Below are 55,177 nucleotides of genomic sequence, written 5' to 3'. Positions count from 1 at the left end.
GGCTCGGCGTACACGGCCACGCTGCCGATACCGGCGTCGCGGCACGCCCGCGCCACACGAACAGCGATTTCGCCACGGTTGGCGATGAGCACCTTGCGCACGATGGCTCCCTCCTTGAAACAAGCTGAGTTTAGGGACTGCCGACACGGCCTTTCGACCCGTCCTCAGTGGTGAGCTTGCCCACACGCAGCGTGACCCCGGGCCTGCTCGGGTCGTGAATTCCCTTGTCGCACCACGGTACGCAGGGATTCTTTACGGCACAGTAGCCCCGAGGTGTGGTGCAGGTCTCTGTTCGCGGGGCCAGTGGCCGTTCGGGTTTCTTTGTCGGGTCTCTACGAATGGCTTGATGATTCTTTGCGGAACGGACCGCCGCCGCCCGCCGGACGCGAGCACTTGTCCAGGGGTTTACCGGCCAGTAGCCTGCGCGCTGTCGAACGTACTCTCGGTAACAACCGAACGCAGGGGGTGGCCGAAGTGGCCCGCAGACCGATAGCCCTCGTGACGGCGGCGGTGCTGCTCCTCGAAGCGCCCGGCATCGTCGCGGTCAACGCCGTGATGGCCCGTTTCGTGAAGGCCCAGTCGATGTCCCTCGACGGGCTGGACCCCGAGGCGGTGCACACCGGCACCTGGGCGCTCGGCATCGGCTCCGGCGCCGCCCTCGTCCTCTGCGCGCTCGTCGCGCTCGTCGCGGGGGTCCGCGACCGGCGCCCTGGGCGCCTCGGCCGGGCCCTGCTCATCGGCTGCGCGCTCGTGCACGGGGTGCTCGCCGCCGTCGCCGTCGGACTGCTCGGCTGGGGCGCGTTCGCCGTCCTCATGACCGTCCTCGGCCTGATCGTCCTGACGCTGGTGGCGTACGGCGAGGAGTCCGGGACGCGCGGGACGGAGCGACGGCTGGAGCGGGAGGGCCCCGGGGACGCCCGGGACGGAGCGACGGCGGCGGCCTGACGCCCCGCGCGGCGGCCGGTCACACCCGGTCCGGAGGCCGCGCCCGTGCCCGTGTCCCCGTGACAGTGTCCCGTCCCCGTGTCCGTACGGGTACCCGCACCCGTACGCGTATCGCTGTCCGTCAGGCCCAGAGGTCCGTGATCCGTACGTCCAGCTTCGTGAGGAGCCTGCGCAGCAGCGGCAGCGACAGTCCGATCACATTGCCCGGGTCCCCGTCGATGCCGTCGATGAACGGCGCCGAGCGCCCGTCCAGGGTGAACGCGCCCGCCACGTGCAGCGGTTCGCCGCTCGCCACGTACGCGGCGATCTCCTCGTCCGTCGGCTCGCCGAACCGGACCAGGGTGGACGCGGTCGCCGACTCGTACCGCTTGGTCACCGTGTCCCACACGCAGTGCCCCGTCTGCAGGACGCCGACGCGCCCGCGCATCGCCTTCCAGCGGGCGACGGCCTCCGCCGCGTCGGCGGGCTTCCCGAGGGCCCGGTCGTCCAGTTCGAGGACCGAGTCGCAGCCGATGACCAGCGCACCCGCCGCCTCCGGCCGGGCGGCCACCCGGGCCGCCTTGGCCTCGGCGAGGACGAGCGCCAGCTCGGCGGGCGTCGGGGCGTGCACCTTGTCCTCGTCCACCCCGCTGACGATCACCTCGGGGGCGAGACCGGCCTGCCGGAGCAGTCCGAGCCGGGCGGGGGAGGCGGAGGCGAGCACGACACGGCGCGGATCAGCAGTCATGGGGGAAGCCTAGCCAGTACGGCGGAACGGGCGCCCGCCGACGCCCCACCCCCTGCGGGGCGCCCCGGCGTCGTACGGCATCCCGGAGAACCGGCGTCGCACCGCCTCCGGAGCCCCGGCGCCGGACGGCCCCGCCTGCGCCGGACGGCCCCCGGCCCCGACGCGCTCCCGCCCGGCCCGCCCCGGCTCCTCAGCGCACGCTGGCCACGAACATCCCCACCACCATCGCGAGGGCGAGCAGCACCCCCGTGCGGCGGAGCATCGCCTGCATGTCCCGCAGGAACTTCGGCGGCTGGTTCTCGGGGTCGGACCACAGCATGTCCACGATCCTGCGGGCGGAACGGCCGGGGCGCCTGAGTACGGATACTCAGGCGCCCCGGTGCGGAAGGACCATTCGCGGAGACGCGCCGCCCATGGGTACCCCCGGGGTCCGGGCCTCCGGCCGGTCCGTGACCTGCCCGGTCACACCGGCCAGTACGACCGCGCCCAGGCCCGCGGACCCGGCCGCTGCCGTACCGTCCGGGCGATCCGGGACGGGTCCGACCACCCCTCCGGCACCGCGGGCCCGTCGCTCCGGGCGGACGCCGCCAGCGCCGCGGCCCGTGCCCGGACCACCGCCAGGGCGGCGGCCAGCTCCTCCGGAGTCGGGTTTCCTCGTACGACCTTGATCATGTCGGCTCCTTGAGGGTCCGGAAGCGGTCTACAGCGGGATGTTGCCGTGCTTCTTCGGGGGCAGGGACTCCCGCTTCGTACGCAGCTGACGCAGCCCCTTGACGATCTGCGGGCGGGTGTCCGACGGCAGGATCACCCCGTCGACGTAACCGCGCTCCGCCGCCGTGTACGGGTTGAGCAGGGCGTCCTCGTACTCCTGGATCAGCCGCGCCCGCACCGCCTCGGACTCCTCGGCGTCCCCCGCCTCCGCGATCGTCCTGCGGTGCAGGATGTTCACCGCGCCCTGCGCGCCCATCACCGCGATCTGCGCCGTCGGCCACGCCAGGTTCAGGTCCGCGCCCAGGTGCTTGGAGCCCATGACGTCGTACGCGCCGCCGAACGCCTTCCGCGTGATGACGGTGATCAGCGGGACCGTGGCCTCCGCGTACGCGTAGATCAGCTTCGCGCCGCGCCGGATGATCCCGCCGTACTCCTGGTCCACGCCCGGCAGGAAGCCCGGCACGTCCACGAAGGTCAGGACCGGGATGTTGAACGCGTCGCAGGTCCGCACGAACCGCGCCGCCTTCTCGCTCGCGTCGATGTCCAGACAGCCCGCGAACCGCATCGGCTGGTTGGCGACCACACCGACCGGGAAGCCCTCCACCCGGCCGAAGCCGGTCAGGATGTTCGGCGCGAACAGGGCCTGCGTCTCCAGGAAGTCGCCGTCGTCGAGGACGTGCTCGATCACGGTGTGCATGTCGTACGGCTGGTTCGCCGAGTCCGGGATCAGCGCGTCCAGTTCACGGTCCTCGTCCGTCGCCGAGGTCTCCGCGGCCTCGGGGAACGCGGGCGGCTCGGACAGGTTGTTCGACGGCAGGTACGACAGCAGGGACTTGACGTACTCGATCGCGTCCTTCTCGTCGCCCGCCATGTGGTGGGCCACGCCCGAGGTCGCGTTGTGCGTCCGCGCGCCGCCCAGCTCCTCGAAGCCGACGTCCTCGCCGGTCACCGTCTTGATGACGTCCGGCCCCGTGATGAACATGTGCGAGGTCCGGTCCACCATCACGGTGAAGTCGGTGATCGCGGGCGAGTAGACCGCGCCGCCCGCGCACGGCCCCACCACCAGCGAGATCTGCGGGATCACCCCGGAGGCATGGGTGTTGCGCCGGAAGATCTCCCCGTACATGCCGAGCGCGCTCACCCCCTCCTGGATGCGGGCGCCGCCCGAGTCGTTGATCCCGATCACCGGGCAGCCCGTCTTCAGGGCGAAGTCCATCACCTTGATGATCTTCTGCCCGTACGTCTCGCCCAGTGCGCCGCCGAACACCGTGAAGTCCTGCGAGAACACCGCCACCGGGCGCCCGTCCACCGTGCCGTAGCCGGTGACGACCCCGTCGCCGTACGGACGGTTCCTCTCCAGGCCGAAGCTGGTCGACCGGTGCCGGGCCAGCTCGTCCAGCTCCACGAACGAACCCTCGTCGAGCAGCAGGGCGATCCGCTCCCGCGCCGTCAGCTTCCCCTTCGCGTGCTGCTTCTCCACCGCGCGCTCCGAGCCTGCGTGGGTGGCCTCGCCGACGCGGCGCCTCAGATCCGCGATCTTGCCCGCGGTCGTGTGGATGTCGATCTCGTACTGCTCTGCCGGCTCGGACATCGGGATGCGGCTCCCTGGCTGGTCACGGGGGATTCGTTGACTACGAATGGGCTACTGCTCAGCTACTGAGCCGTAGCGTAGCGACGGCGATACGGTTCGGCACTGCGGTCTTTCCCACACCTAGTCTGGCTTGCATGACGACCCCCCAAGGCTCCGGCGGCCGCTGGTCCGACCTCGACCGGCCCCCGCTCAACGCGCCCGCCCTGCGCCGTGCCCTCGTCCAGCCCGAAGGACTGTGGACCTCGCTCGACGTGGTCACCGCCACCGGGTCGACCAACAGCGACCTGGCCGCCCGCGCCGGGGAACTGCCCGAGGGCGCCGTCCTGGTCGCCGAGGAGCAGACCTCCGGGCGCGGACGCCTCGACCGGCGCTGGACCGCCCCCGCCCGCTCCGGGCTCTTCGTCTCCGTCCTCCTCAGGCCCCGGGTCCCCGTCGAGCGCTGGGGCTGGCTCCCGCTCCTCACCGGCGTGGCCGTCGCCACCGGTCTCGCCCGGTCCGCCGGGGTCGACACCTCCCTCAAGTGGCCCAACGACCTGCTGGTCTCCGTCGACGGCGCCGAACGCAAGGCGGGCGGCATCCTCGCCGAACGCGCGGGCGACGACGCCGTCGTCGTCGGCTTCGGCGTCAACGTCTCCCTCCGCGCCGACGAACTGCCCGTCCCCACGGCAGGCTCCCTCCTCCTCGCCGGAGCCGTCTCCACCGACCGCGACACCCTCCTGCGGGCCGTCCTGCGCTCCCTCGACGACTGGTACGGCACGTGGGAGCGCGCCGACGGCGACCCCGCCGCCTCCGGTCTCCAGGCCGCCTACGCGACGGGCTGCGCGACCCTCGGCCGCCGGGTCAGGGCCGAGCTGCCCGGCGAGCGGACCCTGGAGGGCGAGGCCGTCGCCCTGGACGGCGACGGACGCCTCGTGGTGGCCACCGAGGGCGGCGGCACCGAGGCCGTGGGCGCCGGGGACATCGTCCATCTGCGCACCCCCGCGTAGGCCGCCCCTCCCGGATGCCGCCGGTCGGGCCGGGCGGTGCGCCGGGAGGGACGACCGGGCGGCGCCGGGGGTACGTGCACGGGCCACGGACGGCCCGGACCCCCGGCGCGGGACGGCACGGCTCGCCGTTCGGGCGTGAGACATTCCACACCTGTCGTATCGTGGAGCGCGATCCAGGCGACAGATCGGCAGGACAAGTGGGCAGGGAACGGGCAGGAGGCGGCCGGTGACCGTCGACGACGCGAACGCGGGCGGCGGGGCACAGCCACCCACGTACCCGACCCCCCACCACGAGGTCGACCACACGGCCGAACCGACCGACGACCCCCTCGCGATCCGCCTCGAACAGCTCATCCTCGGCGCGGACCGCCGCTACACCCCCTTCCAGGCCGCCCGCACCGCCGGTGTCTCCATGGAGCTGGCCTCCCGCTTCTGGCGCGCCATGGGCTTCGCCGACATCGGCCAGGCCAAGGCCCTGACCGAGGCCGACGTCCTCGCCCTGCGGCGGCTCGCCGGTCTCGTCGAGGCCGGACTGCTCAGCGAGCCGATGGCCGTCCAGGTCGCCCGCTCCACCGGACAGACCACCGCCCGGCTCGCCGAGTGGCAGATCGACTCCTTCCTCGAAGGGCTCACCGAACCGCCCGAGCCCGGCATGACCCGCACCGAGGTCACGTATCCGCTGGTCGAGCTGCTCCTGCCCGAGCTGGAGGAGTTCCTCATCTACGTCTGGCGGCGCCAGCTCGCCGCCGCCACCGGCCGGGTCGTGCAGGCCGCCGACGACGAGGAGATGGTCGACCGGCGGCTCGCGGTCGGCTTCGCGGACCTCGTCGGCTTCACCCGGCTCACCCGCCGCCTGGAGGAGGAGGAGCTCGGCGAACTGGTCGAGGCCTTCGAGACCACCTGCGCCGACCTGGTCGCCGCGCACGGCGGACGGCTCATCAAGACCCTCGGCGACGAGGTGCTCTTCTGCGCCGACGACGCCGGGACCGCCGCCGAGATCGCGCTGCGCCTGATCGAGACGCTCGGCCACGACGAGACGATGCCCGCGCTCCGCGTCGGCATCGCCTTCGGCACCGTGACGACCCGGATGGGCGACGTCTTCGGCACCACCGTGAACCTGGCCAGCCGCCTCACCTCGATAGCGCCCAAGGACGCCGTCCTGGTGGACGGCGCGCTCGCGGAGGAGCTGTCCAGGACCGGGGAGGCGCCCGTCTCGGAGACCGCCGCCGCCGAGGACGCCGTACGGGCCGGGAAGGAGGGCCGCAGGGCCGCCACGTACCGCTTCGCGCTCCAGCCGATGTGGCAGCGCCCGGTGCGCGGCCTCGGGGTCGTCGAACCCTGGCTCCTGACCCGCCGCCCGACCTAGGATCTTCCCGAGCGCCTGTTAACAGACGTTAACGGGCGGGTTCCGGTCGGGAGGGTGTGCGGTCATGTCCGAGCAGCGCTTCGGTGAGTTCGTGGTGGTCCGGAAGGACGGGGACGGGCACGTCGCCGAACTGGTCCTGGACCGGCCCAAGGCGATGAACGCGGTCTCCTCCGAGATGGCCCGCTCCCTCGGGGCGGCCTGTGCGGCGCTCGCCGCCGACGGCTCCGTCCGCGTCACCGTGCTGACCTCGTCGAACGACCGGGCCTTCTGCGTCGGCGCCGACCTCAAGGAGCGCAACTCCCTCACCGACGCCGAGCTGGTCCGCCAGCGGCCCGCCGCCCGCGCCGCCTACACCGGTGTCCTGGAGCTGCCCATGCCGACGGTGGCCGCCGTGCACGGCTTCGCCCTCGGCGGCGGCTTCGAACTGGCGCTCGCCTGCGACGTGATCGTGGCCGACGCGACCGCCGTGGTGGGCCTGCCCGAGGTCTCCGTCGGCGTCATCCCCGGCGGCGGCGGCACGCAGCTGCTGCCGCGCCGGGTGGGTGCGGCGCGCGCCGCCGAGCTGGTGTTCACGGCCCGCCGGGTGGCGGCGGAGGAGGCCCGTGGGCTGGGGCTCGTGGACCTGCTCGCGCAGGACGCGCGGACCGGCGCCCTGGAGCTGGCCGGGCGGATCGCGGTCAACTCGCCGGTCGGGCTGCGCAACGCGAAGAAGGCGATGCGGCTCGGGCAGGGCCTGGACCTGCGGGCGGGGCTGGAGGTCGAGGACGCGGCCTGGCGCGCGACGGCCTTCTCCGGCGACCGCGCCGAGGGCGTGGCGGCCTTCAACGAGAAGCGGAAGCCGGACTGGCCGGGCGAGTGATCCTCACTGTACGTATTGTTTCGCGTCGAATGTCACTTAAGGTGACGTCTCGGTAGGGGAAACGGATCAAACCTCCCTAAGCTGGAGGAATGGGTGAGGACGGACGGCTGCGGGCCGTGGTGGCGCTGGCGCAGGGGATGGCGGCGGCGCGCACCTCGCGCGAGATCTGGCGGGCGGCGGCGCTCGGCTCCTGCGAGGGACTCGACGGCAGCTTCGCCGCCCTGTCCGTCTGGGAGCGGGACCACGGGCGGCTCAGGGTCCTGGTGAACGCCGGGGAGCGGGCCGAGGGGGAGGAGGAGTTCCCCGAGTCGGAGACGTATCCGGTGCACCGGTTCCCCGAGATCACCGAGTTCCTGCACGAGCGGTGGGCGGGCGGCGGTGAGCCGGACGCCTGGGTGGAGACGGCCGAGGGGCCGGTGGCGACGGGCCGGGTGGCCGGTCTGCGGCGCCGGGGCCGGGGCTGCTGCGTGGTCGCCCCGATCGTGCTGCACGGGCGCGCCTGGGGCGAGCTGTACGTGGCCAGGCCGCCGGAGGAGAAACCTTTCACCCGGGCGGACGCGGACTTCGCCACCGTGCTCGCGGCGGTCGTCGCCGCCGGGATCTCGCAGGCCGAGCGGCTGGAGGAGGTCCGCAAGCTGGCCTTCACCGACCCGCTGACCGGGCTGGCCAACCGGCGGGCCGTCGACACCCGCCTCGACGAGGCCGTCGAGCGCTGCCGGGCGGACGGCTCCGTCGTCAGCCTGATGGTCTGCGACCTCAACGGTCTGAAGCGGGTCAACGACACCCATGGCCACGCCGTCGGCGACCGGCTCCTGGAGCGCTTCGGCTCGGTCCTCTCCCGCTGCGGGGCCATGCTCCCCGGCGCCCTCGCGGCCCGGCTCGGGGGCGACGAGTTCTGTCTGCTGACGGTCGGCCCGACGGCGGACGAGGTCGTCGCGGTCGCGGAGGAACTGTGCGTACGGGCGGCGGAACTGGAACTCGGCGAGGGCGTGGCCTGCGGGGTCGCCTCCACCGGCGACCCCATCGGCCCCCTCAGATCCGCCCGCCGCCTCTTCCGCCTCGCGGACGCGGCCCAGTACCAGGCGAAGGCGGCCCGCTCGGCGAAACCGGTCGTGGCGGGCCGCGACGGCACGGTGGTCCGCCTCGCGGACGCCCCTCCGAGCACCCGCGACCGCCGCCGCTTCAGGGACGCGGCACCGGCGTCCCCACCGGCACCGGCGTCCCCACCGGCGCGGTCGGACCCACCTGCACCGGCTCCGGCACCAGCACCGGCACCGGCACCGGCACCGGCACCGGCACCGGAGCCGTCGCTGGAGTCGTCGCCGGAGCGGGACGGGTCGCGGGGGCCTTCGGCCGAGGGCTCGCCGGATGCGGAGCCGCACCGGGGCCCGCGCCCCGATCCGCACGGGAACGCGGACGCGCACCCGGACCTGGGCTCGGACGCGCACCCGCACCCGGACCCCCGTCCGGACTCGGGTCCGCACCCGGGGGCGCGTGGTGGCGGGTGACGGCGGGCCGGGCGGGGGTGGCTCGTGCGTCGCTACGGAGGGCGTTCGCCGGGCGCGACTCTCCTGCGCGTTCGGTACGCGAGCGGGGCGCCCGGCAGCTCCGGGCTCCCTCCCTCTCTCGGGCCATCCGGGTCCGCGCGGGTCCACCCCCGCCCCTTCGGCGTCGCCCGGCCGCGACCTCGCCGGACCGGGACCCTTACCGCCCGCCCGAGGGCCCCGCGCGGTAAGGGGTCGACATGCCTCCGGACGGTGACGCGGTCACCTAGTGACAGGTTGGTCTTCAATCCGTAGGGTGCTGAATATGGATATGCAGACAGTCGTGGTCCTCGGCACGTCCGGCACGACCCCGCAGGACGTCGTCGACGTCGCCCGCCACGGTGCCCGCGTCGAGCTGTCGGCCGAGGCGGTGGCGGCCCTCGCCGCCTCCCGCGCCGTCGTCGACGCGCTCGCGGCCAAGCCCGAGCCCGTCTACGGCGTCTCCACCGGCTTCGGCGCGCTCGCCACCCGGCACATCGGCCAGGAACTCCGCGCCCAGCTCCAGCGGAACATCGTCCGCTCGCACGCCGCGGGCATGGGCCCCCACGTCGAGCGCGAGGTCGTGCGCGCCCTGATGTTCCTGCGGCTGAAGACCGTCGCCTCCGGCCGCACCGGCGTACGCCCCGAGGTCGCGCAGACCATGGCCGACGTCCTCAACGCCGGGATCACCCCCGTGGTCCACGAGTACGGCTCCCTCGGCTGCTCCGGCGACCTCGCCCCGCTCTCCCACTGCGCCCTCGCGCTGATGGGCGAGGGCGACGCCGAAGGCCCCGACGGCACGGTCCGCCCCGCCGGTGAACTGCTCGCCGCCCACGGCATCGCCCCCGTGGAACTCAAGGAGAAGGAGGGCCTCGCCCTCCTCAACGGCACCGACGGAATGCTCGGCATGTTGATCATGGCCCTCGCCGACCTCGACGTCCTCTACAAGTCGGCCGACATCACCGCCGCCTTCTCCCTCGAAGCCCTCCTCGGCACCGAGAAGGTCCTCGAACCCGAACTGCACGCCATCCGCCCGCACCCCGGCCAGGCCGCCTCCGCCGCCAACATGCTCGCCGTCCTCAAGGGCTCCGAGCTCACCGGCCACGCCCAGGCGGGCGAAGCCCCCCGCGTCCAGGACGCCTACTCGGTGCGCTGCGCCCCGCAGGTCGCCGGAGCGGGCCGCGACACCCTGGCCCACGCCCGGCTCGTCGCCGAGCGCGAACTCGCCGCCGCCGTCGACAACCCCGTCGTCCTGCCCGACGGCCAGGTCCGCTCCAACGGCAACTTCCACGGCGCCCCCGTCGCGTACGTCCTCGACTTCCTCGCCATCGCCGCCGCCGACCTCGGCTCCATCGCCGAGCGCCGCACCGACCGGCTCCTCGACAAGAACCGCTCGCACGGTCTGCCGCCCTTCCTCGCCGACGACGCCGGAGTCGACTCGGGCCTGATGATCGCCCAGTACACGCAGGCCGCCCTGGTCAGCGAGATGAAGCGGCTCGCCGTCCCGGCCTCCGCCGACTCCATCCCGTCCTCCGCCATGCAGGAGGACCACGTCTCCATGGGCTGGTCCGCCGCCCGCAAGCTGCGCACCGCGATCGGCAACCTGAACCGGATCATCGCGGTCGAGCTGTACGCGGCCACCCGGGGCGTCGAACTCCGCAGGGGCCTGGCCCCCGCCCCCGCCACCCGGGCGGCCATCGCCGCCCTGCGCGCCGCCGGAGTCGAGGGCCCCGGCCCGGACCGCTTCCTCGCCCCCGACCTGGCCGCGGCGGACACCTTCGTACGGGAGGGCGCGCTGCTCGCCGCCGTCGAGCCGGTCACCGGCCCGCTGGCCTGACCGCACCCGACGCGCGAGGGGCCCGCACCGGAACCACCGGTTCGGGCCCCTCGCGCGCAGGTCGGCCCGTCAGGAAGCGCGGCCCCTGCGGCGCATCGCGAGCGTCACGGACGCCGCGCCGACACCCAGGAAGGCCGTACCGCCGAGCAGATACGGGACGGTGCCCCAGGGGCCGCTCTCCGCGAACCCGTCGGGTCCCTGGTCCTCCTGGACGATCCCGGTCCGCGCGCCGCCCCCCTCGTCGTTGGCGTTCGCGGACGGTACGAACCACAGGGCGCACAGCAACGTCCCCGCGGCGGTCGCGGTCAGCAGTGGGCGTCGGGCGGCGGACACGGAAATTTCGATCCCCCTTGCGGAAACCGCGAATTGGTCGGTGTGTCGATGCTAATGAACACAGCGGGTCGCGGGAAACCCGAGGCCCCCCGGGCGCCTACGCTCCGACCCATGAGCACTTCTGAGTCACCACGCTATGTCCGTCTTCGCGTCGATGTGGTCCTGGAGATCGACGGCCCGGCCGAACTGACCGAGGCCGCCGAGGCCCGGATCGCCGACGACGAGTTCATGCCCGAGGAGGAGAGGGTGCAGGCCAGGGCCGCCGCCCGGGAGGACGGGGCCGAGGCCCTCGCCTACCTCGTCGAGCCCTTCGACCTGATCCGGGACGTCCCCGGGATCGAGATGGTCCAGGCCTCCTGGAGCAGTGAGGAGATCGAGTACGACCCCGATGCGCTGGAGTGGGACCTCGGCGAGGAAGATGGGGCGGAGGAAGACGACGACGACCGGTCGTAGGACGGGCATCCGCCCTGTTCGCAGGCCCCGGGACGGCGTTCCGGGGCCTGTCGTGCGAGCGGGCCCGGGACCTGCCGGGCCCCGTGGAACCGGACGGCCCGCCCGCGCGTGTCGGTCAGTGGTGTTCCCCACAAACGCCCCCCTCCCGGAACCGGACGGGGTGTCATGGGGTTCTTGGAAGATGTTGGCTAGGGAACCGGCGACGATGGAGAAGCGTGTGATGACGGACGGCAAGCGCCGCAGGGGTCTGGCCGCCGCGGCCGCGGTGCTCAGCGGCGTGCTGGTGCTCTCGGCCTGTAGCGACGGGGACAAGGGCGCGGGCGCCTCCGGCTCCGCGACGCCGGAGTCACAGGCCCAGGTCGACGAGGCCGCGGCGCAGAAGACGTCCAAGGCGCAGATCACCATCTCGCCGAAGAACGGCGTGCAGAACGCCTCGATCAACAACGACGCCAAGGTCACGGTCGCCGAGGGCAAGCTCACCGAGGTCACCATGACCTCCGCCGAGGGCAAGGCCGTCAAGGGCGAGATAGCGGCCGACGGACTGAGCTGGAAGCCGTCCGGCCAGCTGGAGCGGGCCACGGTCTACAAGATCGCCGCGACCGCCACCGACGCGGCGGGCCTGGAGGCCCACGAGAACTCCTCGTTCACCACCGTCTCCAAGGCGAACAGCTTCATCGGCAACTTCACGCCCGAGGACGGTTCGACCGTCGGCGTCGGGATGCCCGTCTCGATCAACTTCAACAAGGCGATCAAGGACAAGAAGTCCGTCCAGGGCGGCATCACCGTCTCCTCCTCCTCCGGCCAGGAGGTCGTCGGGCACTGGTTCAACTCCCAGCGCATCGACTTCCGGCCCGACGACTACTGGGCCGAGGGCTCGACCGTCACCCTGAAGCTCGCCCTCGACGGGGTGGAGGGCGCCCCCGGCGTCTTCGGCGTCCAGCAGAAGACGGTCACCTTCAAGATCGGCCGCAACCAGGTCTCGACCGTCGACGTCGCCACGAAGACGATGACCGTCAAGCAGGACGGCAAGACGGTCAAGACCATCCCGATCTCCGCGGGCTCCCCGGAGAACACCACGTACAACGGTGAGATGGTGATCTCCGAGAAGTTCAAGGAGACCCGGATGAACGGCGCCACCGTCGGCTTCACCGACTCCGACGGCAAGGGCGAGTACGACATCAAGGACGTGCCGCACGCCATGCGCCTGTCCACGTCCGGCACCTTCATCCACGGCAACTACTGGGGCGCCCGCTCGATCTTCGGCAGCGCCAACACCAGCCACGGCTGCGTGGGCCTCGCCGACGCCAAGGGCGCGAACGACCCCAACCAGCAGGGCGCCTGGTTCTTCGACAACTCGATCGTCGGTGACGTCGTGATCGTCAAGAACTCCAAGGACAAGACGATCGCCCCCGACAACGGTCTCAACGGCTGGAACATGAACTGGTCGGACTGGAAGGCCGGCTCGGAGGCCTGACCCTCCCCGCGCCGCCCGCGAACGGCCCCCTCCCGCACCGGGAGGGGGCCGTTCCCCGTTCGTCGAGCCACCGGAGCCACCGGAGCCACCGGAGCCACCGGAGCCACCGGAGCGGGGCCGTCCGGACGCCGTGCACGCTCCCGCACGGCCCCGACTCCGGTACGGCCCCGGAACTCGCACACGGCCCCGCTCCCGCGAGGCCGCCCCCGGTCCCGTACGTCCGTCCGCCCTACTCCCGTACGTCCACCGGCTCGTCCACGCCCCATTGCGCGAGCAGCCGCAGCGCGTCCGCCGACGGGCTGCCCGGCTCCGCGTGGTACGTCACGAGCACCAGGTCCGGGTCCGCGCCCGCCACCCTCAGGCTCTCGTACGACAGGGTCATCCCGCCCACCAGCGGATGCCGCAGCCGCTTCGTCCCGTGCCCCTTGTCCGCCACGGTGTGCGCCGCCCACAGGGACCGGAACTCCTCGCTGCGCACCGACAGCTCACCGACCAGCGCCAGCAGCGCGGGATCGTCCGGGCAGCGGCCCGCGTACAGCCGCAGCACACTGACCACCTCGGTCGCCTTGCACTCCCAGTCCACGTACAGATCGCGCGCGTGATCCCCGAGGAAGACCATCCGGGCCACGTTGCGCTCGCCCGGCTCCATCGCCGAGAAGTCACCGAGCAGCGCCCGCGCCATCCGGTTCCAGGCCAGCACGTCGAGCCGCCGTCCCCCGAGGAACGCCGGGACGCCCTCCATCGAGTCGAGCAGGTGCTGGAGACCGGGCCGCACCTGCTGGGGGCGGCCGGTCGCCGACCGGTGCTTCTTCTTCGCCGTCGGCTTCGCCAGATGCGTCAGATGCGCCCGCTCCGTGTCGCTCAGCCGCAGCGCCCGCGCGATGGCGTCCAGGACCTCCATGGACACATTGCGCCCGTTGCCCTGTTCCAGCCGGGTGTAGTACGCGACGGAGACGCCCGCCAGCTGCGCCAGCTCCTCCCGGCGCAGCCCCGGCACCCGCCGGTGCCGCCCGAACTCCGGCAGCCCCACGTCCCCCGGCTTCAGCCGGGCCCGGCGCGAGCGCAGGAATTCGCTGAGTTCGGCACTGAGGTCCATGGCTCCCGATTGTCCCAGGCCGTACCCGTGGACGGACGCCCGTTCCTGTCCCTGCCAGTGGTAGGCACGGCGGTCGTAGGCAGGACAGGGGGCTGGGTACCCGCCCGCGTCCACGGCAGGCTGACCGGCATGACCACGAACGCGACCACCGTCCCCGCGTACGCCGCACCCGCCGCCCACGCCCCTCTGGAGCGCACCACCGTGCCGCGCCGGGCCGTCGGCGCACACGACGTCCTCATCGAGATCACGTACGCGGGCATCTGCCACTCCGACATCCACCAGGCCCGCGACGGCTGGGGCGAGGGCATCTTCCCGATGGTCCCCGGCCACGAGATCGCCGGGATCGTCACGGAGACCGGCCCCGGCGTCACCCGTTTCCGGGTCGGCGACCGGGTCGGCGTCGGCTGTCTCGTCGACTCCTGCCGGGAGTGCGCGTACTGCCGTCAGGGCCTGGAGCAGTACTGCGTCCGGGGCGGGACGGGCACGTACAACTCCCTCGACAAGAACGGCGAACCGACCTACGGCGGCTACTCCAGCCACATCGTCGTCGACGAGAACTACACCCTGCGGATCCCCGAGGGCATCGGCCTCGCCGAGGCCGCGCCGCTGCTCTGCGCGGGCATCACCCTCTACTCGCCGCTCGTCCACTGGAAGGCGGGCCCCGGCAAGAAGGTCGCCGTCGTCGGACTCGGCGGCCTCGGTCACATGGGCGTCAGGATCGCCCGTGCGCTCGGCGCCGAGGTGACCGTCCTCAGCCGGTCGCTCCACAAGCGGGAGGACGGCCTGAAGCTGGGCGCCGACGACTTCCGCGCGACCAGCGACCCCCGGACCTTCACGGACCTGGCGGGCACCTTCGACCTGGTGATCTCCACGGTCTCCGCGCCGCTGGACTTCGACGCCTACCTGGGCCTGGTGCGGACGGACGGCGCCCTGGTGAACGTGGGCGCCCCCGAGGAACCCGTCAAGATCGGCCTCTTCTCCCTGATCGGCGGCCGCAAGACGCTGGCGGGCTCGATGATCGGCGGCATCGCGGAGACCCAGGAGATGCTGGACTTCTGCGCCGAGCACGGCCTGGGCGCGGAGATCGAGGTGATCGAGGCGGACCGGATCAACGAGGCGTACGAGCGGGTCATGGCGAGCGACGTCCGGTACCGCTTCGTGATCGACGCGTCGACGATCTGACCCCGGTGCCCGACCGGGTGCGGCCGGGACACGGCCGGGGCGCGGGCCGGGCCGGGGCATGACCTCCGGAGTGATCGACGCCTCGGGCACGCTGTCCCCATGACCGCGTACGCCATCGGAAACCTGCGCCCGAAGCCCGCCCCCGGACGAGGAGGTCTTCGTCTACGTGGAGCGGATCCAGAGCACCCTGGACCCCTTCGGCGGACACTTCCTGGTCCACGGCGCACCCGCCCGCGAGGTCCCCGAGGGGAGCTGGCCGGGCGCCTGCGTGATCATCGCCTTCCCGGCGTACGAGAACGCCCGCGCCTGGTACGGCTCCGAGCCGTACCAGGCGCTGATACCCCTGCGCACCCGGCACATGGAGGGTGACGTCCTCCTGATCGACGGGGTCCCCGAGGGCTACGACCCGGTGGCCACGGCCCGCGCCCCGCGCCCCGCGCCCCGCGGGCCGCGTCAGCGGACGGCACGGCCTGAGCGCGGCTCCGGCCGGGTGCCGCCGAAGCCCGCGGGTACGCGTTCCGCTCGGCTGTCAGTCTCCGGCGGGGGCCACCCCGATCGGGCAGGAGACGCCCGTCCCGCCGATGCCGCAGTAACCCGCCGGGTTCTTGTCCAGGTACTGCTGGTGATGGCCTTCCGCCGGGTAGAAGGGGCGGTCGGTGGCCGGGAGGATCTCCGTGCTGATCGTGCCGTAGCCGGAGCCCGTCAGGACCTTCTGGTAGGCCGCGCGGGACGCCTCGGCGGCCGCCGCCTGGGCCGGGGTGTGGGTGTAGACCGCCGAGCGGTACTGGGTGCCCACGTCATTGCCCTGGCGGAAGCCCTGCGTCGGGTCGTGGGACTCCCAGAACAGCTTCAGGAGGCTCTCGTACGAGACCTTCGACGGGTCGAAGACGACCCGGACGACCTCGGTGTGCCCGGTCAGGCCCGAGCAGACCTCCTCGTACGCCGGGTTCGGCGTGTGGCCGCCCTGGTAGCCCACCAGGGTCGTCCAGACGCCTTCGGTCTGCCAGAACTTGCGTTCGGCTCCCCAGAAGCAGCCGAGCGCGAAGTCGGCGACCTCCAGGCCGGCCGGGTAAGGGCCGAGCAGCGGGTTGCCGAGGACGGTGTGCCGCTCGGGCACGGTGAACTCCGGCTCCGCGCGGCCGCGCAGCGCCTGCTCGGGGGTGGGGAGGACGGGGGTGCGGGACAGGAACATGCTGCATCTCTCCTCGACGGTCGGCAGTCGTACAACAAGGAAGGGCCGGGAGGGATTCCCCTCCCGGCCCTTCTCCCGGCCCGGCGGCCCGGTGCGGTCCGGTGCGGTCCGGCGACAGCCGACGCCCCCGGATCAGCGCGCCAGCGTCGCCGGGCTGCCGCCGTTCGCCTCGTAGCCGGCCACCGCCAGGTTCCGGAAGACCGTGTACTCCGCCGCCGGGTCCGCCGACAGCGTCCACGGCACCGCGCCCACGTGCCCGTCCACCCGCACCAGCTGGTGCATGGCCTCCGCCCAGCGCTCCCCGCGCACCAGGAAGAAGACGAGCAGGTGCCGCACGTGCGCAAGCATCGGGTCGTCGGGGCGCGCCGAGTGCACCGCGTACAGCGCGCCGTCCATCGCCTTCGACACCACCGCCGTACGGAAGAAGTCCTGGACGAGCACCACGTCCGGCACGTGCTCGTGCACCGCGAACAGCGGCAGCGCCGCGAGCAGCGAGCCCCGGGGCGCGCGCGCCGCGGCCGTCGTCGCGAAGTGGTCGGCCTCCTCGCGCGAACCGTGCCACTTCGCACACCAGTAGTGCAGGGCCGCCAGATGCGCCCCCATGTGCTGCGGCGCCCGGTCGATGACCTTCGCCCACACCTGGTCGAACTGCTCGTGGCCGTAGCCGAGACCACGGGCCACCGCGAGCCGGGTGATGTACGGGACGGGGTCGCCGGGCGCGAGCAGCGCGGCCTCCTCGCAGACCTTCCGGGCCTCCTCCAGGATGATCCGGAAGTCGTCCGTGCCCGCCGACGAGGACCGCCACGCCTGCTGCACCAGGAACTCGGCGTGCACGGCCGCGCCGCCCGCGTCCTTCGGGGCGTCCGCCCGCCAGGCCCGCAGCCACGCCCCGCCGACGCCCGGCCGTTCCTGGAGCTCCAGGGACGCGGCGCCCGCGAAGGCCTGGACGCGCTGCCAGCGGACCTCGCCCTCCTCGGGGGTCTCGGCGAGCAGCCGCGAGGCGGCCCGCCAGTCCTGGGTCGCCTGGACGACGTCGAGCACGTGCAGGAGGTCGTCGTCCGCTCCGGGGAGCCGTACGTCCAGCTCCTCCTGGCGCGCGAACCCGTACGCGTCCGGGTCCGCCGCGTCCGGGGTGCCGGGCGCGACCTGACGGATCCCCCCGGCCCGGCGGCGCAGCACGAAGGGGCCGAGGACGCCGAACAGCAGCCCCAGCGCGATCAGGAACCAGAGAATCTCCATGTGTCCATTGTCCAGGACACCCGATGAGACGAGCGCGGCGGCGGGCGCCGGACGGCACTACGCTCCTGACCCATGAGCGACCAGCACTTCCACCAGAGCTTCGAGACCCGCGCGATCCACGCGGGCAACACCGCCGACCCGCTGACCGGCGCGGTCGTCCCGCCCATCTACCAGGTGTCCACGTACAAGCAGGACGGCGTGGGCGGACTGCGCGGCGGTTACGAGTACAGCCGCAGCGCCAACCCGACCCGTACCGCCCTGGAGGAGAACCTGGCGGCCCTGGAGGGCGGGCGGCGCGGCCTGGCCTTCGCGTCCGGCCTGGCCGCCGAGGACTGCCTGCTGCGCACGCTCCTCGCGCCCGGCGACCACGTGGTCATCCCGAACGACGCCTACGGCGGCACGTTCCGGCTGTTCGCGAAGGTCGTCCAGCGCTGGGGCGTCGACTTCTCGGTGGCGGACACCTCCGACATCGCGTCCGTGCGGGGCGCGGTCAACGACCGTACGAAGCTGATCTGGGTCGAGACCCCCTCGAACCCGCTCCTCGGCATCACCGACATCGAGGCGGTCGCGGGCGTGGCCCGGCAGGCCGGGGTGAAGCTGGTCGTCGACAACACCTTCGCCTCGCCGTACCTCCAGCAGCCGCTGGCACTGGGCGCGGACGTCGTCGTGCACTCGCTGACCAAGTACATGGGCGGCCACTCCGACGTCGTGGGCGGCGCGCTGGTCACCGCCGACGAGGCGCTCGGCGAGGAACTGGCGTACCACCAGAACGCGATGGGCGCGGTCGCCGGGCCCTTCGACTCCTGGATCGTGCTGCGCGGGATCAAGACCCTCGCGGTCCGGATGGACCGGCACAGCGAGAACGCCGGGAAGATCGTCGAGATGCTGACCCAGCACCCGAAGGTCACCCAGGTCCTCTACCCGGGGCTGCCGGAGCACCCCGGGCACGAGGTCGCGGCCAAGCAGATGCGGTCCTTCGGCGGCATGGTCTCGTTCCGGGTGGCGGGCGGCGAGGAGGCGGCCGTGGAGGTCTGCGACCGTGCCCGGCTGTTCACCCTGGGCGAGTCGCTGGGCGGGGTGGAGTCGCTGATCGAGCACCCGGGCCGGATGACCCACGCGAGCGTCGCGGGCTCCGCCCTGGAGGTCCCGGCCGATCTCGTCCGGATCTCGGTGGGCATCGAGAACGTCGACGACCTGCTCGCGGACCTGCGGCAGGCGCTGGGCTAGCGGGCACCGGGCTAGCGGGCACCGGGCCGGAGCGTCCGGACCGTCCCTTCCGGGCCCCGCCGATCAGGGGCGGGCCCGGGAGCGGACGGCCCGGTCCGTGCGGTACCGGTGCACCCCGGCCGGGTGCGGCCCGGCCGTACGGAGCCGCTGGGCGGGTCCCCGCGAAGGGCCTCTTCGGAGGCTCCGGCGGGACCCGCCCAGCGGCTCCGTACGGGCCCTCAGGCGGGGGCCTTCTCGTCCTCCAGCGAGGCGCGGACCTCGGCCCGCAGTTCGGGGGTGTCCTCGTGGCCGTGGACGGAGACCGCGTGCTCCGACGCGGCCCGCACCACTTCCTCCTCCTCACCGGCGAGGGTGAGGGTGCAGCCCATGACGCTCGGGGTGCTGCGGCAGTCGGCGACTTTCCTGGTCATGACGGTCTTCGCCTCCTCGGCACCGGAAGGGTGCCGTCCCTTCCAGCGTAGGACCTGGGTCCGGCGCCGTCGTGCGGTCCCGGCCGGTCCCTCACCACCCCTCCAGCGACGGCGTCGTCTCCGGCGGGGCCTCCCACGGGCGGGCCGCCGACGCCCACAGCGCGAAGACGGTCACGGCGGCCACCGCGAGGACCCAGAGCACCCGGCGGACCCGCAGGGCCAGCCGCAGCCTGCGGGCACCGCGCTCCGCCGCCCGCCGGGCGAGGTCGCCGGGGACCGGCGGGTGCGGGGTGTCGAGAAGGCGCCGGACGGCCGCCTCCCGGTCCTCGTGACGGCTCACGCGGCGGCCCTCCCGGTCGGCCGGGCCCGGCTCACGCGGCGGCCCTGCCCGCCGGGGCGTCGCCGGGCGCCCGGCCTGCCGCCGGGTCAGGGTCCCGGGCGGCGCCCCTCAGCGCGGCGACCGCGCGGGCGCACACGGCCCTGACCCTCGCCTCGGGCACCCCGAGCAGGGCCGCGAGCTGTTCCTCGGCGACCCCTTCGTGCAGCCGCAGGACGAGCACGAGCCGTTCCTGCGGGTGCAGCGCGGCGAGGACGCCCCGCCCGCCGTGGTGCCGCCACGCGGTGCGCGCGAAGCGGGCGGCGAGCTCGCGCCGCGTCAGCTCGTACGGGTCCTCGTCGCGCGACCGCCCCCACACCGCGTACGTGTGCGCCAGCGAGGCCGTCAGAAGGGCCTGGGCGTACGGGTTGCTGGCCCGGGTCTCGGCGGTCAGCAGGGTCGCGGCGTGCAGCAGCCGGCCCGCCGCCCCGGCGACGAAGGCGTCGAACTCCCGGGTGCGGAAGGCGCGTTCGGCATTCCGCCCGCTCCGTCGCGCTCGCACCTCCTCATCTGAGGGCAGCGCGGTGGCGGGGTCAAGAGGTCGGCGCGGACTCTCCGCCGGTGCCGTTCGCGCAGCCGTCCGCCGTCTCCGCGGTCTCCGCCGCCGGAAGGCCCGGATGCGCGGCGGCGGCCGACTGCCGGGCGGACAGGGCGGTGTTGAACCGGGTCAGCAGCGTGCAGAAGGAGGCGCGTTCCTCCGCCGTCCAGCCGTCGGTGACCTCCACCATCAGCTGACGGCGCGAGGCGCGCACCTCGTCGAGGCGCGCGAGGCCGCGCGCCGACAGCTGGAGCACGACCGCCCGCCCGTCCTCCGGATGCGAGGTCCGCTTCACCAGACCCGTGTCGACGAGCGGGGCGACCTGCCGGGTGACCGTGGACGAGTCGATGCCCATGCCCGCCGCGAGCGCCTTCACCCCCATCGGGCCTTCCTGGTCGAGGCGGTTGAGGAGGAGGTACGCGGCCCGGTCCATCGAGTTGCGGAGCTGGCCCGTGCCGCCGAGCCTGGTCTGCTCGGCGCGGCGCGCGAAGACGGCCACCTGGTGCTGGAGGGCGTCGAGGAGACCGGAGTCGAGCGCGGTCGTCATGTCCTGAGATGTGGGCATGGCCGTGGGTCTCTCTCGTGCGGGGACGGTCGGTGGTGGGGGACACAGTACGTGGCTTCGCGGAGGTCCGTACCTGCGCTGCGCAAACCCGTCGGAGCCCCTGCCGCACGGGCGGTCGGCAGGGCCGTGAGCTGCGAGACTTGGTGTCATGAGCTTCCGTGGGCCAGACCCCTTGCACCGGCTGATGCTGGACGACGTGCGCGGGGCGCAGAAGATGCTGTCCGGGGTCGCCCGGGTGACGGCGATGGAGGGCAGCCGTCATCTGTCGTCGCTGGTGGGCGCCCCCGTGCAGCTCAAGTGCGAGAACCTCCAGCGCACCGGCTCCTTCAAACTGCGCGGCGCGTACGTACGGATCGCCGGGCTGCGCCCCGAGGAGCGGGCGGCCGGGGTCGTCGCCGCCTCGGCGGGCAACCACGCGCAGGGCGTCGCCCTCGCCTCCCGGCTCCTCGGGGTGCGCGCCACCGTCTTCATGCCGGTCGGCGCGCCGCTGCCGAAGGTCGCCGCGACCCGGGAGTACGGCGCCGACGTCCGGCTGCACGGGCACGTCGTCGACGAGACGCTCACGGCGGCGGAGACGTACGCGCGGGAGACCGGCGCCGTCTTCATCCACCCCTTCGACCACCCCGACATCATCGTCGGACAGGGCACGGTGGGCCTGGAGATCCTGGAGCAGTGCCCGGAGGTGCGGACCGTCGTCGTCGGCGTCGGCGGCGGTGGTCTCGCGGCCGGGATCGGGCTCGCGGTGAAGTCGCTGCGCCCGGACGTGAAGGTGATCGGCGTGCAGGCGGAGGGCGCCGCCGCCTATCCGCCGTCCCTGGCCGCCGGGCACCCGGTGGCCGTCGAGTCACCGGTGACGATGGCGGACGGCATCAAGGTGGGACGGCCGGGCGACGTGCCGTTCGCCCTGGTCCAGGAGTACGTCGACGAGGTCCGTACGGTCTCCGAGGACGCGCTGTCCTCGGCGCTGCTGCTCTGTCTGGAACGGGCCAAGCTGGTCGTCGAACCGGCGGGCGCCAGCCCGGTCGCGGCGCTGCTCAGCGACCCGACGTCGTTCCGGGGGCCGGTCGTCGCGGTGCTCTCCGGCGGGAACGTCGACCCGCTGCTGCTCCAGCGCATCCTGCGGCACGGGATGGCCGCGGGAGGCCGCTATCTCAGCCTGCGGCTGCGGGTGACGGACCGGCCGGGCGCCCTCGCGACCCTGCTCGCGGTCCTCACGGTCGTCGACGCGAACGTCCTGGACGTCAGCCATGTCCGCACCGACCCCCGGCTCGGCCTGACAGAGGTGGAGGTGGAGCTGCACCTGGAGACGAAGGGCCCGGAGCACTGCCGCGCGGTCGAGGGCGCCCTGCGGGACGCGGGCTACACGATCCTGGGCTGACACCCGCCGACGGTACGGGGGCGGGGCCCCGCCCCCGTACAGATCCGGGCACCCCGCCGACCGTACGCGATCGGGGTCGGCATCCCGCGCCCATGCGGAGCCGGAGCCGGAGCCGTACGCTTCCCGCCCCCGGCTTCCCGCGCTTCTCCCCGTCCTCCCCGTTCTTCCCCTTCTTCCCCGACTTCCCCGCTCAGCCCTGGCGGCGGGACCGGGCCGCGCGGGCCAGCAGGGCCACCAGGCCGCCGACCAGGGCGCCGACCGCGACCAGGCCGAGGGGCTGGAGCGGCGGGACGAGGTCGCCGCGTCCGTCGGGCCGCGCGGAGTGGACGTGCGGCGCGGTCCCGTCGGCGCCCGGCGGCCCGTCCGTCCGCCCGCCGCCCGCCCGCGCGGCCGTCTCGTACGCGAGGGAGAGTTCGAGACGGATCAGCAGCGGGCGCGGGTCCTGTCCCGCCGCCGCCGCGAACTCCTCGACCGCGACCCGGGTCGGCAGCTGCTTCTGGTTGAGGAACCGTTCCCACGAGGAGCGGCTGTAGTGGGTGAGCTGCGCGAGCTGGCCGTAGCTCAGCTCCGCGTCGCCCTTGATCCGGCGCATCTCGGCGGCGAGTTCGGTCCAGGGCGTCGCCCCGCACCCCTCGCAGCCGGGGCACGCCCCGACGCGCTCCTCCGCTCCCGTGACGCCCGCGACCCCCGCGACCCCCGTGCCGTGCGTGCCGTGCGTACTGGACGTGCTGTGCGTTCCGACCGTCATCTACGGTTCCCCCGTTCCGTGGTGCTCCGTGCCAGGACTCCAGTCTTCCGCGCGGTATCAACGGCCCGCCAACGTCCGGCCAACGGTCCGCCGCGCCGCGCCGCTCGGGCCCCCGTCGCCGGGCCCGTCCCGCCGCCGTCCCGGGCGCGTCCCGGCCCCGTCCCCTCCCGTCCCACCCTCCCCGACAAGATCATGTGGCGCGGATCACATATTCACTGGGCGGAGGGGCCCCGGGAAACCTACGATCGACGGGTAACGCCCGCATCCCCCTGGGAGACCCACATGCCAGGCGCGATCTACGCCGAGGGTCTGGTCAAGACCTTCGGCGACGTACGAGCCCTGGACGGAGTGGACCTCGACGTACCCGAGGGCACCGTCCTGGGAATGCTGGGACCGAACGGCGCGGGGAAGACCACCGCCGTGCGCGTCCTGACCACCCTCCTCCGCCCCGACCGGGGCACGGCCGTCGTGGCCGGGATCGACGTCCTCAAGCACCCCAACGAAGTCCGCCGCTCGATCGGCCTCTCCGGTCAGTTCGCCGCCGTCGACGAGTACCTCACCGGCCGCGAGAACCTGCGGATGGTCGGCCAGCTCTACCAGATGAGCGCGAAGGCGGCGAAGCGGCGGGCCGGTGAACTGCTGGAACGGTTCGGCCTCGCGGACGCCGCCGACCGGCCCGCGAAGACGTACTCCGGCGGGATGCGCCGCCGCCTCGACCTCGCCGCCGCCCTCGTCGTCTCCCCGCCGGTCATGTTCATGGACGAGCCGACCACCGGGCTCGACCCCCGCAACCGGCAGGCCCTGTGGGAGGTCATCAAGGAACTCGTCGCGGGCGGCACCACCCTGCTGCTCACCACCCAGTACCTGGAGGAGGCCGACCACCTCGCCCACGACATCTGCGTCGTGGACCACGGCAAGGTCATCGCGCGCGGCACCTCCGACCAGCTGAAGGCACGGACGGGCGGCGAGCGCGTCGAGGTCGTCGTGCACACCCCGGGAATGATCACCGACGCCCGGGACGTCCTCGCCCGCTACGGCGTCGCGGGCCTCGGTCACGGCGAGGTCTCCGTGGAGGAGCACACCCGCAGGCTCACCGTCCCCGTCACGGGCGGCGCCAAGCTGCTCGCCGAGGTCATCCGCGACCTGGACACGGTCGGGGTCGAGATCGACGACATCGGACTGCGCCGCCCCACCCTCGACGACGTCTTCATCTCGCTCACCGGCCACGCGGCCGAGGACGCGGAGGAGGAGGACGGCGAGGCGGCGGAGCAGGGCGGCCGAGGCCGCAGGCGTGCGAAGGAGACGGCCACATGACCACCAGGACCGAAGCGGTGGCGCCGCTCGCCCCCAGGCCGCGCGGCGGTGTCGTCCAGTCCGTCGCGGACTCCCTGGTCGTCGCCCGGCGCAACCTGATCCGGATGACCCGCATCCCCGAGATGGTCATCTTCGGGCTGATCCAGCCCGTCATGTTCGTGGTGCTGTTCAGCTACGTCTTCGGCGGCTCGCTGGTCGTCGACGGCAGTACGAGCCCGCAGGCGTACCGCGAGTTCCTCATGGCGGGCATCTTCGCGCAGACCGTCACGTTCGCCACGGCGGGCGCGGGCGCGGGCATCGCGGACGACATGCACAAGGGCCTGATCGACCGGTTCCGTTCGCTGCCGATGGCCCGGGGCGCGGTCCTGACCGGCCGGACCCTGGCGGACCTGGTGCAGACCGCGCTGACCCTGGTCGTCCTCGCGGCGGTCGCCCTCCTCGTCGGCTGGCGCGTCCACGAGGGCATTCCCAAGGCGATCGGCGCGTTCGGCCTGCTGCTCCTCCTCGGCTACGCCTTCTCGTGGATCGGCGCGCTGATCGGCCTGTCGGTGCGCACCCCGGAGGCGGCCACCTCCGGCGGTCTGATCTGGCTCTTCCCGGTCACGTTCATCTCCAACGCCTTCGTACCGACGGAGGGGATGACCCCCTGGATCCGGCACATCGCCGAGTGGAACCCGTTCAGCGCGACCGTCCAGGCCTGCCGCGAGCTCTTCGGCAATCCGGGGGTCGTCGTCTCCGACGCCTGGCCGATGCGGCACCCGGTGTGGGCGTCGATCCTCTTCTCGCTGATCATCCTGGTGGTCTTCCGGACCCTCGCGGTGCACAGGTACCGCTCGGCGACGGCCTGATCCCCGCCCCGGGGCCCGGGGCACCCGTCCGGAGCCCCGGGGGCCTCAGGGCAGATACCCGGAGACGACGAGCCCCCCGGGGAAGGCGAGGAACGCGGCCCCGCCCGTGGCGACCAGCTGAGCCGAGAAGTCCTGCGCCGGGACGCCGTCCGGGAGGTCCGGCTGGTAGCTCTCGTAGTCGTCCCGGCCGTCCGGCCCGGCGGCCGGATACGACGTGACCGTCTCGCTGCCCACCGTGAGCAGCCGGTCGCCCGCGAAGTACGCCCGGTCCGCCCCGCTGTCCACCCGCCACCGCTCCCGGCCCGTCACCACGTCGTACGTCACGAGCTGCCGCCGCCCGTCGAACACGGCCACCAGACCGTCCGCGCTCACGGCGGGCGGCGCCGAGGCGTCCGTCGTCAGCGTCCGCCGGAACGCCAGCGTCCGGGCGTCGAGCACGGAGAGCGAACGGTCCCCGACCCCGGTGCACAGCACACCGCCGCTCCCCGCGTGCAGCGCGACCGCACCGCACCCCCGCGCGGCCCGCGCCGCCTCCCGGCCCGTCCCGGCGTCCAGGGCGACGGCCCGCTCCGGGCCCAGCGGTACGAGGACCCGCCCGCCGCCCGCCACGAGCTGCTCCGGCACCCCGTCGACCGGCGCCCGCCACAGCACCTCGCGGTCCCCGAGCCGTACGGCCGTCACCAGCCCCTTGCCGTTCTCCCGGGCGTCGAAGTACGCCGAGTACAGGACGCCGTCCACCAGATCCGTGCTCTTCACGGCCCAGCCGCCGTCCGGCACCGCGATCCGGCCGCGCGCCCGGCCGTCCGCGAGCCCGTACACGGCGACGCCCTCCTCATCCGTCAGATACACGGCGTCACCGGCCACCGCCGGGTACTGCGGACCGACCGGCGAGGTGTCCCGGCGCCCCGGCACCGTCCACAGCCGCTCGCCGTCGGAGGCCCGCAGCCCCACCGCCGAACCGCCCGCCCCCGCGCACACCAGCACCGCCGGGGCCACCGCGCACGCGCCGACCGGCCACGGCGTCCGCGTCGTCCACGGCGACCACTCGGCCGGGCGCCGGGCCCGGTCCGTCGCGCCCGCGCCGAAGTCCTGGGTCCGGCCCGTCGCCCCGTACGGCAGGACGACCTGGCTCAGCGCCCGGGGGGCCGCGCTCCCCGACGCCGACGCGCTCGGCGGCGCGCTCCCGCCCGCCCCCGGCCCGGCGCTCCCGCCCCCGTCCGTCCTGTTCCACAGCACCGCACCGCCCGTCGCCAGGACCGCGACCGCCACCGCGCCCGCCACGAGCGCGCCCCACGGCCGCCGCCGCGCCGCCGGGACCGCCGGGACCGGCGGCGGCCGGTCCGTGACGGCCGTGGGGGAGTAGGGCACCACCGGCGCGATCGTCGGCAGGTCCGCCACGCCCGCGCCGGACGCCGCCGCCTCCCCGGCCCGCCGCGCCGCCTCCCCGTACTCGGCGAGGAGCGACAGCACCCCGCCCGGCCACGGGAACACCTCGGGAACCACCCCGCCGCCGAGCAGCCCCACCAGCTCCGCCGCCGGGGGCCGCTCCGCCGGATCGAGCCGCAGACACCGCTCCACCAGCGGGCGCACCCCGTCCGGCACCCCGTCGAGATCCGCCTCGGCCCGTACGATCCGGTAGACCACCGCCGCCATCTCGTCGTCGTGGAACGGCCCCCGGCCGGTCGCCGCGAACGCAAGCACCGCGCCCAGACAGAACACGTCCGACGCGGGCACCACCGCCCGGCTGCCCACCAGGTGCTCCGGCGACATGAAACCGGGCGAGCCCACCACCAGACCCGTCGAGGTCAGCGCCGTCGCCTCGAAGGCCTGCGCGATGCCGAAGTCGATCAGCCGGGGCCCGGCCGCGCCCAGCAGCACGTTCGCCGGTTTCAGGTCCCGGTGCAGCACCTTCGCCCCGTGCACGCCCGCCAGGGCCCCGGCGAGCGCGGCGCCCAGCGCCCGTACCGCCGCGACGGGCAGCGGACCCGACCTGCCGACGGCCTCCGCGAGCGAGGGACCCGGCACGTACTCCGTGGCCAGCCACGGCGAGGCCGCGTCCGCGTCGGCGTCCACCAGCCGCGCCACCCCCGGACCGTCCACCGTCCGCGCCGCCGCGATCTCCCGCCGGAACCGGGTCCTGAAGTCCCCGTCCACCTCCAGATCGGGCCGCACGGTCTTCACCGCGACCATCCGGTGCGGATCGGCCGTCGGCGCGTCCGCCCGGCAGGCCAGGTGCACCTCGCCCATGCCCCCGGCACCGAGCCGGGCCAGCAGCCGGTAGGGGCCGACGAGGACCGGGGGCCGCCCGGAGGGCAGGGCTTCCAGCACCGCGGGGGTTCCTTTCGGGAGAGGTCAGGGGAGTTCCACGGAGGCCACGGCCCCCTTGTCGTAGAAGAGGTAGGCGATCCCGCCGACCGGCAGCACCTCCGGCGGCCTCACCCGCTTCTCGATCGCGTAGCCCCACGACAGGTCGAAGTCCTCCTCCGCGACCCGGGGGCCCGGCGCGCCCGGCACCGCGACGCTCCTGGCCGCGCCCGGTTTCCCGTCGGCGCCGAGCCGCACGGTGTGGAGGGAGGAGAAGTCGGCGTACACGACCCGGTCACCGGCGACCAGCGGCGCCGACCACGCCTGCGCGAGCCCCTTCGGCGCGCCCTTCGCCGGATGGGAGGCGAGGACCTTCCCGGTGGCCGGGTCGAGGATCTTCAGGCCCCGGTCGAAGCCGATGACGGCGCCGGTGCCGACGGCCGTCGGGGTCACGGCGGAGACCGGGGCGGGCAGTGACCCCTTCGGGGCCAGGGTCCGCGCGTCGAGCAGGTGCACCCGGTTCTTCGGGTCGCGGCCGTAGGCGTCGTCGGCGCAGTAGCCGGTCGCGCCGAGGACCTTGACGGCACCGCAGGTCCGCGCCGCCGCCTCGACCTGCCCGAGCAGGGTGCCCCTCTTCCCGTCGTACGCGACGAGCCCGCCCTGGCTGTAGGCGTAGACGACGCCCCGGGCGTACGCCACCGGCTCGAAGGAGCGCCGCAGGGCGCTGGGCAGCTGGGCGTTGGTCAGCGCCTTCGACCACAGCTCCCGCCCGTCGGCCAGCGCGAAGGCCCGCAGGGCGATCCGGTCCGACTGGCCCGTGACGTGATCCGTCGCCGCGTAGACGACGCCGTCCCCGACGAGCGGGCGCCCGTCCCACAGCAGTTGGTGGCCGATGGCGGGCCTCCGCCAGCGGACCGCGCCCGTCCGCGCCTTGCGGACCTGGAGCTCGGACCCGCTGACGAGGGCCACGGCGGAGTCGTGGACGGTGGGGCGGCTGCTGTCGCCGCCGACGAAGTCGTGGCCGGTCGGGCTGATGTAGGTGCGGTCGGGGGTGTCCTTCGCCCGGCCCACCGACCACAGCCGCTTCCCGTCCTTCGGGTCCAGGGCCTCGAACCGTCCGTCCGTCGTCCTGCACACCAGCACCTTCTCCCCGGCGGAGCAGCCGAGCGCCGGGGCGGTCAGCTCTCCCTGCCAGGGCCGCCAGCCCGCCGGCCGCTGCGCCGTGTTCTGCGGGACGACCCCGGAGGCGTCGGCGAGCCCCCGGTCGTCGACGCCGGGGACGCGGGGCGCGGCGGGCGGGGCGGCCTGCACGGGCGGGCCGGGCTTCTTCGCGGGAGTCTCCTCGGGCCGGAGCAGGTACGCGCCGACGCCCCCGGCGACGACCGCGAGCGCCAGGGCGGCGGCGAGCGCCCGTCTCCGGCGGCGGCGCGGCGGAGCGGCGGGCGGGGCCGCGGGGAGCGGGGGCAGCGGCGCCAGGGTCGCCAGGGAGTGCGGTCCCGGCGCCGCCGGGGTCACGACCGGGCCGTGCGGGTCCACGGGCGGGGCCGCCAGGAGCGGTCCGCCCGAGGCCACCAGCTGGGCCAGCTCCCGCCCGTACTCGCCGATGTGCTCCCGTACGGTCTCCGGCCAGGGGAAGCGTCCGGGTGTGCCGCCGAGGAGTTCCGCGAGCGCACCGGGCGCGGGGCGGGCCGCCGGGTCGGCCGCCAGACAGGCGGCGACGGTCCCGCGCAGTTCGTCCGGCACCCGGTCCAGGTCGGCCTCGGCCTGGGAGACCCGGTAGAGGACGGCGGCCAGCGGTCCGTCGCCGAAGGGGTCCTCGCCGGTCGCCGCGTAACAGAGGAGCGAGCCGAGGCAGAAGACGTCGGAGGCGGCGGTCACCCGCCGGGCGCCCGCCACGTGCTCGGGGGACATGAAGGAGGGGGTGCCGACCATGACACCGGTCGCGGTCATGGTGGTGGCGGCGCTGCTGCGGGCGATGCCGAAGTCGATGAGGCGGGGGCCGTCGACGGAGAGCATCACGTTGCCGGGCTTGAGGTCGCGGTGCAGGACCCCGGCCCGGTGCAGGTCGGCGAGGGCGTGGGCGAGACCGGCGCCGAGCGCGCGGACGGCGTCGACGGGGAGGGCGCCGCCGCGCCGTACGGCCTGGGAGAGGCTGGGCCCGGGGACGTACGCGGTGGCCAGCCAGGGCACCTCGGCGTCCGCGTCACCGCCGACGGGCGCGGCGGCGTGGACGCTGTCGACGAGCGAGGCGACCCGTATCTCGCGGCGGAAGCGGTCCCGGAAGGCGGGGTCACCGGCGACGTCCCGCAGGACCGTCTTCACGGCGACGAAGGTGCCGTCCTCGGCGCCCCGGCCGAGGAAGACCTCGCCCATGCCTCCGGCGCCGAGCCGGGCGAGCACCTCGTACGGTCCGATCTGCCGTGGCGCGTCCGCGCGCAGCGGTCCCAGCACGTCGCCCTCCCCCTCAAGACGCGATGTAGGCCGCATCATCGCACGGGCGATCGCACGGACATACGAAACGAAGGGCCGGCCCCCGGGCGGGGGCCGGCCCTTCGCGGGCGGGGGTGTCTCAGCCGGAGTGGGGCTTCGCGCTGAGGATCCTCACCGTGGCCTTCTTGCCGTTCGGCAGCTCGTACTGGGCGTCGTCACCGGCCTTCTTGCCGTTGACCCCGACGCCGAGCGGCGACTGCGGCGAGTAGGTCTCGATGTCACCGCTCGCGTACTCGCGGGAGGCGAGGAGGAAGGTCATGGTGTCGTTCTCGTCGCCGTCGAAGGCGATCGTGACGACCATGCCGGGCTCGACGATGCCGTCGTCCGCCGGGGACTCGCCGACCTTGGCGTGCTGGAGCAGCTGGGTGAGCTGGCGGACCCGGAGCTCCTGCTTGCCCTGCTCCTCCTTGGCCGCGTGGTACCCGCCGTTCTCGCGCAGGTCGCCCTCTTCGCGCGCGGCGGCGATCTTCGCGGCGATCTCGGTACGCGCGGGACCAGACAGGTACTCAAGCTCGTCCTTGAGCTTGTTGTACGCCTCCTGGGTGAGCCAGGTGACGTTGTCGCTGGTCTGGGTCACAGGTGCTCCTCGTAGGTACTGGGAATACAAAGCATCGCCCTACTCCGGGAAGCGGTGCTCCCGGGTGGGCGAAACCACGAGCCTAACAATGAGTGGCGGAAAGCGGGAGGACATAAACCATCGGGATGGAGTCTCCCCAGGTCACCGTGGTGACTCGCCAGGACTCGACACCCGGTCCCTACCCACCGCTACCGGGACGTACACCCGATCAGTTCGGCGTTCGTCGCCTGGCTGGTGGTGCGGAGCGAGAAGACCTCGTCCACCCGCGCCGCCGGATCGTCGATCCTGACGTCCTTGCGGGCCACCTCGGCACCGTCCTCGGCGCGGGAGCGCAGGGTGCAGACGCCCTTGACGCCCTCGTCCTTGCGGATCTCCAGGTGCACCTGCACCTCGGTGGCGCTGACCACGTCGAATTTGATCATCTCGGCGCTGATCTTGCTGTCGACGACGTAGTGCCAGCCGAACCAGCCCATCAGGCCGAGGAAGAGGACGCCGAGGACCGCGCCCGTGATCTTGAGCTTGCGGTCCGCCGCCTCGTCCGCCGAACGCCCGTAGCGCCCCTCGGGCAGCTGCTCTCGCACCGCGGTCATGACCGTTCCTCTCGAAGCCGGGGGTGCCGGAATTTTCCCTCCCCCGATTCCGTCACTATAGAGACCACGCTCCGCGTCGAATCACTGAGGATCGAGTCTTGACTGAGCAGCTGCGGCTGATGGCCGTTCACGCCCACCCCGACGACGAGTCGAGCAAGGGCGCGGCCACGATGGCCAAGTACGTGTCCGAGGGGGTGGACGTCATGGTGGTGACGTGCACGGGCGGCGAGCGCGGCTCGGTCCTCAACCCCAGCCTCCAGGGCGACCCCTACATCGAGGAGAACATCCACGAGGTCCGCCGCAAGGAGATGGACGAGGCCCGCGAGATCCTGGGCGTCTCCCAGGAATGGCTGGGCTTCGTCGACTCCGGCCTCCCCGAGGGCGACCCGCTGCCCCCGCTCCCCGTGGGCTGCTTCGCCCTGGAGGACGTCGACAAGGCGGCCGGCGAGCTGGTCCGCAAGATCCGCTCGTTCCGTCCGCAGGTCGTCACGACCTACGACGAGAACGGCGGGTACCCGCACCCCGACCACATCATGACCCACAAGATCACGATGGTGGCCTTCGACGGCGCGACCGACGCGGAGAAGTACCCGGAGAGCGAGTTCGGGCCGGTCTGGCAGCCCCTGAAGCTCTACTACAACCAGGGCTTCAACCGTCCCCGCACCACCGCCCTGCACGAGGCGCTGCTCGCCCGGGGCCTGGAGTCCCCGTACGGCGAGTGGCTGCAGCGCTGGTCGGAGTTCGAGCGCAAGGAGCGGACGCTGACCACCTTCGTCCCCTGCTCCGAGTTCTTCGAGGTCCGCGACAAGGCGCTCCTCGCCCACCGCACCCAGATCGACCCCGACGGCGGCTGGTTCCGGGTCCCGATGGAGCTCCAGAAGGAGGTCTGGCCCACGGAGGAGTACGAGCTCAGCAAGGCGCTGGTGCCGACCTCCCTCCCCGAGGAAGATCTCTTCGCGGGCGTCCGGGACAATGCCTAGCATGAGCGCACATCTGGCACTGACCCAGCTGGTCCCCTTCGCCGCCGAAGAGCTTGACAAGAACAAGGTGACCCCCGGCGTCCTGGGCTTCGTCGTCTTCGCCGTCCTGGCCGGTTCCGTCTGGCTGCTGATGAAGTCGATGAACCGCCACATGGGCCGGGTCTCCTTCGAGGAGGCCCCGGACCCGTCGGCAGCCCCGGACACCCCGGCCGCCACCCCGGGCAAGTAACGCCTCCCCCCGGAGGCGCGCCCCCGCACACCCCCCCCGCCGCGAGGTCCCCGGACCTCGCGGCGGAACCCGTGCGCACGCCCCCGGCGCGGACCGCGACCACACGGGGCGTCTCCCGCCGCCGGGTGCCGGGCCTGGCGGTGCGGGGCGTCTCTCGCGGCCGTACGCCGGGTCTTGGCCACGCGGGGCGTCTCCTGCTGCCGGGTGCCGGTGCCGGGTTCCTGGCTGTGTGGGGTGTCTCCCGCAGCCGTACGACAGGTCCTGACCGTCCTGCCACCGGGTGCCGGGTCTTGGCCGTGTGGAGTGTCTCCAGCCGCCAGGTGCCGGAGCCTGGTCATGCGGGGCGTCTCCTGCCGCCGTCCGCCGGGTCCTGGCCGTGTGGGCGTCTCCCGCCGCCGGTGCCGGGTCTGGCTATGCGGGGTGTCTCTCGCAGCCGTATTGCCGGGTCTTGGCCGTGTGGGTGTTTCCCGCCGCCGGTGCCGGGTTCTCCTGGCGGTGCGGGGCGTCTTCCGCCGCCGTACGCCGGGTCCTGGCCGCGCCGACCGTCTCATGCCGCGCCGGGCCCTGGCCGTGCTGTGACCGCATCCGGCCTCGACTGTGCCGGGCCCTGGCTGCGCCGGTGTGACCCACTGGGGCCCGGCCATGCTGGGCCTTGGTCACGCCGGGCGTCTCGCACCGTCTCGTGCCCGCCCCTGTCCGCACCAGGTCCCGGACGGGACGGGACGGGCCGTGGCCGCATCCGGCCGTGACAGTGCCGGGCTTCGACTGCGTCGGTCTTGTTCTGCACAAGGTCTTGGTCGTGCCAGCAGGCCTCTCCGCAGCCCCATGCCAGGCCTCTTTTGCAGCCCCATGCCAGGCCTCTCCCGCAGCCCCGTGCCGGGCCGTCACCCGGCCCCGTGCCGGGCCTGGCTGTGACGGGCCGTTTTCCGTCACCTGGCCCCGCGCCCAGCCCTGGCTGTCGCCACGACCCACGCCCGGCCGGGCTGCCTCGCTCGGCCCTTGCCTCCGATCGCCTCCGACGCCCCGGCCGACATCGGGCCTCCCACCGCCATCCCGTGTCTCGTCCTTCGCCTCCCCGGCCCATGTCCCACCGGACCTCTTCGGCCACCCGGAGCCCGCCCCACCACTCCACTTCCCACAGCCCCACCTCCTGGCCTCCACCGCCCCAGCCGGAGCTCCAGGACTCCGCCTTCCACCGCCCCAGCCGGGAACTCCGGGACCCCGCCTTCCGCCGCCCCGGTCCGCCCCGGGCCCTCTCCGGCCCGCGCCTCGCGCTTTCCCTCGGTCGTACCGCCCCGCCCTGGCGACCCCCGCCCCAAGCTGTCCGGAACGGATCAGACCGCCCCACGCCCGGCCGCCCTCCATCGCCCCGCAGTTCACCCTTTCGGGCCCCGGCCCTCCGCGAGGCCACGCCCCCGACCACCCTTCCCTCTCTCCCCTCCCCGAGCCGCCCATAAAAAATCCCCCGGTGCTGGCCGAAAAAGGCTGAGAATTCCGCGATACGCCAGGTCTGCCGCTCAGCGGACACCAGAAGACTCGGCTTCTCTTGACGATTTCTCGGAGGTCTGTTTATGGTCGGTCGCCGACCCGGGAATTCAAGGAATCCGTCCCCGGCAGGCCCCGGGGGGAGTGGTGCGGCACTCGGGTTCCCGCGCCGACCGCGCGGCGTCTGCCTCGGCCGCGCGCCGCCGTCACGCGGTCCGGCAGGTCGGCGGCGAAAGACGAATGATCCGGTGAAAGGGGAGTAACGGATGCGGAACGCGCCACACACGAAAACCGCCCGGGGAACATCCGGTGGAGCATTCCAGCCCACGGTGATCGGGCGGCAGCCCCCGACGGCAGTCGACACCCCATTCCTCCGCGAGGGATTCATCCTCAGCGAGGAATTCAAAGGGGCCGGACATCCGGGGGGGAGGACCGGTCCGGCGGTGTCCGCCGAGCGGCACGGCGCACCGCGTCACCCGCGCGCACGCGGCGCACCGCGTCACCCGCCCGCACGGCCGCCGACGCGTGCGACCGACCGGACGTGATCCCCACCGCCCCCACCCCGTACGACACGCACGGCACGGACCGGACGACACGGGTCAGGCGGTACCGCGTACCGACCGCCCAGGTCCCCGGCGCACCCCACGGGCGCCCTGCGTGAACGACAGCGCCCGGACGGCCGCCGAGGCCAGACCCGGCCCGCCGGGAGGCCCCGGGGCGGCCGGATCGTACGCGGGAGAGCCCCACGACGCCCGCTCGCGCGAGACGCTCGTCGTGCCGGAGCGGCCGTGAGCGACGTGCCCGCGCTCGCCGCGGAAGGCGCCACGGTCGTCCTGGACGGGACCACGCTCCTGGCGCCGACCACGTTCGCCGTCCCGCCCGGCGGCTTCCGGTGCCTCGCCGGAAGCAACGGCTCGGGGAAGACGACCCTGCTCCGCGCCTTCCTCGGGAGCCGCGGACTGACCGACGGCGCGGTCCTCGTACACGGCGAGGCCGTCGACCTGGCGAAGCCCCGGCACCGACGGCTGGTGGCCTCCCTCGTCGACCCGGTGCCCGTCGCCCGGGACATGACAGTCCGGGAACAGGTGAGCCTGGTCGCCGCCTCCTGGTACGGCAACACCCCGGCGACCGCCGAGCGCTCCGAGGAGATCATCGGGCGTCTGGGCCTCACCGCCCTCGGCACGCGCTTTCCCGCCCAGCTCTCCTCCGGGCAACTCCAGCTCTTCAGCCTCGCGCTGACCCTGGTCCGCCCCGCCGACGTCGTCCTGCTCGACGAACCCGAGCGGCACCTCGACTCCGACCGCGTCGCCCTCGTCGCCGCCCTGCTCGCCGAACGCGCCGGAGAAGGCACCTCGTTCCTGGTCGCCACCCACGAGACGGTCCTGATGGAAGCGGGCGACGGCGTCCTGGAGCTCGGATGACGACGGACACCGTGACCGCGACCGGAGCCGGCCCCGGGGACCGCGTCCACGCCGTACGGCACGGATACGCCCGCCGAGGCGACCGCGTCACCCCGCAGGACCGGGCGTACACCGTCTACCTCGCCGTCATCCTCACCCTCGTGTACGTGGCACCGGTCGTCCACCTGATGCGGACGACCCGGCCGCTCGTCCCCCTGGAGACCGCCGCGACGGCGACGCCCGTCGTCTGCCTGGTCGCGGCGGCGGCCGTCTGCGGCGCCCAGCTCACCGGCCGCTTCTGGGGACCGCTGGTGCTCAAGCCCTTCCTGCTGTACGTGTTCCTGTCCACGGACCTGTCCCCGGCCCAGTACCTCGGTACGATCGCCCGCCGCCGCCTCGCCTTCGCGGGACTCGGCACCCTGCTCACGGTGTCCACGGCGGCCTTCCTCCTGACCGATCTGTTCGACGACCCCGGCGGCGCGCTCCTCCCGCAGGGCGTGGCCGTCGCGGTGGGCATCGGCGCCGTCGCCCCCTCGGCCTGGCTGTGGGGCCAGGTCCGGACCGTCCGCGACAACGTCCTGCTCGCCGCCGCCGTGGCCGCCGCCGCGCTCGTCGTGGCGCTCCTCGGCCGGTCCGCCCCCCTCGGCGGGGGAGGCCTGTGGCTCGTCGCCGGAGTCCTGGCGGTCGCCGCCGCTCTGCTCGGCCGGTCCGCCTTCCGGTCCGTCCGTACGGTCGACCTCGCCCGGCTCACCCGCGACGCGGCCCGCGCCGCCGAGGCCCAGACCTTCGCCTGGACCGGCACGCTCCACCACGCGCTCGACCTGTACCGCCCGGAGCCGCGCGGCTTCGCCTCCGCCCTCACCCGCCCGGACGGACGGCTGCGCGGCCACCTCGCCCAGGGAGCGGTCCGCGCGCTCCGCACCCGGGGCCGCGCGGTCGCGGCCGTCGCGTTCCTGTCGGCCGGGGGCGCGCTCCTCGCCCTCGGTGTAGGGGAGCCGGACGCCAGGACGGCGACCGGGGCCTGGCTGCTCGGCGCGGTCGCCGTGTACTGGGGGTCCGGATGGGTCGGCGAGACCTGGCGCGGCCTGCGCGACGAGCTGACCCTGGCCCCGCTGCTCGGCGAGCGCTGGGGCGGGACACTCGCCCGCACCCTGGCGTGGCCGGTCGTCGCAGTGACCGTCACGGCGGGCCTCGCGGGCACGCTCACGGCCCTCGCACGATGGCCCCTCCCGAGCGGGCGACCGGCCGACGCACTGCTGCTCGCCACGGCTTCGATGGTCCTCGTGCTCGGCGCCAGGTTCCTCCGCGAGATGAAATCGCACCTGCCCGCAGAGCTGCTGCTCCCCGTCATCACGCCCCTGGGCGACCTCTCCGGCCTCCGGGTCTTCGTCTGGCAGTTCGACGGACTCTTCGTCGTCCTGGCCGGTGTCCTCCTGATGAACGGGACCCAGTCCGCGCCCGCCGCCCCCCTCACCGCCCTGGGCGCCACCACCTACTGCCTCTGGGCAGGCCTGCGCCGAACAGGAAACCCCCTCCGCTCCCTACCCACCCGCCTCCGCCACACCTGACACTCCGACGCGAGCCCGCGAAGGCAGGGCAGGATGGGCCCCATGCCGAACCGACTGGCCCATGAGACCTCCCCGTACCTCCTCCAGCACGCCGACAACCCGGTCGACTGGCAGCCCTGGTCAGCCAAGGCCTTCGAGGAGGCCCGACACCGGGACGTCCCCGTGCTGCTCAGCGTCGGCTACTCCAGCTGCCACTGGTGCCACGTCATGGCGCACGAGTCCTTCGAGGACGAGGTCACGGCCGCGTTCGTCAACGAGAACTTCGTCGCCGTCAAGGTGGACCGCGAGGAGCGGCCCGATGTCGACGCGGTCTACATGGAGGCCGTGCAGGCCGCCACCGGGCAGGGCGGCTGGCCGATGACCGTCTTCCTCACCCCCGACGCCGCCCCCTTCTACTTCGGCACCTACTTCCCGCCCGAGCCCCGGCACGGGATGCCCTCCTTCCCCGAGGTGCTCGAAGGCGTCCGGGACGCCTGGGCCGACCGGCGCGAGGAGGTCGGCGAGGTCGCCGACCGCATCGTGCGCGACCTCGGGAGCCGCTCCCTCGCCCACGGCGGCCAAGGCGTCCCCGGCGAGGAGGAACTCGCCCAGGCCCTCCTCGGTCTCACCCGCGAGTACGACGCGAAGCGGGGCGGCTTCGGCGGCGCCCCCAAGTTCCCGCCGTCGATGGCCCTGGAGTTCCTGCTCCGCCACCACGCCCGCACCGGCTCCGAGGGCGCCCTCCAGATGGCCGCCGACACCTGCGAGGCGATGGCCCGCGGCGGCATCTACGACCAGCTCGGCGGCGGCTTCGCCCGCTACGCCGTGGACCACGCCTGGGTCGTGCCGCACTTCGAGAAGATGCTGTACGACAACGCCCTGCTCTGCCGGGTCTACGCCCATCTGTGGAAGGCCACCGGCAGCGACCTCGCCCGCCGGATCGCCCTGGAGACCGCCGACTTCCTGGTCCGCGAACTGCGCACCCCCGAGGGCGGTTTCGCCTCCGCGCTCGACGCCGACAGCGACGACGGCACGGGCGAACACGTCGAAGGCGCCTACTACGTGTGGACCCCGGAGCAGCTGACCGAGGTCCTCGGCGAGCGGGACGCCGCCCTCGCCGCCGCCCACTACGGCGTCACCGAGGACGGCACCTTCGAACACGGCAGCTCCGTGCTCCAGCTCCCGCAGGACGCGGGCGTCGCCGACGCCGGGCGGATCGCCTCGATCGCCGCCCGGCTCCTCGCCGCCCGGGAGGAGCGCGAGCGCCCGGGGCGCGACGACAAGATCGTCGCCGCCTGGAACGGCCTGGCCGTCGCCGCCCTCGCCGAGACCGGCGCCCTCTTCGACCGCCCCGACCTCGTCGAGCGCGCCACCGAGGCCGCCGACCTGCTGGTCCGCGTCCACATGGACGAGACCGCCCGCCTGACCCGTACGTCCAGGGACGGCCGGGCGGGCAGCAACGCGGGCGTCCTGGAGGACTACGCGGACGTCGCCGAGGGCTTCCTCGCCCTCGCCGCCGTCACCGGCGAAGGCACCTGGCTGGAGTTCGCGGGCTTCCTCCTGGACATCGTCCTCGACCGCTTCACCGCGGAGGGCGGCGCGCTCTACGACACGGCCCACGACGCCGAGGCCCTGATCCGCCGCCCGCAGGACCCCACGGACAACGCCACCCCGTCCGGCTGGACCGCCGCCGCCGGAGCGCTGCTCTCGTACGCCGCCCACACCGGGTCCGAGGCCCACCGCGCGGCGGCCGAGGGCGCCCTCGGGGTCGTCAAGGCCCTCGGCCCCCGAGCGCCCCGCTTCATCGGCTGGGGACTGGCCGTCTCCGAAGCGCTCCTCGACGGGCCCCGGGAGATCGCCGTCGTCGGCCCTCCCGGCGACGAGGTCTTCCGCGAACTGTGCCGTACGGCGCTCCGCGCGACCGCCCCCGGCGCCGTCCTCGCCTTCGGCACCCCCGACAGCGAGGAGTTCCCGCTGCTCAGGGACCGCCCGCTGGTGGCCGGTGCGCCCGCCGCGTACGTGTGCCGCCACTTCACCTGTGACGCGCCGGTCACCGACCCCGCCGGGCTCCGCGCGAAGCTCTGAGCCCGGCCCGCCCCGGGAACGGGACGGCCCCGCCGCCCCTCCGGAGAGGGAAGGCGGGGCCGCACCGCGCGGAGCGGTGTCGCTCAGCTGTTGCCGGCGCCGTTGCCCGAGAGGATCGGGATGTCGTCCAGGATGTGCGACAGCGGCTCGTCGCCCTTGGCCTGGGTGGAGTTCTCGGTGCACTGCTGGTTCTGCGGGGAGGACAGCACGTTGACGTCCTGCACGGCGATCGGGATGAGCCCGATGAGCGAACCGGCGTTGACCTTGGCAGGCAGGCCGATGCACGGCTTGTTCAGGGAGCCCTGGACGAGCGCGAACTGCGGGCTCATGTTGCCGTAGGTCGCGGAGTTGCCGAACTCCTGCTTCGCCCCGTTGCCGCTGAGCGAGGTGGTGCCGCCGTCGTCGGCGATGGCGAGCGCCTGGCCGGCACCCGCCGCCGTCGCGCCGAGGACCGACGCGGCCACAGCAGCCGTAGCCAACAGCTTCTTCATGGTTCAGGCCTTTCGGATTGTGGCCCGCTGAGTGGCGAGCCGCGCTGATCAACTGGCGGGAGGCCCGGAGGTTCCGCGATGTCCACCGGACGGACTACGGGCAGATGAGCGAAGCCCCGCCGGCGGGCCGGTAGACGGCCGCCGGGATCTCGCTCGGCCCGACGGCGTCGGCGGGCGGCAGCGGCTCGTCCCGGCCCAGCCGCCCGAACACCTCGGCCGCCCCCTCCTCGTCCCAGGCGACGGTGGACCCGACGCCCTCGATGTCCGGGTTGAACCCGCGTACGGGTACGGTCGCGAACGCGGTACGAGCCGTGGAGAGGTTCTTCAACCGCCGCGCCAGTACGACGAGTTCGGCGGCGGAGATGCCCCGGTCGGCCGCGCCCGTCCCGCGCAGGGTCGCGGCGAGGGCCTTCAGCCGCTCCGGGTCGCCCAGCACGCCGTCGCGCAGTCGCTCCAGCGTGTTGACGACGAACTGCTGCTGCTTCCGGATGCGGCCGAAGTCCATCTGCCCGTCGGCCCGCCGTGACCGCACGTACTGGAGTGCCTCACCGCCGCGCACGCGGGTGGTGCCGGGCGCCAGGTCGATGCCGGTCACCGGGTCCTTGAGGGGCTGCTCCGTACAGATGGGGACCCCGCCGTCGATCCGGTCCACGGTGTCCATGAAGCGGCGGAAGTCGATCTCCAGATAGCGGTGGACGGGGAGCCCCGTCATCGACTCGACGACCTTCGTGGTGAAGGCGGGACCACCCTCCGCCCAGGCGTTGTTGATCTTCGCGGGGTGGTCGTCGTGGGCCTTTCCGGTACGCCGGTCGTCGTGCGGTCCCGGGAGGGTGGTGAGCGAGTCGCGGGGCAGGCTCACCACGTCCATCCGGTCGTCGGCCGCCGAGACGTGCACGAGCATCATCACGTCCGTGCAGTCGCACTCGCGCCCACCGAGCCGGTAGCGCTCCTTCTCCTCCTCGGTGACGCCCTTGCGGCTGTCGATGCCGACCACCAGCAGGTTCAGCCCGTGTTCGGGGGCCGGGAGGTCGTCGGCCGCGGTGGCGAGGGCGCCGGGGACGAGCGTGGCGAGGGCGGTGAGCGCCGCCGGGACGAGCAGCGGACGCCGGGCCCACCGTGCACGTGGGAGATTCATGTCCGCACGTTATTTCGATCGTTCTCGCACAGAGATACGCGACGCGACATGAACAGGGCGAATCACTCTCCTGCGGCGCCTGTGTCATGATGCGGGAATCGCAGCGGAAGGAGCGAAGATGGCGCCGGATCCCGGGAAATGGGAACGGATGGCCTTCATTCCGAAGAGCCGATATGTGAGTGATCCCGCCCCCGCCGACCGCACGCCGTTCCCGGTGTACGCGGCTCTGGTCAACCAGTGGACGCAGTCGGGAAGGGCGGTCCCGGGAATGCCGGACCGGGAATGGGAGCGCCTGATGGCGACGCCGGTCTGGCCCACCTGGTAGGGAGACCGGGAAAGACGAGAAGACGAAAGGGGCCGCCCCGGAGGGCGGCCCCTGACGTGTGGACGTCGTCGCGTCGCGACGGTGGGGGTCAGCTGTTGCCGACGCCGTTGCCCGAGAGGACCGGGATGTCGTCCAGGATGTGCGACAGCGGCTCGTCGCCCTTGGCCTGGGTGGAGTTCTCGGTGCACTGCTGGTTCTGCGGGGAGGACAGGACGTTGATGTCCTGGACCGAGATCGGGACGAGGCCGATGAGCGAACCGGCGTTGAGCTTGGCCGGCAGGCCGATGCACGGCTTGTTCAGGGAGCCCTGGACGAGCGCGAACTGGGGGCTCATGTTGCCGTAGGTGGCGGAGTTGCCGTACTCCTGGTGCGCGCCGTTGCCGCTGAGCGAGGTGGTGCCGCCGTCGTTTCCGATGGCGAGCGCCGGGGAGGCGACGGCGGCGGTGGCGCCGACGATGGAGACGGCCGCGGCCGCAGTGGCCATAACCTTCTTGATCACGGGAGTTCCCTTCTAGAACCGGCTCCGTGCAGGGAGCGACCTGATCAACTGGACAAGGGCGCAAGGGTTCCGCTGTGTCACTCCCTTGGCGGAGCGCACTCGGCAGCGCGAAGTGCGCGCCCAGTCGAAAGGGTGAAGGGCCGGAACCAAAGCCATCGGGCGCAGTTGATCCCGTCGCATCAATCAGCTCGATTGGTGGGAACAGGAACGGAATCACCGTGATCAAGAAGATTATGGCGGCTGCGGCTGTGACGGCCTCTGTTGTCGGCGCCACCGCTGCGGCGGCCTCCCCGGCGCTCGCCATCGCCGACGACGGTGGCACGACCTCGCTCAGCGGCAACGGCGCGAAGCAGGCGTTCGGCAACTCCACGACCGCGGGTGACTTGAGCCCCCAGTTCTCGGCGGTCCAGGGCTCGCTGAACAAGCTCTGCCTCGGTGTCCCCGTGAAGGCGAACGCCGGTTCGCTCATCGGCCTCATCCCGATCGCCGTGCAGGACGTCAACGTCCTCGCCTCGCCGCAGAACCAGCAGTGCGCGGAGAACTCCACCCAGGCCAAGGGTGACGAGCCGCTGTCGCACATCCTGGAGGACATCCCGGTCCTCTCGGGCAACGGCGTCGGCAACAGCTGACCCGTACGGCGCGCGACTGGGCCGGAAGAGGGCGGAGATGCTCTCTTCCGGCCCTGTTGTATGGGCATTGGAGTGAATGAGCAAGTCTCTCCGTTGTGTCGGTTTCCTTTTTGAGGGATGTTCGTTGTGTTCCGTGAGTCTTCCGCTATCGAAAGGACGCAGACGAAAATGAACTGTAAGAAGGCTGCTGCTGTCGTCGCCGGAATCATCATGGCCATGGGTGCGGCCACGCCGGCCTTCGCCGACGCCGAGGCGACGGGTGCGGCCATCGGTTCGCCCGGTGTCCTCTCGGGCAACGTCGTCCAGGTCCCGATCCACGTGCCGATCAACATCTGCGGCAACAGCATCAACGTGCTCAGCGCGCTGAACCCGGCGTTCGGCAACACCTGCGTCAACGCCTGAGTCCCACCAGGACCTCAGGTACCGGGGCCGGTCCCGGAGAGTGAGAACTCTCCGGGACCGGCCCTCGGTCATGTCCGGACCCGTGCCGGACCGGGCCCGGGGCGTGGCTCCGGGCCGCCCGGTGGCCATTTCCGGGGCGGTGGGCCGCCGGTCTTCCTTGCCGTGCGGGTGAGCGCACCGACTTCGCCGGGGTTCATGCCCGGACTCCGCACGAATTTCCTGACCACCGGTGCCCCAATTGGGCGATCAAATACACCGATGGCCCAATGGCCAGAGGCGAGCCGCGTTCACGGTCGGCTCATTAGGAATACTTTCGGAGCATCGGATTGACGGTTCATCAAAAAGTGTGTGACGTAGAGGAGTGGCCATGGGAACTTCCCGCCGGAGAACATCGAGAGTGTGGCTGGGGGTCTTCACCGCCGGTCTCCTCGCCTCGGGATCGGTCGTGCTGGCGTCCCCGGTCCGCGCCGCGGAGTCCCCCTCGACCAGGGACCCCGGCCCCTCGCTCACCGGTGCCATGGGAGCCTTCCTCGACTCGGGCCCGCTCGGGGTCGCCCGTATCGGACAGTTGGAACGCTGGCTCGGCGGGCGGGAGCTCCGCGTCGGTCACACCTATCTCCCCGGCGACCTGTGGCGGAACATCGAAGGTCCCCCGGGCTTCCTCGACGCCTGGGCGAACTGGCGCAACGCGAAGTCCGACCGCATGTTCGTCCTCAACGTGCCCATGCTGGAGCGCAACGAGGCGGGGGTCTCCGACGCGGAGGTCCGCAGACAGCTCCGGCTCGGCGCCGCGGGCTACTACGACCACCACTTCAAGGCCCTCGCCCGGCGCCTCGTCGGCCTCGGGGCGACCGACACGGTCGTCGTTCTCGGCTGGGAGATGAACGGCACCACCTACACCCACCGGTGCGGACCCGACCCCACCTCGTGGAAGAGGTACTGGAACCGGATCGTCACCGCGATGCGGTCCGTGCCCGGCCAGCGGTTCCGCTTCGACTTCAACCCGAGCCGTGGTCTCGACGCCGTGCCGTGGACCCAGTGCTACCCGGGCGACGACGTCGTCGACATCATCGGGATGGACTCCTACGACCAGCCGCCCGGTTCGAGTTTCGACCAGCACGTGAGGGAGCCGTACGGGCTCCAGAAGCAGGTCGACTTCGCCGCCGAGCACGGGAAGCAGATCTCCTATCCGGAATGGGGCCTGTTCCGGAACGGGGACAACCCCGTGTACATGCGCCGGATGCTGGAATGGATGAAGCAGCACAAGCCGCTCTACCAGACGATCACCGACTACTGCCCGCACGGAGTCTGGCAGTGCGACGACAACCCGAGGTCGTCGGCGATGTTCCGTCAGATGCTGTACGGCACGGGGCCGGGGCTCCCGACCGAGCCGACCGAGCCCACGCAGCCTACGGATCCGACCGATCCCACTCAGCCGACTGATCCGACGGACCCGACACGGCCGACTGATCCGACGGAGCCCACCGACCCGACGCGTCCGACGGACCCGGTCGATCCGACGAAGCCGAAGCCCAAGCCGGAACCCAAGCCGGAACCGAAGCCCGAGCCCAAGCCGGAACCGAAGCCGGAACCGAAGCCGGAACCGAAGCCGGAACCGAAGCCGGAACCGAAGCCGGAACCGAAGCCGGAACCCAAGCCGGAACCCAAGCCCGAGCCGAAGCCTGAGCCGAAGCCTGAGCCGAAGCCCGAGCCCAAGCCGGAACCCAAACCCGAGCCCGAGCCGGAACCGAAGCCGGAACCCAAACCCGACTGTTGGACCGTCAATCTCGGTTCCTGGGTGGAGAGTTGGATCGGGGGGCCCGTCTGTGTCCCCAGGGACTCATGGAAGGACAAGGTCGATCTCGGCTGGAAGGACGCGCTGAAGGGCGTCTGGCCCTTCTGAGCCGTCCCGGACGGTGTGACGGAGCGGCGGGGGAGGTCTCACCCCCCGCCGCTCCCCGCCGTCCGGCCCGACAGGCGGCCGATCAGCCGCCCCGTCCGGGTTCCCTCGCGGACCTGCCGGGCCGCCCAGCGGCGCGCTCCGGCGGCGCCCGCGCGCAGCCACAGCAGCGGGGCCGTACCCCGGCCCGCCAGCATCAGCCGCTGGTTGCCCACGGTCTCGGGCCGCCAGTGCCGCTTGTACTCCTCGGTGCCCCGCAACATGCTCAGGGTGACCCGGCCGCCGGCGCTGGTCTCCCCGGCGCCGTGCCGCAGCAGCATCGTCGCCACATCGACCTTGCGGGCCCGCAGCGCCGGATCGGCGCCGTACAGATAACCGCCCGCGAGCCGGGGCGACATCAGGGTCAGATCGGCGGCCACCACGTCCCCGGCCAGCCGGAACTCGGTGACCATCGCGTCCCCGCGCTCCACCATGGGCCGTACGGCACGGGTGAGGTGCTGGGCGAACCGCTCGCTGGTGTGCTCGGCGGTCACCCCCCGCCCCTCCCACTGGAGCCGATGGAGCCTCAGGAGGCGGTCGAGGGCGGCGGGCACCTCGGGGCCGCCGACGACACGCGCGTCGATGCCCAGGGCGTCCAGCTTGCGCAGCTTGGCCCTGACCCGCTGGGCCTTCCCGGAGGGGATGCGTTCGAGGAGGCCCTCCATGGGCACGGCGGGCAGTTCCAGACAGAGCGAGTCGGGCAGCCGTCGGCGCGGGCCCCGCCAGTGGACGAGGACCCGTTCGCTGGCCGCCCCCGGCCGTACCTCCCGCAGATCGACCACCGCGCCCCGGGCGGCCCGCGCGATGCCCCGGGCCAGCGCGGGCGCCGCCGCCGGGCAGCCGTCGTCGACGAGCACGTCCGTGAAGTCGGTGATCTCGCCGCCGAGCTGGGTGAGGACCGGCAGCGGCCCCCGGGCCCGCATCAGGGGCGCGGCGGCCACGAGTGCGCCGCCCGCGTCCCGTACGAGCACCACCCGCAGCGCGCCGGGCCTGCCGTACGAGAGCCACCAGGAGTGCAGCCAGGCGTGGGACTGGAAGGGGGTGGCGGCGGAACAACGCCCGTACAGCGCCGTCCACTCGGCCGCGATCCGCCCGAACCCCGTCTCGTCACGGCACACCTCGATCCGCGGGTCCGCGGGGGTCCTCGCGCTCACACCGCCTCCGGCTGGTGCGCGGCGGCCGGGGCGGGCACGGCGGTGGACGCCGGGACGGCCGGTGCGGCGGGCTGCCGGGAGTGGCGGGCCTCGCCGCGCGCGGCGGCCCGCCTCGGGCGGACCAGCAGGGCGAGACCGCCGAGCAGACCGCCCGCGCAGCCGCCGACCAGCGCGGAGAGCGACGCCGAGGGCGAGACCGGGGCGACCGGCTCGGTGGCGCGGGAGAACTGCACGACCTTCACGCCGGTGCTGCCCGCCACGTGCGAACTGTTCAGGACGAGCGCGCGGGCCACCCCGTCGGCCATGGCCACGGCCTTCGAGGACTTCTCCGCGCGGGCGGTGATCGAGATCATCGGCGCGTCCGGCGAGGTCTCCGCCCGCACGCTGCGGCGCAGGGTGGCGGCGGTGACCCCGGCCCACACCTGGGCGTCGCCGGTCACCGCGATGTCCGTGGCGACCCGCCCGTACGCCTGCGCGAAGCCGAGCGCGCCCGAAGGGTCGGACTTCTCGGCGGGGACGACGATGACATAGCTGGTCGCCGCGTACTGCGGGGTCGTCAGGGCCCCGTAGCCCCCGCCGAGCACGGCTCCGGCGAGGGCGGCGGCGGGCAGCACCGCCCACCGGCCGGGGCCGCGCAGACCGGCGGGGAGGGAGACGCGGGGTGGGGTGGTCTTCATGGGACGGTCTCTCACTTCGCGGAGGAGGGGGTGCCGTGGACGGCCTGGTCGTAGAGGGACAGCAACTGCCGTGCGCTGTGCGCGATGTCGTAGTGGCGGGCGGCCGCCGGGACCGGGAGCCGGGCGGGTCCGGCGGCCCGGACACCGCGCAGGGCGGCGACGAGCTCCGGCACGGAGGCGCCGGTCCTGCGGGCGCCCGGGGCCGCGTCGGGTCCGAGGTCCTCGACCGCAGGGCAGGCCGCGTACAGCACCGGCAGTCCGGCGGCGAGCGCCTCGACGACGGCGAGCCCGAAGGTCTCGTCCGGGGACGGGGACACGAGGACGTCCATCGCGGCCAGCAGACCGGGCAGCGAGGGACCGGCCGAGCCCGCCGGGAGCGGGTCCGCGCGGGCGCCCGTGAGCAGCACCCGGTCGGCGGTCCCCAGGGAGCGCGCCAGCTCCAGCAGCTCCGCCCGCCGCTCGCCGTCGCCGACGAGCAGCAGCCGGGCGTCCGGCACCTCGGCTACCGCCCGGACCAGCAGGTCGAACCGTTTCCCCGGCGCCAGCCGCCCCACCCCGCCCACCACGTACGCGTCCCCGGGAACGCCGAGGGCCCGCCGGGCGCGGCGCCGGGCGGCGGAGTCGAAGGCGAAGCGGTCCGTCTCGATGCCGTTGGGTACGACCCGGATACGGTCCCGGGGCACCCCCCAGTCGGCGAGCCTGCGGGCCACGCTGGACGAGACGGCGACCGTGGACGTGCCGAGCCGCTCCGAGGCCAGATACAGGGCGCGGGTCCCCGCCGACAGCGGACGGCCCTCGATCTGGGTCTCGCCGAGGGAGTGCTCGGTGGCGACGATCCGGCGCACCCCGGCCAGCCGGGCCGCCGCCCTGCCGTACACGCACGCCCGGTACAGATGCGTGTGCACCAGGTCGTACCGGCCCCGGCGGACGATCCCGGCCAGCCGGGGGAGCGCCCCGAGGTCACGGTTCCCGGCCATGCCCAGATCGGTGACGGGGGTGCCGTCGGCCTCGATGCCCTCGGCGACGGCGCCGGGGTTGGTGAGGGTGACCACCCGGCTCTGGACCGGGAGGTGCCGCAGCAGCAGCCGCAGCTGCTGCTCGGCGCCGCCGATGCCGAGCCCGGTGATGACGTGCAGGACCTTCACGGCGTCACCACCGCCGCGGGGCCGGGCGCGGCGGCCGGCAGATCGGCGGGCCGGCGGCGGCGCAGCGGGTGCAGGACGCGCTTGGCGGTGAGCCGCCAGGAGGTGTCGTCCTCGCCGATGTGGACGCGGGGCAGGGCGTACGCGCCGGTGTGCGGGCCCGGGTCGATCGCGCAGGCGTACCGGTACCCGGCCGCCCGCACGGCACGGACCGCCCGTGGGTCGACCTGCCCGTACGGGTAGCAGAAGCCGTCCACGGGGCGGCCGGTGATCTCCTCCAGGAGGATCCTGCTCTCCCGGGTCTCGGCGGCGAGGGCCGTGTCGTCGGCCTCGGGGAGCGACACATGGGTCAGCCCGTGCGAACCGATCTCCATGCCCGCGTCGGCGATCCGCCGGATGCCGTCCTCGGAGAGCAGCGGCTTGCGCGGCCCCGCCGAGTCCCAGCCGTTCTCGCCGTCGAGCCGCCCCGGCAGCGCGTACACCGTCGCCGTGAACCCGTGTCTCAGCAGCAGCGGCAGCGCCGAGTCGACGAAGTCGGCGTAACCGTCGTCGAAGGTCAGGCCCACGAGCCCGCGGGCGCGGCCCTCGGCGGTGGCGGCGAGCAGTTCGCGGACCGAGACCCCGCGCAGTCCCCGGTCGCGCAGCCAGTGCAGCTGCCGGGCGAAGCGCACCGGGGAGACGGTCACGCGGTACGGGTCGTCAGTGGTGTCCGCGATCGAGTGGTACATCGCCACCCACAGGGGCGGCCTCACCCACGGGGGCGGTTTCGGCAGCATTCGGCGCAGCGCGGTGGCGGCGGGCATCGGGGTTCCTCCTCCGGTAGGTGGTGCGGGGCAGCGGCAGGATCTCGGGCGCCTCGGGGACGCAGCCGAGGAAGACGACGAAGACGCCGACGACGACCAGTCCCGCGACGGTGACGGCGAGGAACGCGGGGCCGATCGCGACCGAGGCCAGCCAGCCCGCGCCGGTCGCCCACGCGCCCGCCGCGGCGAGCCGCAGCAGCCTTCCGCCGAGCCGCCCGGCGCGCACCGGGACGGCCTGCCGGTGCGCTCCGCGCAGCAGCAGCAGCGCGGTGAGGGTGATGCCGAGGGCGTTGGCGGCGGCGATGCCGACCGCGCCCCAGTGCTCGGCGGCGGGTACGCCCGCGGCGGCGGTGGTGGCGAGCCCGGCGCCCATGGCGGCGGCCGGGTACCAGAGCGGGCGGGCGGCGGAGAAGTAGCAGCGGACGAGGGCGCCCACCATGGTCTGGCCGAGCAGCCCGAGCGCGTACACCCGCATCACGGCGGCGGTCGACGCGGTGTCGGAGCTTTCGAACTGCCCGCGCTCGAAGAGGAGTTCGACGATCCGGGGGGCGGCGGCGATCACCGTGGAGGCGCCGACGAGGACGACGACGGCGGCGAGCAGCAGGTCCCGCTCCACCTGGCGGCGGGCCTTCTCCGCGTCGCCCGCCGCGAGCGCCCGCGCCACCGTCGGGAAGCTGACCGTGCACAGCATCAGCGAGAGGATCATCGGCATCTGCGCCACCTTCTGCGCGTAGTTCAGATGCGAGATGGCTCCGGCGGGCAGCGGTGAGGCGAGGAACCGCTCGATCAGCGTCTGCGACTGACGGCACAGCGAGAACGCGACCACCGGCGCGACGAGACCGAACAGCAGGATCCGGGCGTCGGCACCACCCGACGACCCCGACGACCCCGACGACCCCGACGACCCCGACGACCCCGATGAACCGACTGAACCGACCGAACCGAATGAATCGGACGGACCTGACGGACCGGATGTCCTTGGTGACTCAGGTGACTCAGGTGACTCAGGTGACTCAGGTGACTCGGGTGTCCTCGGCGGCGCCGGGCGGGTGCGCAGCTCCCGCAGCAGCGAGGGGGCCTGGACCAGGACCATCAGGACCCCGCCGACCGCGACCCCGGCGGCGGCGGACCGCACCCCCCACGGCTCCCGCAGCACCAGGACGGTCCCGATGATGCCCACGTTGTAGGCCACGTAGATCATCGCCGGAGGAATGAAGCGACCGTGCGCCCGCAGCGCCGCCGAGCAGTAGCCGACCAGCGAGAACGTCAGCACGCACGTCCCCGTCAGCCGTGTGCAGTCCACCGCGAGCGCCGGATCGGGCAGCCCCGGCGCGAGGGCCGAGACCAGCAGCGGGGCACCGGCGATCAGGAGCGCGGCGGCGACGCCGAGGACGAGCACGATCCGGGGCAGCGTGCCCCGCACCAGGGCGCGCACCGGATCGCCGAGCGTGCCGCCGGAGCGGCGGGCCAGCGCCCGCGAGAAGGCGGGCACCATGATCAGTGCCATGGCGTCCTCGACCAGCAGCGTCGAGGCGAACTCGGGGACCGTCCACGCCACCAGGAACGCGTCGGTCTCCGCCCCGGCCCCGAAGTACCCGGCCAGGATCTGGTCCCGTACGAGTCCCAGCAGCGCCCCGACGGCGGTGAGCCCGGCGGTGACGGCGGCGGCCTTCGCGAGGAACCCGCGCCCGGGGGACGCGCCGCCGCGCCGCTCCCGCACGCGGGCGTGCGCCGGGCGGTGCGGAGCGGGGGCCGGGGCCGGGCCCCGCGCGGGGACGGGCGGGGGGCTCGGGTGCGGGACCGGCAGGGGCTCCGGCGGGCCCTCCCGTACGACGGGGGAGTCGGCCCGCACGGCGGCTTCTCCTCGTACGGCGGCTTCTCCGCGTGAGAAGGCGGCCTCTCCCTGGACGAAGGAGACGTCTCCCCGTACGGAGGTTCCTCCTGGTGCGAAGGACGCGTCTCCCCGTACGGCGGCGGCCTCTCCCCGCCCGCCCGGGTCCTCCCGCGTCCCCCCGCCCCCGTTCCGCCCCGGCAGCACGACGGCCTCCGGGGGCCACGGAGAGTCCGTGGGTCCCGGAGGCGCGGGCGGCCGGAGGCCGGTGGGCGGGGCGTCGGGGGGCGGGCCGCCCGAGGGGCGCGGCCCGCCGGGGGCGTCCGTGGGTTCCGGTTCTCCGGACCGGGGGTCACGCACGCCGGACCCCCGTGAGGGCCCACCAGGCCGCGAGGCCCAGCACCACGGACATCAGGACCGTGGAGGGGCCGCCGATGTCCGCGTAGAAGAAGTCGACGAGCTGCCAGCCGAGCAGCCCGGTGGCGACCAGGGCGCAGTCCGGGCCGAGCCGCCACCCGCGCAGCCCGAGCACCAGCAGCGCCACCCAGCCGCCGGCCAGCGCGAGCAGTCCGAACAGGCCCTGCTCGCTCAGCACCAGGAGGTACATGTTGTGCGGGGAGAGCAGCGGCTGCCGCTGGAACACGGCCCCCGCGCCCGCCGTGTCGCTGCCGGAGGACAGCGCGAGCGAGGCGTTCGAGTCGCGGTACGCGGGGAAGCCCTTCAGACCGATGCCCGTGACCGGCTCCGTACGCCACATCCGTCCGGCCGCCGCCCACATCGTGTACCGGTCGGTGACCGACTGGTCCGGCGCCGCCGCCACCCGCGTGATGCTGGTGACCCGCTCCTGGACCATCGCCGAACCGACGCCGAGACCGCCGACCAGGACCACCCCGAGCGCCCCGGCGGCGAGCGCCACCCGGACCGCCCGCCGGGGCCCCGAAAGCAGCAGCTGCGCCCCGCAGGCGAGGACGGTCGCGATCCACGCGCCCCGGCTGAAGGACAGCACGAGCGGCACGGACAGCAGTACGGCGCAGCAGAGCGCGGCCGTCCGCGCCCGGCCCGCCCGGGAACCGAGCGCGATCCCGGTGACGACGACCAGACCGTACGAGACGACCGTCGCCATGCCCATCACATCGGTGGCCCCGAAGGTCCCGACGGCCCTGATGTCCTCGCCCTGGTAGGAGGCGCCGGTGCCGGTCAGGTACTGGACGACGCCCACCGCGCCCTGGAGCAGGGCGAGTCCGACCAGTCCCCAGGCGACCACGGCGAAGTCCCGCCGGTCGCGGATCATCAGGAGCACGGCCGCCGGGACGAGGACGAAGATCTGGAGGTAGCGGGCGACGCCCGGCAGGCTCGCCGCCGGGTCGTTCGACGCGATCGCGGCCAGACAGATCCCGAGGACCGGCAGACCGAGGACGACGGCGGCGGTCCGGGTCAGCGGGCGGGCACCGCCGCGCAGCACCCGGACGAGACAGACGAGGACGAGCAGTCCGGAGGCCGCGTCGGCGACCGTGCCCGTACCGCCCGTACCGCCCGTACCGCCCTGGGCCCCGCCGCCGCCCGGGACGAGCAGCAGCGCGATCACGGCGAGGACCGGGGACAGGGCCCCGGCCCTGCGGGTCCAGTCGCGGACGTCGGGGGTGACCGCGGGCACGGTCAGGGCCGTGGCCATGGGTCAGCTCCCCGTGGGACGGACGAGTCCGGCGGCCGTACGCACCAGGATGCAGACGTCCTGCCAGAGCGACCAGTGGTCGATGTAGTGGTTGTCGAAGCGGCAGCGGTCCTCGATCGAGGTGTCCCCGCGCAGCCCGTGCACCTGCGCCAGACCGGTCAGCCCCACCGGCATCCGGTGCCGGGCCGCGTAACCGGCGTGGATCTTGCTGAACTGGGCGACGAAGTAGGGGCGTTCCGGCCGGGGCCCGACGAGGCTCATGTCGCCGCGCAGCACGTTCCACAGCTGCGGCAGCTCGTCGAGGGAGCTCTTGCGCAGGAAGCTCCCGGCCGCGCTCATCCGCCGGTCGCCCGCCACGTTCCAGCGGGTCGCCGACTCGGTGTCGTCGCAGGGGCGGAGCGTACGGAACTTCAGCAGCGTGAAGTGGCGCCCGTGCTGGCCCACCCGCTCCTGCCGGAACAGCACCCCGGGACCGTCCGCGAGGCGCACGGCGAGCGCGCACACCAGCAGCACCGGCAGCGCGAGCGCCATGGCGGGGGCGGCCAGCGCGATGTCGAGGAGCCGCTTCGCGGTCAGCCCGCGCCGCTCCTCCAGCGGGACGACCCGCTGCCAGGCGTACCCCCACACATGCGAGCCCATCGGCCCGCCCTGCCCCTGCCCGCCGACCCGCCAGGTGGTGCAGCCGTAGTGCTGGAACAGCGTCATGAGCCCCGGGTCGTCGTCGAGGAACACCGCGTCGCGCACGGCGTTCTGGATGACGGCACGGTGGATCTCCTCCGTCGTGGTGAGCACCGGGAGCCCGGACTCCCCGGCCGGGCGGGGAGCGCCGCCCTGCTCGGGCAGGCCCACGATGCCGACCGGCCGCACCCCGTACTCCGGGTGCTGGGCGGCGGCGGTGGCGAACCGGCGCGCGGCCCCCGGCCCGCCGACGACGAGCGCGGACCGGGGACGGTTCCGCGCGGTCCGGCGGCGCCGGGAGAGCAGCAGGGCCCGGACCAGGACCACGACACCGACATGGGTGGCGTAGGCGGCGCAGAGCCGCAGCGGGCCGAGGGCCAGGGCGGGGGAGTAGGCGGCGGTCCCGGCCGCCGCGAGGCACCAGACGAGGCCCGCGCGGGAGGCGAGGGCGGGCAGTTCGTCGAGGGCCCGGACGTGCGCGGGCGGCCGGTGGAGCCCGGCGCGCGCGTCGAGGAGCAGGACGAGCGCCACGACCGGCAGCAGCAGCCGGACGTCGTGGTGTCCGGTGCCGAGGAAGGTGGCGCCGGTGAGGACGGCGAGCACGTCGACGGCCGCGAGCACGGGCGCGCCGGACCTCGGCCGGGCACGCCGGTGCTCGGGCAGCGCGAGCCGGTCGGGGGCGCCGCGGCGCGGCGCGAGGGAGGCGAGGCCGAAGGCCTGGCCCGCCGTGGGCCAGGGGCCCGGTGAGGAGGGGACGCTGGTGCTTTCCGTGGTCACTGCGTGATCGGCTCTCTGTGCTCGGCGTCCCGCACCCCGGCCAGTTCGCGGTAGATGTCCGCGACGGCCGCGCCGGTGCGCCGGACGTCGAATCTGCTGAGTACGTGCTCGTGGGCCTCGCGGCCCAGACGGTGCCGCAGCTCCGGCCGGCCGAGGAGGCGGCCGAGGGCGGTGGCGAGCGCGGCCGGGTCCTCGGGCGGGACCAGGCACGGGGTGCGGTGGGCGGGCGGCAGGCTCTCGCGGGCCCCGTCGACGTCGCTGACGACGACCGGCCGGCCGGTCGCCATCGCTTCCAGGGGCGCCAGGGCCATGCCCTCCCAGCGGGACGGCAGGACGACCACGTCGGCGGCCCGGTACCAGGGGACGGTGTCGTCGACGGCTCCGGTGAACCGCACCGAGGGCCCGGCGGCGGCGCGCAGCCGGTCGGCGTCGGGACCGTCGCCGACCAGGACGAGCCGGGCGTCCGGCACCTCGGCGAGCACGGCGGGCCAGGCGGCCAGGAGCACGTCCTGGCCCTTCTGGCGGCAGAGCCTGCCGACGCAGACGACGGTGGGTACGGGCTCGCGGGGCGGCCCGTCGGACGCGAACCGGGCGATGTCCACGCCGTTGTGGACGACGGCCCAGTCCGCCCTGATGCCCGCGGCCTCGCCGGTACGCCGCTCGGCCTCGCTCACACAGAGGATCCGGTCCGCCCAGCGGGCGCCGAACCGCTCCCAGCGGCGGGCGAGCGCGGCGGTCGTCCCCTCGACCGCCTCGAAGGACCAGGCGTGCGGCTGGTACACGGTCGGGACGCGTCCGCGCACGGCGAGCCGGGCGCAGAGCCCGGCCTTGGCGCTGTGCGCGTGGACGAGGGAGGGCCGGACCGTACGGACCAGCCGGGCCAGCTCCCGGGTCTCGCGGACGAGCCCGGGACCGGGGTCCCTGCCCGCCCGCCAGTCGTGGGTGTCGGCTCCCTCGGCGCGGACGGCCGTGGACAGGGCGGTGCCGGGCGGGCAGGCGACGGCGACCCGCAGCCCGACGGCGAGCTGGGCGCGGACCAGGTCGACGACGACACGGGCGACCCCGCCGTCGCCGGGCTGGACCGCGTGCAGGACGGTGACGGACCCGGGGTCCGTTCCTCGTGGTGTCCGCATGTCAGCGCCGGGCTGCACGGAATTCGGTGGTGCCGGAGTTCGTCAGGTCGTTCGGGGAAGCGGACGGCGTCGCAACCGACAGGGCGCACAACACCCTGTGATGCACAGCGAGAAGCGCTGAATTCCGCATACAGGTTCTCCGCTTTGATGAGAGAAGGAAGGGAAGACCCGCGGGGGCAGGGGGAAGGGGAGGTGTCGTCCGCACGAAATGAGTGAACGCACGGCGGGCCCGGAAGCAACGTTCGGAAACGTTATAACCCCGTTGCGGGGCGATAGTAAGCATTAGATGCCTGGAAAACCTAACTCCCGTATCCGGAAGGCAGGTTCCTCGTTGTGCGTGTTGCGCCATTCCGCGCCCACTCCCTCCAGCCGCCCCCATACGGCCCAAAGATCTTTTGAACGTCACCCGTTCGGGAGAGCAACCGATGAAAAGCGGGAACGTTGTTGAGGGAGCCGGGCCGAACAGTCCGAGCAGTCCGCGTCGAATTCCGATCGAGGAGCACTTCTCCATGTCCCGTATCGCCAAGGCCGTCGTCCTGACCGTGGGTGCCGCCGCCGCGGTCGCCGGTGCCGCCGGTGCCGCCGCCGCCGACGCCGGTGCCGAGGCCGCCGCCGTGGGTTCCCCCGGTGTCATCTCCGGCAACGTCGTCCAGGTCCCGGTGCACGTCCCGGTCAACCTCTGCGGCAACACCGTCAACGTCATCGGTCTGCTGAACCCCGCCTTCGGCAACACCTGCGTGAACGCCTGATCTCGCACGCCTGATCGGTCCTTCCGAAGCCGGTGCGCCCACCCGTCGGGGTGGGCGCACCGGCTTTTTCCTCGCCGGAACTGGATGACTACTCGTTCGGCGGCACCGTCGTGCGCCGTCCGGTGCAACGGCGTACGCCCCTTCGAGGGGCAGGTCAGAAGGGTCGATTCACTCGAACGGAGGTGTGGCGCTCCGTAGCTTCTCGATTGCGGAGGGCTATCACCGCAGGCGCGGCGAGGGGGAAGTCGTCCGAGGTGCAAGGGAAAGGAACACATGTACGTCCTCTGGCCGCACGCCGTCCCACCGCCCTGGAGATATCCGCCGTCGTCACCCTCGGCACGGCGGGACCCGCCCTCGCCGTCGCACACCACCCGTCCCCCGCGGCCGAGCGGGCCGCCCGCGCACCCCTTCCCGGCACCGCCGCCCTGCTGGACCGGGCGGACGCGCTCGGGAAGCCCGGCTCGGTGACCACTCCCGTGACCGAACTCGTCGAGGCGGCCCCCGAGGCCGGACCGGGGCAGCTCCCCACGGCCGAC

General features: G+C 73.6%; 52 protein-coding genes and 2 pseudogenes (1 of these 54 only partly in view). 25 read left to right on the top strand and 29 right to left on the bottom strand.

What is annotated here, in order from left to right; translation table 11 throughout:
• Positions 1 to 101: biotin carboxylase N-terminal domain-containing protein (locus ACIO92_RS29030; protein ID WP_351796016.1), on the bottom strand; the 101-nt coding region annotated here is incomplete at its 3' end.
• A gap of 364 nt (positions 102 to 465) precedes the next feature.
• Between ACIO92_RS29030 and ACIO92_RS29025 the strand changes: the two genes are divergently transcribed.
• The gene (locus ACIO92_RS29025) at positions 466 to 945 is read left to right on the top strand and encodes a hypothetical protein (protein ID WP_401240650.1); all 480 of its coding nucleotides are present in this window, start codon (positions 466 to 468) and stop codon (positions 943 to 945) included.
• A 121-nt stretch (positions 946 to 1,066) separates the two neighbouring features.
• Here ACIO92_RS29025 and ACIO92_RS29020 read toward each other — a convergent pair whose 3' ends face one another.
• The 4 genes from ACIO92_RS29020 to ACIO92_RS29005 form a co-directional block, all read right to left on the bottom strand.
• Positions 1,067 to 1,672 carry a nucleoside triphosphate pyrophosphatase gene (locus tag ACIO92_RS29020; RefSeq protein ID WP_366439929.1) on the bottom strand — a complete coding sequence of 202 codons (606 nt, stop codon included), beginning with the start codon at positions 1,670 to 1,672 and terminating at the stop codon, positions 1,067 to 1,069.
• A gap of 190 nt (positions 1,673 to 1,862) precedes the next feature.
• Positions 1,863 to 1,991, bottom strand: coding sequence for a morphogenic membrane protein MmpB (mmpB, locus tag ACIO92_RS29015; RefSeq protein WP_366439930.1), 129 nt, complete (start codon positions 1,989 to 1,991; stop codon positions 1,863 to 1,865).
• Between the two features lie 143 nt (positions 1,992 to 2,134).
• Entirely contained in the window at positions 2,135 to 2,344 is a 210-nt protein-coding gene (locus ACIO92_RS29010; RefSeq protein WP_366439931.1) for an acyl-CoA carboxylase epsilon subunit, read from the bottom strand.
• Positions 2,345 to 2,372: 28 nt separating this feature from the next.
• Positions 2,373 to 3,974, bottom strand: a complete 1,602-nt coding sequence (locus ACIO92_RS29005; RefSeq protein ID WP_366439932.1) for an acyl-CoA carboxylase subunit beta — start codon at positions 3,972 to 3,974, stop codon at positions 2,373 to 2,375.
• Positions 3,975 to 4,108: 134 nt separating this feature from the next.
• Here ACIO92_RS29005 and ACIO92_RS29000 point away from each other — a divergent pair, with 134 nt between their 5' ends.
• The 5 genes and pseudogenes from ACIO92_RS29000 (at position 4,109) to hutH (ending at position 10,545) form a co-directional block, all read left to right on the top strand.
• Positions 4,109 to 4,960, top strand: a complete 852-nt coding sequence (locus ACIO92_RS29000; protein ID WP_366439933.1) for a biotin--[acetyl-CoA-carboxylase] ligase — start codon at positions 4,109 to 4,111, stop codon at positions 4,958 to 4,960.
• A gap of 226 nt (positions 4,961 to 5,186) precedes the next feature.
• On the top strand, positions 5,187 to 6,326 hold the full coding sequence (locus tag ACIO92_RS28995) for an adenylate/guanylate cyclase domain-containing protein (protein ID WP_366439934.1): 1,140 nt from the start codon (positions 5,187 to 5,189) through the stop codon (positions 6,324 to 6,326).
• A gap of 64 nt (positions 6,327 to 6,390) precedes the next feature.
• Positions 6,391 to 7,185: an enoyl-CoA hydratase-related protein gene (locus ACIO92_RS28990; protein WP_366439935.1), complete on the top strand. Its 795-nt coding sequence runs from the start codon at positions 6,391 to 6,393 to the stop codon at positions 7,183 to 7,185.
• 89 nt (positions 7,186 to 7,274) lie between these two features.
• Positions 7,275 to 8,384: pseudogene (locus ACIO92_RS28985) on the top strand (diguanylate cyclase domain-containing protein); the annotation flags it as partial.
• Between the two features lie 616 nt (positions 8,385 to 9,000).
• Entirely contained in the window at positions 9,001 to 10,545 is a 1,545-nt protein-coding gene (gene hutH, locus ACIO92_RS28980) for a histidine ammonia-lyase (protein ID WP_366440303.1), read from the top strand.
• Positions 10,546 to 10,614: 69 nt separating this feature from the next.
• Here hutH and ACIO92_RS28975 read toward each other — a convergent pair whose 3' ends face one another.
• The gene (locus tag ACIO92_RS28975; RefSeq protein WP_366439936.1) at positions 10,615 to 10,878 is read right to left on the bottom strand and encodes a hypothetical protein; all 264 of its coding nucleotides are present in this window, start codon (positions 10,876 to 10,878) and stop codon (positions 10,615 to 10,617) included.
• A 111-nt stretch (positions 10,879 to 10,989) separates the two neighbouring features.
• Between ACIO92_RS28975 and ACIO92_RS28970 the strand changes: the two genes are divergently transcribed.
• Both ACIO92_RS28970 and ACIO92_RS28965 read left to right on the top strand, forming a co-directional pair.
• Entirely contained in the window at positions 10,990 to 11,331 is a 342-nt protein-coding gene (locus ACIO92_RS28970; RefSeq protein ID WP_366439937.1) for a hypothetical protein, read from the top strand.
• Positions 11,332 to 11,536: 205 nt separating this feature from the next.
• Positions 11,537 to 12,805 (top strand): Ig-like domain-containing protein, encoded by a 1,269-nt coding sequence (locus ACIO92_RS28965; RefSeq protein ID WP_366439938.1) that lies wholly within the window; start codon positions 11,537 to 11,539, stop codon positions 12,803 to 12,805.
• Between the two features lie 229 nt (positions 12,806 to 13,034).
• On the opposite strand, the gene ACIO92_RS28960 is transcribed toward ACIO92_RS28965, so the two are convergent.
• Positions 13,035 to 13,901, bottom strand: a complete 867-nt coding sequence (locus ACIO92_RS28960; protein ID WP_366439939.1) for a helix-turn-helix transcriptional regulator — start codon at positions 13,899 to 13,901, stop codon at positions 13,035 to 13,037.
• Between the two features lie 129 nt (positions 13,902 to 14,030).
• On the opposite strand from ACIO92_RS28960, the gene ACIO92_RS28955 reads away from it, so the two are divergent.
• Complete coding sequence (locus ACIO92_RS28955) at positions 14,031 to 15,083, top strand: NAD(P)-dependent alcohol dehydrogenase (RefSeq protein ID WP_366439940.1); 1,053 nt, start codon at positions 14,031 to 14,033, stop codon at positions 15,081 to 15,083.
• Positions 15,084 to 15,182: 99 nt separating this feature from the next.
• Positions 15,183 to 15,522, top strand: a pseudogene (locus ACIO92_RS28950) (DUF1330 domain-containing protein); the annotation flags it as partial.
• Between the two features lie 90 nt (positions 15,523 to 15,612).
• On the opposite strand, the gene msrA reads toward ACIO92_RS28950, so the two are convergent.
• Positions 15,613 to 16,275, bottom strand: a complete 663-nt coding sequence (gene msrA, locus ACIO92_RS28945) for a peptide-methionine (S)-S-oxide reductase MsrA (RefSeq protein ID WP_402059738.1) — start codon at positions 16,273 to 16,275, stop codon at positions 15,613 to 15,615.
• A gap of 132 nt (positions 16,276 to 16,407) precedes the next feature.
• Positions 16,408 to 17,514 (bottom strand): hypothetical protein, encoded by a 1,107-nt coding sequence (locus ACIO92_RS28940; RefSeq protein ID WP_366439943.1) that lies wholly within the window; start codon positions 17,512 to 17,514, stop codon positions 16,408 to 16,410.
• A 72-nt stretch (positions 17,515 to 17,586) separates the two neighbouring features.
• Here ACIO92_RS28940 and ACIO92_RS28935 point away from each other — a divergent pair, with 72 nt between their 5' ends.
• Positions 17,587 to 18,741, top strand: coding sequence for a cystathionine gamma-synthase (locus ACIO92_RS28935; RefSeq protein WP_366439944.1), 1,155 nt, complete (start codon positions 17,587 to 17,589; stop codon positions 18,739 to 18,741).
• A gap of 218 nt (positions 18,742 to 18,959) precedes the next feature.
• Here ACIO92_RS28935 and ACIO92_RS28930 read toward each other — a convergent pair whose 3' ends face one another.
• The 4 genes from ACIO92_RS28930 to ACIO92_RS28915 form a co-directional block, all read right to left on the bottom strand.
• The gene (locus ACIO92_RS28930; protein WP_351791389.1) at positions 18,960 to 19,151 is read right to left on the bottom strand and encodes a DUF1059 domain-containing protein; all 192 of its coding nucleotides are present in this window, start codon (positions 19,149 to 19,151) and stop codon (positions 18,960 to 18,962) included.
• Between the two features lie 91 nt (positions 19,152 to 19,242).
• A complete protein-coding gene (locus tag ACIO92_RS28925; RefSeq protein ID WP_351791387.1) occupies positions 19,243 to 19,491 on the bottom strand; it encodes a hypothetical protein in 249 nt (82 codons plus the stop codon).
• 31 nt (positions 19,492 to 19,522) lie between these two features.
• Entirely contained in the window at positions 19,523 to 20,029 is a 507-nt protein-coding gene (locus tag ACIO92_RS28920) for a sigma factor-like helix-turn-helix DNA-binding protein (RefSeq protein WP_401240700.1), read from the bottom strand.
• 31 nt (positions 20,030 to 20,060) lie between these two features.
• On the bottom strand, positions 20,061 to 20,630 hold the full coding sequence (locus ACIO92_RS28915; RefSeq protein ID WP_366439946.1) for a MarR family transcriptional regulator: 570 nt from the start codon (positions 20,628 to 20,630) through the stop codon (positions 20,061 to 20,063).
• A gap of 148 nt (positions 20,631 to 20,778) precedes the next feature.
• Here ACIO92_RS28915 and ilvA point away from each other — a divergent pair, with 148 nt between their 5' ends.
• Complete coding sequence (ilvA, locus tag ACIO92_RS28910) at positions 20,779 to 22,008, top strand: threonine ammonia-lyase (protein ID WP_366439947.1); 1,230 nt, start codon at positions 20,779 to 20,781, stop codon at positions 22,006 to 22,008.
• A gap of 190 nt (positions 22,009 to 22,198) precedes the next feature.
• Here ilvA and ACIO92_RS28905 read toward each other — a convergent pair whose 3' ends face one another.
• A complete protein-coding gene (locus ACIO92_RS28905; RefSeq protein WP_402283353.1) occupies positions 22,199 to 22,756 on the bottom strand; it encodes a helix-turn-helix domain-containing protein in 558 nt (185 codons plus the stop codon).
• Between the two features lie 282 nt (positions 22,757 to 23,038).
• On the opposite strand from ACIO92_RS28905, the gene ACIO92_RS28900 reads away from it, so the two are divergent.
• Both ACIO92_RS28900 and ACIO92_RS28895 read left to right on the top strand, forming a co-directional pair.
• Entirely contained in the window at positions 23,039 to 24,070 is a 1,032-nt protein-coding gene (locus ACIO92_RS28900; protein WP_366439949.1) for an ATP-binding cassette domain-containing protein, read from the top strand.
• Positions 24,067 to 24,918: an ABC transporter permease gene (locus ACIO92_RS28895; protein ID WP_366439950.1), complete on the top strand. Its 852-nt coding sequence runs from the start codon at positions 24,067 to 24,069 to the stop codon at positions 24,916 to 24,918. Before ACIO92_RS28900 ends, ACIO92_RS28895 begins: the two co-directional genes overlap by 4 nt.
• A 45-nt stretch (positions 24,919 to 24,963) precedes the next feature.
• Here the strand turns inward: ACIO92_RS28895 and ACIO92_RS28890 are convergent, their stop codons facing one another.
• The 4 genes from ACIO92_RS28890 to ACIO92_RS28875 form a co-directional block, all read right to left on the bottom strand.
• Entirely contained in the window at positions 24,964 to 27,246 is a 2,283-nt protein-coding gene (locus ACIO92_RS28890) for a protein kinase (protein ID WP_402059748.1), read from the bottom strand.
• 24 nt (positions 27,247 to 27,270) lie between these two features.
• Entirely contained in the window at positions 27,271 to 29,673 is a 2,403-nt protein-coding gene (locus ACIO92_RS28885; protein WP_402283351.1) for a PQQ-binding-like beta-propeller repeat protein, read from the bottom strand.
• 118 nt (positions 29,674 to 29,791) lie between these two features.
• A complete protein-coding gene (gene greA, locus ACIO92_RS28880) occupies positions 29,792 to 30,289 on the bottom strand; it encodes a transcription elongation factor GreA (RefSeq protein WP_351791362.1) in 498 nt (165 codons plus the stop codon).
• A 188-nt stretch (positions 30,290 to 30,477) separates the two neighbouring features.
• Positions 30,478 to 30,879 (bottom strand): DUF4307 domain-containing protein, encoded by a 402-nt coding sequence (locus ACIO92_RS28875; RefSeq protein ID WP_366439953.1) that lies wholly within the window; start codon positions 30,877 to 30,879, stop codon positions 30,478 to 30,480.
• Between the two features lie 98 nt (positions 30,880 to 30,977).
• On the opposite strand from ACIO92_RS28875, the gene mca reads away from it, so the two are divergent.
• From mca to ACIO92_RS28850, 5 genes are all read left to right on the top strand, one after another.
• Positions 30,978 to 31,859 carry a mycothiol conjugate amidase Mca gene (gene mca, locus ACIO92_RS28870; RefSeq protein ID WP_366439954.1) on the top strand — a complete coding sequence of 294 codons (882 nt, stop codon included), beginning with the start codon at positions 30,978 to 30,980 and terminating at the stop codon, positions 31,857 to 31,859.
• Positions 31,852 to 32,088, top strand: a complete 237-nt coding sequence (locus ACIO92_RS28865) for a hypothetical protein (RefSeq protein WP_366439955.1) — start codon at positions 31,852 to 31,854, stop codon at positions 32,086 to 32,088. The genes mca and ACIO92_RS28865 overlap by 8 nt, the downstream gene beginning before the upstream one ends.
• Positions 32,089 to 34,361: 2,273 nt before the next feature.
• Complete coding sequence (locus ACIO92_RS28860) at positions 34,362 to 34,994, top strand: ATP-binding cassette domain-containing protein (RefSeq protein WP_401240719.1); 633 nt, start codon at positions 34,362 to 34,364, stop codon at positions 34,992 to 34,994.
• The gene (locus tag ACIO92_RS28855) at positions 34,991 to 36,541 is read left to right on the top strand and encodes a hypothetical protein (RefSeq protein ID WP_402283347.1); all 1,551 of its coding nucleotides are present in this window, start codon (positions 34,991 to 34,993) and stop codon (positions 36,539 to 36,541) included. The genes ACIO92_RS28860 and ACIO92_RS28855 overlap by 4 nt, the downstream gene beginning before the upstream one ends.
• A 42-nt stretch (positions 36,542 to 36,583) precedes the next feature.
• Positions 36,584 to 38,605 carry a thioredoxin domain-containing protein gene (locus ACIO92_RS28850; RefSeq protein ID WP_366439958.1) on the top strand — a complete coding sequence of 674 codons (2,022 nt, stop codon included), beginning with the start codon at positions 36,584 to 36,586 and terminating at the stop codon, positions 38,603 to 38,605.
• Positions 38,606 to 38,688: 83 nt separating this feature from the next.
• Here ACIO92_RS28850 and ACIO92_RS28845 read toward each other — a convergent pair whose 3' ends face one another.
• Positions 38,689 to 39,096, bottom strand: coding sequence for a rodlin (locus tag ACIO92_RS28845; protein WP_366439959.1), 408 nt, complete (start codon positions 39,094 to 39,096; stop codon positions 38,689 to 38,691).
• Between the two features lie 94 nt (positions 39,097 to 39,190).
• Complete coding sequence (locus tag ACIO92_RS28840) at positions 39,191 to 40,231, bottom strand: LCP family protein (RefSeq protein WP_366439960.1); 1,041 nt, start codon at positions 40,229 to 40,231, stop codon at positions 39,191 to 39,193.
• A 175-nt stretch (positions 40,232 to 40,406) separates the two neighbouring features.
• On the opposite strand from ACIO92_RS28840, the gene ACIO92_RS28835 reads away from it, so the two are divergent.
• Positions 40,407 to 40,556: a hypothetical protein gene (locus ACIO92_RS28835; protein WP_366439961.1), complete on the top strand. Its 150-nt coding sequence runs from the start codon at positions 40,407 to 40,409 to the stop codon at positions 40,554 to 40,556.
• An 88-nt stretch (positions 40,557 to 40,644) separates the two neighbouring features.
• Here ACIO92_RS28835 and ACIO92_RS28830 read toward each other — a convergent pair whose 3' ends face one another.
• Positions 40,645 to 41,055, bottom strand: coding sequence for a rodlin (locus ACIO92_RS28830; RefSeq protein ID WP_351791330.1), 411 nt, complete (start codon positions 41,053 to 41,055; stop codon positions 40,645 to 40,647).
• A gap of 218 nt (positions 41,056 to 41,273) precedes the next feature.
• On the opposite strand from ACIO92_RS28830, the gene ACIO92_RS28825 reads away from it, so the two are divergent.
• The 3 genes from ACIO92_RS28825 (at position 41,274) to ACIO92_RS28815 (ending at position 43,989) form a co-directional block, all read left to right on the top strand.
• Entirely contained in the window at positions 41,274 to 41,684 is a 411-nt protein-coding gene (locus ACIO92_RS28825; RefSeq protein ID WP_366439962.1) for a rodlin, read from the top strand.
• A gap of 168 nt (positions 41,685 to 41,852) precedes the next feature.
• Complete coding sequence (locus ACIO92_RS28820) at positions 41,853 to 42,086, top strand: chaplin (RefSeq protein ID WP_366439963.1); 234 nt, start codon at positions 41,853 to 41,855, stop codon at positions 42,084 to 42,086.
• Between the two features lie 367 nt (positions 42,087 to 42,453).
• Positions 42,454 to 43,989, top strand: coding sequence for a hypothetical protein (locus ACIO92_RS28815; protein ID WP_402283343.1), 1,536 nt, complete (start codon positions 42,454 to 42,456; stop codon positions 43,987 to 43,989).
• 38 nt (positions 43,990 to 44,027) lie between these two features.
• On the opposite strand, the gene ACIO92_RS28810 is transcribed toward ACIO92_RS28815, so the two are convergent.
• From ACIO92_RS28810 to ACIO92_RS28775, 8 genes are all read right to left on the bottom strand, one after another.
• The gene (locus tag ACIO92_RS28810; protein WP_402283341.1) at positions 44,028 to 45,179 is read right to left on the bottom strand and encodes a GNAT family N-acetyltransferase; all 1,152 of its coding nucleotides are present in this window, start codon (positions 45,177 to 45,179) and stop codon (positions 44,028 to 44,030) included.
• A complete protein-coding gene (locus tag ACIO92_RS28805; protein ID WP_402283339.1) occupies positions 45,176 to 45,856 on the bottom strand; it encodes a lipopolysaccharide biosynthesis protein in 681 nt (226 codons plus the stop codon). Before ACIO92_RS28805 ends, ACIO92_RS28810 begins: the two co-directional genes overlap by 4 nt.
• A gap of 11 nt (positions 45,857 to 45,867) precedes the next feature.
• Positions 45,868 to 47,001, bottom strand: a complete 1,134-nt coding sequence (locus ACIO92_RS28800) for a glycosyltransferase (protein ID WP_366439965.1) — start codon at positions 46,999 to 47,001, stop codon at positions 45,868 to 45,870.
• Complete coding sequence (locus ACIO92_RS28795; protein ID WP_401240738.1) at positions 46,998 to 47,801, bottom strand: polysaccharide deacetylase family protein; 804 nt, start codon at positions 47,799 to 47,801, stop codon at positions 46,998 to 47,000. Before ACIO92_RS28795 ends, ACIO92_RS28800 begins: the two co-directional genes overlap by 4 nt.
• Positions 47,698 to 49,653 (bottom strand): lipid II flippase MurJ, encoded by a 1,956-nt coding sequence (locus ACIO92_RS28790; RefSeq protein ID WP_402283337.1) that lies wholly within the window; start codon positions 49,651 to 49,653, stop codon positions 47,698 to 47,700. Before ACIO92_RS28790 ends, ACIO92_RS28795 begins: the two co-directional genes overlap by 104 nt.
• A 331-nt stretch (positions 49,654 to 49,984) precedes the next feature.
• Positions 49,985 to 51,304, bottom strand: coding sequence for an O-antigen ligase family protein (locus ACIO92_RS28785; RefSeq protein ID WP_402283335.1), 1,320 nt, complete (start codon positions 51,302 to 51,304; stop codon positions 49,985 to 49,987).
• Positions 51,305 to 51,307: 3 nt separating this feature from the next.
• Entirely contained in the window at positions 51,308 to 52,759 is a 1,452-nt protein-coding gene (locus tag ACIO92_RS28780) for a sugar transferase (RefSeq protein ID WP_366439968.1), read from the bottom strand.
• Positions 52,756 to 53,892: a glycosyltransferase family 4 protein gene (locus tag ACIO92_RS28775; RefSeq protein ID WP_401240878.1), complete on the bottom strand. Its 1,137-nt coding sequence runs from the start codon at positions 53,890 to 53,892 to the stop codon at positions 52,756 to 52,758. The genes ACIO92_RS28780 and ACIO92_RS28775 overlap by 4 nt, the downstream gene beginning before the upstream one ends.
• Before the next feature lie 509 nt (positions 53,893 to 54,401).
• On the opposite strand from ACIO92_RS28775, the gene ACIO92_RS28770 reads away from it, so the two are divergent.
• Both ACIO92_RS28770 and ACIO92_RS28765 read left to right on the top strand, forming a co-directional pair.
• On the top strand, positions 54,402 to 54,641 hold the full coding sequence (locus ACIO92_RS28770) for a chaplin (protein WP_366439970.1): 240 nt from the start codon (positions 54,402 to 54,404) through the stop codon (positions 54,639 to 54,641).
• Between the two features lie 254 nt (positions 54,642 to 54,895).
• On the top strand, positions 54,896 to 55,177 hold the 5' portion of the coding sequence (locus tag ACIO92_RS28765; protein WP_402283334.1) for a hypothetical protein. 333 nt of this gene lie beyond the right edge of the window; only the first 282 of its 615 coding nucleotides appear in the window; the start codon lies at positions 54,896 to 54,898; the stop codon falls past the right edge of the window.

The sequence above is a fragment of the Streptomyces sp. NPDC087215 genome, assembly GCF_044744885.1.
GTDB lineage: Bacteria > Actinomycetota > Actinomycetes > Streptomycetales > Streptomycetaceae > Streptomyces.
This window is presented reverse-complemented; position numbering and strand designations above follow the sequence as displayed.

Bases quoted from the DNA above. Each gene is read 5' to 3' on its own strand.
- ACIO92_RS28805 (WP_402283339.1), bottom strand. From the start codon at position 45,856: ATGAAGACCACCCCACCCCGCGTCTCCCTCCCCGCCGGTCTGCGCGGC.
- ACIO92_RS28915 (WP_366439946.1), bottom strand. From the start codon at position 20,630: ATGCCCACATCTCAGGACATGACGACCGCGCTCGACTCCGGTCTCCTC.
- ACIO92_RS28965 (WP_366439938.1), top strand. From the start codon at position 11,537: ATGGAGAAGCGTGTGATGACGGACGGCAAGCGCCGCAGGGGTCTGGCC.
- ACIO92_RS28840 (WP_366439960.1), bottom strand. From the start codon at position 40,231: ATGAATCTCCCACGTGCACGGTGGGCCCGGCGTCCGCTGCTCGTCCCG.
- ACIO92_RS28960 (WP_366439939.1), bottom strand. From the start codon at position 13,901: ATGGACCTCAGTGCCGAACTCAGCGAATTCCTGCGCTCGCGCCGGGCC.
- ilvA (WP_366439947.1), top strand. From the start codon at position 20,779: ATGAGCTTCCGTGGGCCAGACCCCTTGCACCGGCTGATGCTGGACGAC.
- ACIO92_RS29005 (WP_366439932.1), bottom strand. From the start codon at position 3,974: ATGTCCGAGCCGGCAGAGCAGTACGAGATCGACATCCACACGACCGCG.
- ACIO92_RS28875 (WP_366439953.1), bottom strand. From the start codon at position 30,879: ATGACCGCGGTGCGAGAGCAGCTGCCCGAGGGGCGCTACGGGCGTTCG.
- ACIO92_RS28865 (WP_366439955.1), top strand. From the start codon at position 31,852: ATGCCTAGCATGAGCGCACATCTGGCACTGACCCAGCTGGTCCCCTTC.
- ACIO92_RS29010 (WP_366439931.1), bottom strand. From the start codon at position 2,344: ATGATCAAGGTCGTACGAGGAAACCCGACTCCGGAGGAGCTGGCCGCC.
- ACIO92_RS28935 (WP_366439944.1), top strand. From the start codon at position 17,587: ATGAGCGACCAGCACTTCCACCAGAGCTTCGAGACCCGCGCGATCCAC.
- ACIO92_RS28785 (WP_402283335.1), bottom strand. From the start codon at position 51,304: ATGGCCACGGCCCTGACCGTGCCCGCGGTCACCCCCGACGTCCGCGAC.
- ACIO92_RS28940 (WP_366439943.1), bottom strand. From the start codon at position 17,514: ATGGAGATTCTCTGGTTCCTGATCGCGCTGGGGCTGCTGTTCGGCGTC.
- ACIO92_RS28815 (WP_402283343.1), top strand. From the start codon at position 42,454: ATGGGAACTTCCCGCCGGAGAACATCGAGAGTGTGGCTGGGGGTCTTC.
- ACIO92_RS28770 (WP_366439970.1), top strand. From the start codon at position 54,402: ATGTCCCGTATCGCCAAGGCCGTCGTCCTGACCGTGGGTGCCGCCGCC.
- ACIO92_RS28990 (WP_366439935.1), top strand. From the start codon at position 6,391: ATGTCCGAGCAGCGCTTCGGTGAGTTCGTGGTGGTCCGGAAGGACGGG.
- ACIO92_RS28905 (WP_402283353.1), bottom strand. From the start codon at position 22,756: ATGACGGTCGGAACGCACAGCACGTCCAGTACGCACGGCACGCACGGC.
- ACIO92_RS28850 (WP_366439958.1), top strand. From the start codon at position 36,584: ATGCCGAACCGACTGGCCCATGAGACCTCCCCGTACCTCCTCCAGCAC.
- hutH (WP_366440303.1), top strand. From the start codon at position 9,001: ATGCAGACAGTCGTGGTCCTCGGCACGTCCGGCACGACCCCGCAGGAC.
- msrA (WP_402059738.1), bottom strand. From the start codon at position 16,275: ATGTTCCTGTCCCGCACCCCCGTCCTCCCCACCCCCGAGCAGGCGCTG.
- ACIO92_RS29020 (WP_366439929.1), bottom strand. From the start codon at position 1,672: ATGACTGCTGATCCGCGCCGTGTCGTGCTCGCCTCCGCCTCCCCCGCC.
- ACIO92_RS28970 (WP_366439937.1), top strand. From the start codon at position 10,990: ATGAGCACTTCTGAGTCACCACGCTATGTCCGTCTTCGCGTCGATGTG.
- ACIO92_RS28930 (WP_351791389.1), bottom strand. From the start codon at position 19,151: ATGACCAGGAAAGTCGCCGACTGCCGCAGCACCCCGAGCGTCATGGGC.
- ACIO92_RS28795 (WP_401240738.1), bottom strand. From the start codon at position 47,801: ATGCCCGCCGCCACCGCGCTGCGCCGAATGCTGCCGAAACCGCCCCCG.
- ACIO92_RS28895 (WP_366439950.1), top strand. From the start codon at position 24,067: ATGACCACCAGGACCGAAGCGGTGGCGCCGCTCGCCCCCAGGCCGCGC.
- ACIO92_RS28845 (WP_366439959.1), bottom strand. From the start codon at position 39,096: ATGAAGAAGCTGTTGGCTACGGCTGCTGTGGCCGCGTCGGTCCTCGGC.
- mmpB (WP_366439930.1), bottom strand. From the start codon at position 1,991: ATGCTGTGGTCCGACCCCGAGAACCAGCCGCCGAAGTTCCTGCGGGAC.
- ACIO92_RS29000 (WP_366439933.1), top strand. From the start codon at position 4,109: ATGACGACCCCCCAAGGCTCCGGCGGCCGCTGGTCCGACCTCGACCGG.
- ACIO92_RS28775 (WP_401240878.1), bottom strand. From the start codon at position 53,892: ATGCGGACACCACGAGGAACGGACCCCGGGTCCGTCACCGTCCTGCAC.
- ACIO92_RS28900 (WP_366439949.1), top strand. From the start codon at position 23,039: ATGCCAGGCGCGATCTACGCCGAGGGTCTGGTCAAGACCTTCGGCGAC.
- ACIO92_RS28820 (WP_366439963.1), top strand. From the start codon at position 41,853: ATGAACTGTAAGAAGGCTGCTGCTGTCGTCGCCGGAATCATCATGGCC.
- ACIO92_RS28855 (WP_402283347.1), top strand. From the start codon at position 34,991: ATGACGACGGACACCGTGACCGCGACCGGAGCCGGCCCCGGGGACCGC.
- ACIO92_RS28955 (WP_366439940.1), top strand. From the start codon at position 14,031: ATGACCACGAACGCGACCACCGTCCCCGCGTACGCCGCACCCGCCGCC.